Here is a 54945-nt window from a genome sequence, read left to right as displayed (position 1 = left end):
TCGGGCTGTGGGCCGACGCGACCGGCGCAACATGGATCGATGCGTGTGAGTACCACAGCAACATGCACGCAGCACGCGCGGCAGCGGACAGAGCAGAACAGTTGGCGTACTGGGACATTACGAACGGCGTCGAACGGCTGGCTTCACTCGGTGAGTACTCCATCGGCCTCGGGATGCTGTGAAACCTGCTCACAACGATTCCAATTTTGAAGGTGATTACTGTGGACACACTGGAATTCATCCTGCGACTGCTGGAACTTCTGTTCGGAGAATTCGACTTCGGCGGAGGTTTTGGTGGTGGCACCGATCCAGGGACCGGCTCACTGGGCTGATTCCTGAGTGACGAGACGGCTCTCGGCTTAACGGCTGGGGGCCGTTTCTCATGCCTGAGATCGACGGACGTTCTCGCCTGCCGCGAGGTAGAGTGGCCGGAATGCCCGACGCTTCCACACCAGGGCAGACAGGAAATATCGACGGAAAGAATGGCTTTGAGGGTTATTCAGAATGGCTCGGAGCGACATTTATCAGTGCCAAATCCGTTTCTGTACCAACCCCGATAATGCAACTTTCAACCAGAATTATGCTCGGTAGTACAACTCAGGATGACCTAATCTGGTGCCGATTTTGAGATCCTGGTGGCGGGTCACCGAAAAACACCCTCTGACCAGGCAAAATTTAGAGAGGGAAACGGCTGGAGGCTGGGTCCATCGTGCATCGTGCACAACCCGTCTCGCCCCTGCCCCCCGGGGTCCTGCCACCCAGCCTTTGTACCATGTTGTACTACGCTTTGTAGTAGTCATACTGATTAATGCAAACAGCGAATATCAGGGCCATTGCTCGGTGCCATTTATCCATTACCAACAATGGCTTCATGGCTTCATTAGCATGAGTAATTGGATATTCAGAATGGCAATGGCGTACGTACGAACAGCATCCACCAGCACCACGACGGGACGGGGGACGACGGACGGCAACCAGCGTATTTGTGAATGGTGTTCAAACAGCATTGAATTGAAACTTTGTTAAGTCAAACACATTGCAACACAACAGCATTCGACGCATCACATCACATCAGTGCATGACATGAGGTCATGAGGTGAGGTTAGTCAGTGGTCACACACTCACAGCAGGGCAGCAGGGCAGGCTCACGTCCACGCACGGGCAGCGGCAGGCGAGGTGGGTACTCACCAGGCAGGCAAGGTGGGATCGTTGCTTAGGATGGACCTGAGGGCTTGTGTGTATGTGTGTGTTGTGGTTGCTGTGGTTGATGAGATGTGTTGTGTCAGTTGGTGACAGGGTGTCGAGCATCCCAAGCCAGCACAGCATCCAGTCTCTCTTGGCACTTGGCACAGCTAGCTCGACCACGACACGACGGGTCGTCCCAACACCGCGAGGTACGGATAGGCTCAGGGTCGAATGCTGGTGTGGTCTTGTTTGAAACCCCGTTGTTCGCAAAGTAACTCGGCCCGTGGATCAAAGACGGATCTACGCCTGCCTTCTTCTGGCTGTTACAACTTCGGTGAGCTGCCCCGACGTTATTTTCATCGAACGGTGCCCCACCATTTCTCACACTGCGCAAGTGGTCGAACACCAATCCCCATCGAGTGTTACCAGAAACGTACGGGTCCACAGGTTCTTGGCAGATAACGCACGGAGGATGACAACCTGCTTCCTGATACAGCTTTCGCAGCCTTGCGACGAGATCGCGCCAACGCTTGTCGTGGTAAACATCTTTGACGGTCATGGTTCTAACTCCTAACAGTAGTGTGCGAGCCGCGCTGTGTGGGAAGGAAACCGGAGACTCTCACGAATCCGGAAAGTAAACCACTACAACACGACTCGCACTAAAGGGCGATACGGCAGGGACGCCGATCACATACCGTCGCCCGGTTCTTTCAAATCAACTGCCGCGCTTACGCTTTAAACGGCGGCTGATCTCGTCTTTCACTTCTTCGCGCTGCCTTCGCGCCTGATCCAACCGCTGCTCGAAAGACTGGTATCCATCTTTACGGCGGCGGAACTCGTTAGAGCCCTGATCAATTCCCATACGTGACATTGTCACTCACTCTTCACCCGGCGAATCTTGAAGTGCTCGCCACGTATCGACCGGAATGCCTTCTCGCTCTTCGCGCATAGCATCGTCATACATCGAGTTGACCATGCCCTCGAAATTCGACTTCGATGCTTTGACGAGCACTTCAAAACCGTTGCGACTCATGACTTAGCCTCGAACGCCCGTATCGACAACAAAGGCTGCGGGCTGTAGAAGCTGAACATCGGCACGCATTGTGGCCAAAAAGGCGACTTGATTGTTGTCGGCGTAACGCTCTTGCAGGAACCGAATCTCGAACCCTGTGCGGATACCGATAGCCAGCATATTCCACTGTCCCGTATACACTTCCGACGTATCCGTCGAGGTGCCCACAGTGTTGTTCACCGGCACCTGACGAGTCGGCAGGATCGGCAACAGACCAGCGGGAGCCGTCAAGTAGTTGCCCTGACTGTCCTTCGCCTTCGCCAGACTGACGAGAGATCGCGGAGCGACGACGTGCGCAGACGGCATGTAGCCATTGGCCAAAACCGTTCCGGCAGCGTCCAACAGGAAATCGTAGGTCACCGCTGCACCGTTCGCACCGTGAGTCGTGGTCGTGATGCCCGACGTGTTGAGAACACCGCGAGGCTCAGGCGGCGTGCCGCTTCCACGGAGAGCCACTCGATCAAGCTCCACAGCAATCTGATTGGCGAAACTCTTCGAGATGATGCCGCTTGCAGCAGGATCGGAGTCCTCGAAAAGCTCGCGGGACATGATCACCATGCGCGCAAGAGACCGGGCCGTGAACGTCACCGCATCGAACGTCAAGTCCTGTGCGGAGATCGCGGCGTTTTCGTTGCGCCACGCGGGAGTTCCCTCACCAGTGAGTCGCGGAACCTTGAGCGTCTGACTCGTCATCGGGATCGTCTGCGCGCCAGCCTGAACCACGACGGCCTGGTTGCGAACAAGATCAATTACGTTGCTTGCGAGAGGCGTCGGGACGAGATAGCCACCAGCGGACAAGGTGCCCTCCGCGAGTGCCCTCTCTTGCTCTGCGCCCTGCCAGTCGCGAGTCACGATGCCACGAATGAACTTGTCGAACGACGCGCCTTCGGATTCTGCTGTGGCATAGCCGTTGTCGCGCCCCCAGGTTTCCACAGACTGGTCACGAGTCAGAAGCTGCAAGCCACTGAGCGACTTCTTCGGCGTCGAGTTACGCACTGTGCGTTCGTTGACGTCACTGCCCGGCACTACGTTTCGCGGATTCGTTGCGAGATTGCGAACCTCGGCCATGCGGCGTTCACCCTTGCGGAGTTCTTCGCGTACCTGGTCGAGTTCGTGTGTCAGTTCATCGAAGCGCTCGGCATCGTTGCCTTCGAGATCCGAATCGCCTGCGCGTTCAATGAGTTCTCGCGCTTCACTTTCGAGAGCGTCGCATTCCTGCCTAAGCTCCCGGATTGACTTCTTCATTTCGGTTCTACCTACCTAACAGCTTGAGGCGACGTTCTGCCATCGCCTTTGAGATACGGGGGGATTCAGCGGAGGATCGAACACCGACCGACGTGCCTCGATACGCAGGTGATGCCACAGGCCCAGCCTCATGCAAGGCAATCTCTGTGATAGTCCTGTGGATCGGCCCACGGCTTCCCGGCGAGGACACCAGACGTTGCATCTCGTATTCCGACAACCGCCTACCAACCTTGTCAGTCCAGTAGTCAGCCAGAACCCGGAATTTGAATGACATTCCAGTGATAGCGTGCGCTTCGATTGCCTGACGGATTGGTTCCACTACAGGGTTATCCAGTAGGCGACCCTCGACAAACAGACCGTGTTCGTCCTCGCGCAGCTCGCTGTAGACGCCGATGGGAACGGTGCCGACTCGCACATCTCGACCGTGGTCGTATTGCATGATCGGATTGTGTATTCCCAGTGTCCTTTTGAACGCACCGAACTTGATCCGCTCGATGAATTTGCCTTCGTAGGACTTGATTTCGGCGTCTTGATCGAATACAGCGGCATATCCGGACAGGGTACGTCCGTCGCCGGTGTCACGGGATTCATCGACCTGGAACGCGAAGTCACGCACGGTATACGGATTCGTCTTCATCAGAACATCTTTCGTCGCACGGAGAGCTAGACAGGCTGCACGTAGTCCTGCTCGATCCAGCGACAAAAGGTTACTTGCGCTAAGTTCCCCACGGAACTCCCAAGCGGCTTTCGTGCTTAAAACCAGTGTAGCGCAACAGGACTACGTTAGCCGAAGACGTATGACGTCGCCACAGGACGGGCACCACATCAGCCGCTCCCCATCGAGAACGGCCAATGTGACCCAATGACATTCAGTCATTCTTCACCCAATCCTCGGGGACCGTGTCGCTGAACGTAACGTCCGTCACGACGAACTTCAATATGCGCCGTTCGCTAATGTCGTCGTCCATCAACGCATTCCGGCCGATCCAGAAGAAGTCCAGCGGTTCGTGGTTCTCGTCGTAGCCCCACGTGATCCGTAGCATCTCGCCTGGATCTGTCAGTGCCGCACAGGGGATCGGGCATTGCTTGTGCCGTCGTTGCGCATCCTGTGGATCTAGTTTGTTCATCGCATACACACTCGCTGCGTACAACTTTCGCAACCACAGCGGCTGAACATAGCTCGTCTTCATCAGTATCGACCTCCACGGTTGTTGCTGTCTTCGGCGGGTTCCCCTGAACCATTAAGTATTTCGTCGTTCAACCGACGTTCATGGTTCACGGCCCGATTGAATCTGCGGATCGTTCGCTGTAACTCGCAATACTCGTGCGCCGTCAGGTTCATCGTTCGTGCTGGCACTCTGCCTCTAGGGTTACTCACTTTTCCTGACTCTCTTTGAGAACGTTTCGCACACAAGTGATCCTGTGGCGACCATCAATGCGACTGTGGAAGTGACAGTTTGGTATGAAGCATCGGGGATATGTTGCTGGACTGCCGACAGAAGATCGCTGGTATCGGTTACGCCGTTGTCGATTTCGTGTCCGACGATGCGCGCCAGTTCTGCGGTTTCCAGTCCCTCGCGGTAGAAGTCGTTCATCACACTTCTCCGCCCGGAGGTCTGGTGACTTCTAGGTGAGGTGGCAGCACAAATGTTTCTTCTACAGGCTCCAATGTGCTGCCGACAGAAACTCTGTGTCCGTACTCGGATAGATGCCGCTCAATGTCACGCAGTCTCGTCGGTCTACCGTCACTAATTACCAGTGTGTCGAAATCCGTTGTGTTGGTATCTGAGTCTATCGTTGCCACATACCCGACGATCTGATAGATCACTGTCGCGTCGTAGTGACCGTTTATGAACCGCTGTTCGTACTGACCGTTGAAATGTATTACCTCCTCATGGATTTCAACATCCCTCTCGTAGACCTTGAGCATGATCTCCCCACTGCCGGGGATCACCTGTGTGACCTGTGTCATTGTCGTTCTCTCTCTTCGGGTTCCACGCCGGGGCGTGTGGGGTTGATGGGGCTAACCATGACTACTGCGGCCAGAGGGATGGCCAGAAATGTTGGAATACGGAACGCGGAGCGCGTCTCTCTTAATTCATTCACACATTATGTGTACTAACATTTCTGGCCAATGTCGCCAGACCGTCCTTGGCGTCCTCCTGTGAGATGGTGTATCGCCATGAGCATTTGGTGTGACCGTCCTCACCTAGCTCCGAGTGGTAGTCGTACTTGGTCAGCAATTGCAGGGCATCGAGCGCCTGTAGCTGCCGGTCAACGGATTTGCGCGGCTGGTCAACTCGTCGTGCCACCTCGGACGAAGTGGAATCAGGGTTCGTCAGTAGGTCGTTCAGGATCGCCAATCGGATCGGAGGCATGGAGTCAGCCGCACAGCGGAGCGCAAGGTCGAGCGCCGCTTCCCTCGTCATTCCAATGGCCAGCCCACCGAGCATCACCTGAGCAAGTTCCTTCGCGAAACGTGTTGGCATCTCTGGCATGTGCGCCATCTCGACGTTGCCTTGGTAGTCGAAGTCGACCGCCGTACGCGCCCACGTCACCAGATTCGCTGCGGTCAGCAACATCTCTACGTCGTCCTCGCGAATGTCGTCTACCCGCACGGACTTGTCGACGCCAGCCAGTACTCCCGCCACTGCGTCGGCCAACTCGTCGCGCATCTCGACCTCGGACCCTGTATTCCGAATAGAGTTCCGGCCTGCCGACATACGACTCTCGGTCGAGTCCATTCGGAGCAGTACGAACCGATCACCCATCGACGCGATCACGCTGTGCGCCTTGTCCCACGCCGTCGTCACGGCACCGATGAACGCCAGTCGCCCGGTCCACGTGAGCGTCTGTCCGCCGTCAGATCCGATGTTGCGCTCCCACTTTCCGTCGTAGACCTCGCGGAGTGCGGCCAATACTGCGGCACGGGCGTCCCTGTTCATAGACAGAATCGAGGTCACGTCCTTGACGACGAGGATGCCGGAATCGCCTAGCTGCCTGAGCAATCCGCCCGTCGAGGACTTGTTCTTCTCACGCTTGGGCGTGCCCGACAACAGTGCACCTTCGGATGTGATGGTCGAGGTGACATGAGCACCGGACTTCGAGAGTGCCTGTACTGTCTCGGTCTTCGCATTGCCACTGCCGGACACCAGCATCAGCCACAACGGATCGCCGCCCAACTGTGAGCAGGCAGCAGCAGCGAGCACGGCATGGAGGGCGTCGAGGTCGTACTCGTCACCGAGCCACTTCGTGAACACGGCGTCGGCCTCGTCCAGAGCGATTGGTATGGCATTGTTTTCGAGCACGGCAATTCCGAGATCGTCCTCGTCGGGTACGGCCCTCGGCAGCTTCATACCGGCACGGAGTCCCGAACGGATCGTTGCCTCGGCCTCGGACGGCGGTAGACCGGAAGACAGAGCGGCACTGCGCAGACCGGCGATCACATCATCGACCGGCAGACCGGCACCGGCCACCAACTGCCCGAGCTTGAATGCGGCGTCGTTGAGACGGACGTTCCGGCCACCTTCGGACTGATTTGCCACGGCGTCGATTTCGGACCTGAGTGCGCCTGCCAAGTATGCCTTCTCACGGCCCTCGGGTTCGCCACCAGTCCACAACGGATCTGCGGGACGGGCATCCACCGGGGTACCGAATTGGCAGGCCCAATCAGCCAGTGCCTCAGCGCCGTCAGGGTCGCCGCCGTCAGCCAGTGCTGCGAGGTTGTCGAACACGACTGTGTAACCCTTGCCGCCGTAGCCCTTGTCGTGGCGCAGTGTTCCCGGCAGAAAGACGTTGGCACCGTGCGAGATCACGTCGACACCGGGCCAACCATTCGCGGCTGTCAGGTGTTTGGTTGCCAAGTCCGGGTGTCCTGCGACGTAGAAATGCTTGCCACCACCGGGCGTGTTCACTTCCGCGAAGATCCGAACGTTCAACTCTGACAACAGAGTGCGTACTGCCTCGATGTTTCCACCGTTGCGTGGGTCCACGTCCACCACGGCCAGCCAGTCACCGCACAATGCCATGAGAGCATCGTTATCGGCTTTGCACGCGAGGCGGTCCAGGTTGCCATCAGACGTTAATTGTTCCCAGCCATAAGGTCTGGTGAAACCGTCCTGCCTCGGACTTGCCGTGAATATCGGCACATCGAGCCGAAGGAGGTTCGGGAGAAAATTGTTCTCTGACATGATGAGTCACATATAGCTTCCTATTAATCGCGGGTTCGGGTAGGACGATGAAGCTCTATTGCTTCTGCGCTTCGATCAATTGCTTGACGAGTTGGAACGCCATTGTTTCGTCGCTCGCTTCGACGGCCTTACGAAGTGCCTTGCCCAACTTGGCATCTGCTCGCACGCCTCGCTGGTAGTTTCGGTAGTAGTCGGGATTCTCTTTGTAGAGTGCCATTGGTCTCAATCCTTCTGCGGGTCTTACCTTCCCTTTAAGTCTAGGACGGGATTCTGTGCTGCCCAACAGCTTCCGAACGGGTGACCCACACCACTCGAACGGGATACGCACGGGGGCAGCACCAGGTGACGGCGTTATACTGTGGGTACTTCCTCTATGCGGGTAGGGACGGGTACACAGTGCCCCTTGGCTTTCGGGTCCGGGGGCATTCGTGTGTCTGCGTCCTACAATGAGTTCAGATGTTCGCCCACAGGCTCCCAATCGGGGCAAATCAGCCAGCCCTATTCATCCGGGCCTTATGGGCGAACGTCACCCGCACGCTCACCGGACTTTGCGGTTCAATGGTGAGTGCCTGTGCCCCTGGCGTCTCCACCTCGGCGTCCGGGGCACTTCGGTGTCTGCCGCATCACACTGTGACCCACAGAACAGGGCCTCAGATCCACGCTCCCGCACGAACTAGGGCAGGCCGGTGTGATCGGCATCGGAAGTACTGCGATCAGCGCTGTGACCCACAACACAACAAAGCGCCCACCCGACCAGTGACGGCAGGCAGGCGCTTAAACGGACGCTCAGCGCTTCTGATTTCGCATGTAGTCCGTCCTGAACTCAAGGCGCGGAATGATCGTCACGGACTCTGGCACCGGCACTCGCGCGTCCTTCTTCGGTCCTAGATCCATCTTCTCGATACGGATCTCCAAAGCGTCACGAATTACGCTGCGGCGCTGTTCAATCGTGAAGCTCTCCCACTGGTCCAGCTTGCCCAGCAATGGATTGGTCATGACTGCACCGGCTTTCGCTTCGAGTGCCTTGATCTGTGGCCGGTACTTTGCGGCGAGTAGTGCCGTCATGTCTGCGAAGTCCTCAGGTTCCAGATCGTCGCGCTTCGCGAGTGCCTGCTTCTCGGCGTCGAATCGTTGCCGTAGTGCTCTGGCTTCGGCTGCGGCCCTGGTCGCCTCGGCGTCGAGTGCGTCCTCCAATGCACGGCGTCTGGCGATCTCTGGCGCGTAGTGGTCGAGAAGTGACTGCACCACAAGGTCGTCCACCATCTCGGCCTTGCGCGCCACGCAACCACGGCGAGGGCATCGGTATTGCGGACTCTGACTGCGTGCATTGCCCTGTGTGATGTGCTGCACCGGAGTCCCACAGACGCCACAGACGGCGATACCACTGCACAAGTGACGCGGCTTCGGGCCTGTGGTGGACTTGCGGCGCGGATCGATCAAGAGTGCTTCGAGTCTGCGCTGTTCGTCCTTCGTGATTATGGCTGGCCAGTTCCCGGCGTAGTCGTGGCCTCGGTGCCGTCTGATACCCGCGTAGCTCGGCGTCAACAGCATCTTGCGAACCGAACGCGCTGGCCTACCGTCGCCCCAACGTCGAGCGACTTCGTACAACGTCAAGCCTTCGAGCACGCCTGCCACCATTGCACGGACTATCTCTGCATCGGATTCGACTATGGCCAAAGTGTTTACGACTTTGCCGTCTTCGTTCTTCGTCGTTGCGCGCTCGTATCCGAATGGCGGGACTCCGTGCGGTATACCGGCTTTGGCATTGGCCAGAAGTGCCCGTCGTGTGCGCTTGCTGGTGAGGATCGAATGTTGCTCGTCGTAGATGCCGCGCTGTTTCCACTGTGGATCGTCTTCTTCGAGCACGTCGTAGTCTCCGACGACGAAAATGCCTGTGCCGTAAGTCGATGCCTTGCCTACGAAGTCGACAAGTTCCTCGATCTTGCGGGTGAGTCGCGACTGTTCGTAGACCACGATCACGTCTACGTCGAGTGAATTGATCACGGAGGTACAAAGTTTCGTGAATCCCGGTCGCTGTTTGCGCATGTACTTGCTCGCGCTGAACTCGTTGTCGGAAATGACCTCGACAACCGTCCACCCTTTGTCGTGACAAATCTCGCGGACGACGTTCTCCTGCTCTTCCACGGATCGACCGATGCCCGTTGCGTCCTTACTCGCACGGCAGTAGATCGCTGCGTTTAAACCTGTTGCGCTGGTGCCTGTTTGATTTTTCATGGCTCGATCCCTTGACATAGTGCCTGCTCAGGGTCCATTCTACCCCTGCACTACCTGGATCGGACTTGCACGGTCGTGTCGATGCCCGGCGTGGTGACGGAGATGTGGTCGGCGGTGTCCGGGTCGCCGAGTGCGAACGCGGCCATCGTCCGTTCACCCGACTGCAGGTCGAGCAGCATCAGTCTGCCGTCCGGATGATCGCGCACGAGCTTCTCGAGGTCGTCGAGGTCCCGCAACTTCTGCTCGGCGTACCACAGCCGGGCGTCGTCGTCGGTGAACGATCCGCCGAAGATGTTGCGGTCCAACCTGTCCCGGAGCCGGACCCGTTCCGCCTCCCACCGCGACCGCTCGTCGTCGAACCGGCTCACGTTCGCCTCGTGCCGCACCGCGGACGGGATGCCGTCGCGACTGCCCACCCACTCGGGATGCTGCTCGATCACCTCGCGGCGCTGGGCTGCCGGCAGGGCGTCCCAGTACTCGCGGTTGTCGAGCGGGGAACCGTCCGGCGGCGGCGCCGGGGCGGACAGTCCGGTGCCCGGGCGATCCGTCTCACCGGGTTCGGCCGCGCCGTCCGCGGCCCGCGTCAGGACAGCGGCCGCGTCGGCGACGAGGTCCTCCGCCTGCAGGATCAACGCCCGGGCGGCGGCACGAAGTTCGTCCCGCCGTGTTGCCGCAGCGTCGACCGGTGGTCCGGGCGCATCGATGATGTCCCCGTTGTCCGACAGGACCATCCCGTGGGCGGCAGCCGCTTCCCGGAGGCCGCCGACCTCGGCTTTCAGGTGCGTGACCGCGTCGACCAGGTCGCGGGCCAGCCTCTCGACGACGGCGATCGCCGTCGCCTCACCGCTCAGATCATCCGCGACGATCCGGAACCGCCGACGTGCGGCGTCCGCGGCGTCGTCCTGCCACGCCGGCAACCGGCCGATGTCCGCGAGACCGTCCTGCACGAAACGGATCGTCGCCGCCCGCACCGACAGCGACCGTTGCACGGCCTGCAGCGCGCGGGTGTCCCACTGGACTATGTCCCTCAGATTCACGATCCCCCCCAGGATGCATACTGCCCGTACCCTAACGGATCGATCGCGTCCGCGGGAGTCCGATCTCGTCTCGACCGACACGAAGGATCGAAAATGAGCGGTTCCATCCACGTCGACACGGCGGCCCTACGCGCGGCGGCCGGTCAGCTCGACGTCCTGTTCGACGACGCGTCCTCTCAACTGAACACCATCGACGCGGCCCTCGCCGACTCGGGTGCGGCGTGGCCGGAGGCGGCCGAAGCCGCGTTCGGCCGGTTCACGTCCTACCTGGACGATCGCCGGGAGTTGTTGCAGCGGACTGTGGCCGAGATGTCGACGAATCTCGTCGAGTGCGCGCGCCGATACGACGCTCAGGACGGGGCCACCGCCGGGCACCTCGACGCGGTCGCGCCGGCCACGAGCCTCGACCTGTAGGCGCTTCGCACCCGTGCGCCTATGTGGTTGCCGGAACAACCAGAAAGGCGCACGGGCGGCGGAGCCGCCTATGCCAGCGCCTGCTCCAGGTCCGTCAGCAGGTCGGCGGTGTCTTCGAGTCCCACGGACAGCCGGACGACGCCGTCGGTGATGCCCACGGCTGCACGACCTTCCGGGCCCATCGCCCGGTGGGTGGTGGTGGCCGGGTGGGTGATGAGCGACTTGGAGTCGCCGAGGTTGTTGGAGATGTTGACCAGCCGCAGGGCGTCGAGGAGTTCGAATGCCCGCTTCTTCGCTTCGCCCTCGGATGCGTTCAGCGCGAAGGTGACGACGGTGCCGCCGCCGCTCATCTGCCGCCTGGCGAGTTCGTGCTGGGGGTGCGATTCGAGGAACGGGTACTTGACCCAGTCGACCGCGGAGTGGTCCTCGAGGAACTGTGCGATCTCCAGTGCGGAGCCCACGGAGTGGCGCACCCGGATCGGCATCGTCTCGAGCCCCTTGAGGAGCGTCCACGCGTTGAACGGGCTGAGCGCCGGCCCGGTGTGGCGCATGAGGTTCTGGACGGGACCCTCGATGTAGTCCTTCGGCCCGAGGATCGCCCCGCCGAGCACGCGGCCCTGGCCGTCGATGTGCTTGGTGCCGGAGTAGACGACGACGTCGGCACCCAACTCCAGGCTGTGCTGCAGCAGCGGCGTCGCGAACACGTTGTCCAGCACGACCTTTGCGCCGGCGGCGTGCGCGAGCTCCGCCACCCGGGGCACGTCGACGAGCGTCTGCATCGGGTTCGACGGCGTCTCGAAGAACACCGCGGTGGTCGGCTCGGACAGAGCCTTCTCCCACTGGTCGAGGTCTTCACCGTCGACGAACACCGTCTCCACACCCCAGCGGGGCAGGATCTCGTTGCACACCACGAAGCAGGAACCGAACAGGCTACGTGCCGCGACCAGCCGGTCGCCGGCCTTCAGCAGCGCGCCCAGTGCGGTGAACACCGCGGACATGCCGCTGGCCGTGCCGAAGCACGCCTCTGCGCCCTCGATCAGGCGCAGTCGCTCCTCGAACATCTTCACGGTCGGGTTGCCGTACCGGGAGTAGACGAAGTGGTCGATCTCGCCGGTGAACGACGCCTCGGCCGCTCCCGCGCTCTCGAACACGAAACCGGAGTTCAGGAAGATCGCTTCGGACGTCTCTTCGAACCCGGAACGGAGTGTTCCTCCGCGCACGCTGATCGTGCCCTGGCCGATGTCGTCCGGCAGCGCCTTGTCAAACGCGCCGCCTCGAGGAATTGCACTCACCACTGCCTCCACGGCAGGCCCAGAGCCCGCCAGCCGACCGCCCCACGGTGACCTTCGGCGTCCAAGCCGCCTTCGAAACCGTCGAGCACGTTGTACGACGGGCCGATGCCCGCCGCTGTCGCGGCTTCCGCCGCACCGATGGACCGCTGGCCGGAGCGACACAGGAAGATCACCGGGGCGTTCTCCCCACCCGCGATCCCGGCCTCCTTCAGCTGGTCCACGAAGTTGTCGTTACGAGTGCCCGTCGGGTAGCTGACCCATTCGATCAGCACGGTCTTCCGCCCGAGCGAGGTGGTGTCGGGGACTCCGACGTACTTCCACTCGGCGTCCGTCCGCACATCCACGAGCACAGCGTCGGGATTCTCGCGGAGCAGCTCCCAGGCATGCTCCGGCGTTATGTCGCCTGCGTAACTCACCATGTCAGCTTTTCACAACCCTGTTCGGTATGCCCTTCCGGGCAACGGTCAGTTGCAGACGACCCATGTCTCGCCGTCCCGCGTCAATTGCCAGGTATCCGTCGTCTCGCCCTTGCCGTCGTCGGCGCTGACCCGGACCTCCGCCCGGGCACGATCCCCGTTGACCTCGGACGACTCGACGCCCTGCAGCGTGACCTCGCCTTCCCGGTCCCGGAGCACCGACCGGTCGTCGGACCACGACGAGCAGACCAGCGTCTTCTGCAGATCGGCGTCGTCGTGGTTGTGGGCCTGGATGAAGTCGGCGACCGAACGGTTGATGCGGTCCGCTTCCGTGACGTTCTCGTCGGCGGGCGAGAGCCTGCTGGACACGACGATGGCCACGAGGATGACGACAATCACGGTGACGGCGGCGATGAACGGCACCGCCGTGGTGCGCCGGGGATCCACCGGATCTTCGGTGCCTCCCGCGTCGCGCTGGGGCGATTCGCTCGAACCGGACATGACTTCCCTTCGATCTCGGCGTGGCCACGAGTGTATAGAGCAGCCCCTACAAATCGTGTTTGTGACCCCCCAACGCGAAGGCGACTACCCTCTACAGGCGTGCGTGCCGAGAATGGGCTCTGCCCTGTCGCCGCACCTCGGCCACCCGATTAGGCTGGGCTTAATTTAAGCTGAGGTTTCGTTGTCCGCCCATCAGAAGGTAGTTCGCTCCAGATGACTGATCAGACACGTCCGTTGCGCGTTGCGATCGTGGGTGCCGGCCCCGCCGGTATCTACGCAGCCGACGCTCTCATGAAATCCGATGCCGCGTCTGACGGCGGGATCAGCATCGATCTCTTCGAGCGGATGCCTGCCCCCTTCGGTCTGATCCGGTACGGCGTCGCACCCGACCACCCGCGCATCAAGGGCATCATCACCGCCCTGCACAAGGTGCTCGACAAGCCGTCGGTGCGCCTGCTGGGCAACATCGACTACGGCAGCGACATCACCCTCGAAGACCTGCACAACTTCTACGACGCGGTGATCTTCTCCACCGGCGCCAACGCCGACCGCGCCCTCAACATCCCGGGCATCGAACTCGACGGCAGCTACGGCGCCGCCGACTTCGTCTCCTGGTACGACGGCCACCCCGACGTCCCGCGCACCTGGCCCCTCGAGGCCGAGAAGGTCGCCGTCCTCGGTGTCGGCAACGTCGCCCTCGACATCGCCCGCGTCCTCGCCAAGACCGGCGACGAACTGCTGCCGACGGAGATCCCCGCCAACGTCTACGAGGGACTCAAGGCCAACAAGGCCGTCGAGGTCCACGTGTTCGGTCGCCGCGGGCCCGCGCAGGCCAAGTTCACCCCCCTCGAGCTGCGTGAACTCGACCACTCGCCGACGATCGAGGTCATCGTCGATCCCGAGGACATCGACTACGACGAGGGCTCCGAGCAGGCGCGCCGCAATTCCAAGCAGGTCGACATGGTCGCCAACACCCTGCAGGACTGGGCCATCCGCGACGTGGGCAACCGTCCGCACAAGCTGTTCCTGCACTTCTTCGAATCGCCCACCGAGGTGCTCGGCGAGGACGGCAAGGTCGTCGGTCTGCGCACCGAGCGCACTCAGCTCGACGGCACCGGCAACGTCAAGGGCACCGGCAAGTTCAACGACTGGGACGTGCAGGCCGTGTACCGCGCGGTGGGCTACCTGTCCCAGAACATCGCGAAGCTCCCGTTCGACGAGCAGGCAGGCACCGTCCCGAACGAGGCCGGACGCGTCATCGCCGACGACTCCGCCGAGGGCAACGACCGGTTCATGCCCGCCACCTACGTCACCGGCTGGATCAAGCGCGGCCCCGTCGGGCTGATCGGCCACACCAAGGGCGACGCGAACGAGACCGTCGCGAACCTCCTCGAGGACCGGGCCGGTTTCGCCGAGCCCGCCAACCCGGGCGAGGACGCGATCATCGAGTTCCTCGAGGGCAAGCAGGTCCCGTACACCACCTGGCAGGGCTGGTACCGCCTCGATGCGCATGAGCGCAGCCTGGGCGAGCCCGAGGGCCGTGAGCGGATCAAGGTCGTCGAGCGCGAGGACATGCTCAAGGCCAGCGAGCCCGACAAGGCCTGATCTTCCGAATCGGTGTGAAGGGAACCTCCTGCGGGAGGTTCCCTTCCGTCGTCTCAGGCCAGGTGTGACGACAGCGCCCGCAACGCCGTGAGCAGTTCCTCGGCGGACATCGCGTGGTCGGGATCCACCAGCCACTGCTCCGCGACGCCGAGCAGCAGCGCCTGGTAGAGAGCGCCCAGTGTGTGTGCCCGGCCCGGCTCGATGCCCGCGTCACCGAACAGTTCGACCAGCCCTTCGCGGGCATCGGCGGTCGACGCCACCAGGTTCTTTCTCAATTCCGGCAGGGAGTCCAGGTGCCCGAGCAGTTCGAACTGCAGCATCCACAACCGACGATGGGCGGTGAACGACTCGATGACACCGGCCCAGATGGCTTCGAACCGTTCCGTAGGACTCATGCCGGGTTCGATCTTCTTCCCGGCGGCCGTCGCGAGGTCGTCCCCCCAGCGCTCCATCTCCCGGTACAGCGCGGCGTGGAGCAGCGCCTCCTTGGTGCCGAAGTGATAGCCGATCGCTGCGAGGCTCACCCCGGAGGCCGACGCGATGTCCCGGGCGGTCGTCCGCGAGTATCCCTTTTCGTACAGGCTGCGCGTGGCGCCGTCGATCAGGTCTTCGCGATTTCCCATGACCTCACCCTAATGAGCCTGAGACGTATGTGTAGGACACTTGTACCAGCGCTCGCGGACGGCTCCGCCACGAAGCGTGTCCCCGCACAAGGCAGGATATAAGTCGTGTTTGACGCCCACGTTCACATCATCGACCCCCGGTTCCCGGTGGTCGAGAACCACGGCTACCTCCCGGAGCCGTTCACCATCGCCGACTACCGGGCGCGCACGGCAGGCTTCGGTGTGGACGGCGGCGCCGTCGTCACGGCCTCGTACCAGGGGACCGATCAGAACTACCTGAAGGCGGCGCTCGAGGAACTCGGCCCCAGCTGGGTGGGCGTCACCCAGATGGAGCCCGACGCCACCGACGAGAGCATCCTCGAACTCGACCGCGCCGGGGTCCGGGCCGTCCGATTCAACCTCCGGCGCAGCGCGACCGACGTGAAACTCCTCACCAAGCAGGCCCTCCGCGCGTACGAGCTGGCCGGCTGGCACGCCGAGTTCTACGTGGACGCCACGCTGCTGCTGTCGCTCGAGCCGGTGTTCGCCAAGCTCCCCGCCGTGTGCATCGACCACCTGGGGATGTCGACACGGGGCCTGCCGTACCTACTCGATCTCGTCGACCGCGGAGTCCGGGTGAAGGCCACCGGGTTCGGGCGAACCACCATCGAGAACGTCGGCGACGTGCTGCGCAAGATCCACGCCGTCAACCCCGAGGCACTGATGTTCGGCACCGACCTACCGGGCAGCCGTTCCCGAAGAGTGTTCCAGGACAGCGACATCGACATCGTCGCGGACGCGGTGGGTGACGACTTCGACGCCGTCATGGGCGGCAACGCACGCGCCTGGTACCGCTGCGACACACCCGAAGGACCCTGTTAGCACGCAGGACCCTTCACGCAGGACCCTTGTCAACAGCCTTCCATCTGCGCGCTGTTCATCGACACCATCTCGGCCACCGGCGGCGTCTGCGGCTGCGCCACCAGCCACATGTTGTAGTTGTTCATCTCCTCGCAGTCCAGCTGTTCCCGGCGTTCCTGTCGCCGCTCACGCTGCCGATCGTCCATGTCGTCGTCGTTCCGGTCGACGGCGATGGCACCGGTGCTCGATCCGTTGGCCTGCCGTTCGAGCCCCCGGACGCCGTCGGCGGTCATGATCCAGCCGAGTGTGTAATCGGCGCCGTCGTGGTTGGTGGTTGCGCGGAACATGCCCTCGTCGGCAGCGGCCGGGTGGGCCACGAACGCCTTGTCTGGCATGCCCGGCGCGCTGACCTGCCCCGTCACGGTGCCGTCACTCATCGACGCGGTGAGTGTCGCTCCGTCCGGCGAAGACAGCGACGCCTTGTCGCCGTCCATGGTGCCGGTCATCCATTTCCACATCTGGTCTCCGTCGCACAGGAAGGCGATCATCTCGTCGCCGGACCTGGCCAGCGCGACGTACGCGTCGGATCCGTCGACCGAACCGACGTAGGTCGGCTCCATCTGTGGGGTCATCACGAACGGTGACGGAACCTTCTCCATCATGTTCGACGCGGGCGCCGCTTCGCCGCTGCTCGAAGCGGCTGCGCTGGTCGTGCTCGGCGCCGCCGAGTCGGACGAGTCGTCGCCGCAGCCGCTCAGGGAGAGGGCCACGGCAGCGAGGGGCGCCAGGATCCAGGTCGTCTTCTTGTTCACGGCGTATTCCTCCGCTAGCCGGGAAGATCAACATCCGCATTTCATCATCGCAGGTGGAGGACGCTTCTGGATACCCCTCGGCGACGATTTCGAACGACCTACGTCGCGACGACCGCAGCCAGCCACACACCCGAGGCGATCAGGGCGCCGAGCAGTTCGATCAGCATCGACAGTCCGACGGCCTTGCAGGCGTGCCACGTCGACGCCCACGCCCGGTTGTGCGAACGCAACCGGTAGAGCTCGGCCACATACGTTCCCGCGATGAAGCCGAGGAACAACCCCACTACGGGAACGACGAAGAACCCCACGATCCCGGCCAGTCCGCCGACGATCAGCGACATATTGGGAACCCCGGCCGTGCGCATCCGTTTACCGGGCCAGGTGTATTTGACGACGCCGCTGATCACGAGGAACACCGTTGCGACCGCGAACACCGTCCACGCCGTCGCGCCGCCGGTCATGATGGCCCACACCAGGATTGCGGCGAAGATGAGGATCGTGCCGGGCAGGATCGGGATGACGATTCCGACGAGCCCGATGATGACGGCCAGGCCGACGAGGAGTTCCGCGCCCGGATTCACGCGACGGGCTCGACGCGGGACGCCGCCTCCCGCGCACGGCTGCGCGCGGTCTCGACGTCCGGTCCCGTGGACACGGCGACGCCCATTCGCCTGCGCACGAAACTCTCGGGCTTCCCGAACAGTCGCAGGTCCGTCTCGGGGACCGCCATCGCGTCGGCGACGCCCTCGAAGCCGATACCGGCGGCGTCGATGCCGCCGTAGATCACCGCGGACGCACCGGGTGTCGTGAGGGTGGTGTCGACGGGCAGGCCGAGGATTGCGCGGGCATGCAGTTCGAACTCCGAGAGTCGTTGTGTCCGAAGGGTGACCAACCCCGTGTCGTGCGGTCGCGGACTGACCTCCGAGAAGTAGACGTCGTCACCCTTCACGAACAGTTCCACACCGAAGATCCCGCGGCCGCCCAGCGCCGTGGTCACCTTCTCGGCCACCTCCCGCGACCGGGCGAGTGCCGCGTCGCTCATCGGTTGCGGCTGCCACGACTCCACGTAATCGCCCGAGTCCTGCAGGTGCCCGATGGGCTCGCAGAAGAAGGTGCCCACCTCGCCGTCGGCATCGATCGCCCGGACGGTGAGCTGGGTGATCTCGTAGTCGAAGTCGACGAACCCTTCCACGATGACGCGGCCGTGATTGATGCGGCCGCCCGCGAGCGCGTACTCCCAGGCCGTCTCGACGTCGCCGGCGTCGCGCACCGTGGACTGCCCCTTGCCGGACGACGACATCACCGGCTTGATCACGCAGGGAAAGCCGATGCGTTCGGTGGCCGCCCGGACCTCCTCGAGCGATTCGGCGAACTCGTAGGGCGACGTCGGCAGCCCCAGCTCCTCCGCCGCGAGGCGCCGGATCCCCTCGCGGTTCATGGTCAGCTGCGTCGCCCGTGCGGTGGGGATGACCACCGCGGTGCCGCGCTCCTCGACCGTGGCCAGGGCGTCGGTGGCGATCGCCTCGATCTCGGGGACCACGAAGTGGGGTCGTTCCTCCTCGACGAGACGCAACAGCGCCTCCGGGTCGCTCATGTCGATCGTGTGCGCGCGGTGCGCCACCTGGTGGCCCGGCGCGTTGTCGTAGCGGTCGACGGCGATCACCTCGACCCCCAGCCGCTGCAGGGCGATGATCACTTCCTTGCCCAGCTCACCCGACCCGAGCAGCATCACGCGCGTCGCGCCTGCCGTCAGAGGTGTACCGAACCGTACGGGTGCCTGTTCACGCATGGTCACAACTATATGCGGGCACGGTTTCGCGCCGACGCCTACTTCAGCAGCCGCGACATCCGGCGGTCGGCGAGCACCTTGCCTCCGGTCTGACACGTCGCGCAGTACTGAAAAGACTTCTCCGCGAACGACACTTCCCGGACGGTGTCGCCGCAGACGGGACAGGGGAGGCCGGTCCGGGCGTGCACTCGCATCCCGGATCGCTTCTCCCCCTTCAGCCGCGCCGCGTCCTGGCCGAGCGACCTCTGGACGGCGTCGCTGAGCACCGACCGCATCGCGTCGTACAGCACGTGCACCTGGTCCTCCGGCAGGGTGCGGGACGTGGCGAACGGGGAAATTTTTGCGGTGTGCAGGATTTCGTCGGAGTACGCGTTGCCGACCCCGGCGAGCAGCGACTGGTCGACGAGCGCATTCTTGATGCGCGCCGACGTGGTGGACAGCAGCGCCGCGAACTCCGGTTCGGTGACGGCGAGGGCGTCGGGTCCGAGCCGGGCAACCCCCTCCACCTCCTGAGGGTCGTGCACCACCCACACCGCGAGCCGCTTCTTGGTGCCCGCCTCGGTCAGGTCGAACGCCGGCGTCGCGCCCTCCGGGGTGAAGAAATGCACCCGCAGCGCCAGCGGGCCCTTCCCCGGTTTCGGCGGCGCCGCCGACGGGTTGTCGGTCCAGCGCAGCCAGCCCCCACGCGAGAGGTGGGTGACGAGCCACAACCCGGAGCAGTCGAGTGCGAGGTGCTTGCCGAACCGGGCCGCGCCCGTCACGTCGCGGCCCTGCAGGTCGGTGATCGGGGGGTCGAACGTCTTCAGCACGCTCAGGGCCGCCACGTCCACTCGGCCGACGACCGCTCCCACGGCGTGTTCACGCAGGAACTCGGCTAACGCCTCCACCTCGGGCAGCTCGGGCATGGTCCCAGGCTAACGGTAGGTGAGCGCCGAAGTGTGCTCCTCCGCGCTTTCTCACTCACCTGCGGAGGAGATAGGTGTCCATGATCCAGCCCTTGCGTTCGCGCAATTCGGCGCGCACCCGCTGGATCTCGTCCTCGACGTCGCGCAGGCGACCGGAGATCAGCACCTCGTCGGGTGTGCCGAGGTAGGCACCCCACCAGATCTGGACGTCGTCGCCGGGGACCTGGGTGAACGTGCAGTGGGCGTCGAGCATGACCACGGCGTTGTCGACACCGTCGGGCAGACCCTCGGCCAGCCGCCTGCCGGTCGTGATGTGCACGGGTTCGCCGATCCGGTTGAGCACGATCCGGTGCTGCGCGGCCAGCGACTGCACACTGGTGACGCCGGGGATCACCGAGTAGTCGAACGACACGTTGCCGCGGTCGAGCACCCGCTCGACGATCCGCAGCGTGCTGTCGTAGAGAGAAGGGTCACCCCACACGAGGATCGCGCCGACCCCCGGCTCGGACGCGAACTCGGCCTCGAACAGTGCCGCCCGGCGCTCGTGCCAGTCGTCGACCACGCCCTCGTAGTCGGACGGCGTGCGATCGCGGGGCGGATCGACGATGTCCACGACACGGTACGGGCCGGTGACGTGCTCCTCGAGGATCGCGGTTCGGAGATCGACGAGGTCCTGCTTCTCGTCGCCCTTGCCGATGACGAAGAACACATCGGCCTTGTTCATCGCCTTGATCGCCTGGACCGTCACCTGGTCGGGGTCGCCGGCGCCGATGCCGATCACGAAGAGTTCACGCATGGGCGCAGGCTATCGCTCGTGCGCCTTTCCGGTTGTTCCAGCTACCGAAAAGGCGCACGGGCGCGAAGCGCCTAAACTGGACGCCGTGACTGTGCCGACCCCGTACGAAGACCTGCTCCGACTCGTCATGGACACGGGCACCCCGAAGGCAGACCGCACCGGGACCGGCACGAAGAGCGTCTTCGGTCATCAGATGCGCTGGAACCTCGCGGACGGGTTTCCGCTGATCACCACGAAGAAGGTGCACCTCAAGTCGATCGTCTACGAACTGTTGTGGTTCCTGCGCGGCGATTCCAACGTGAAGTGGCTCCAGGACAACGGCGTCACGATCTGGGACGAGTGGGCGGACGCGGACGGTGAACTGGGCCCGGTGTACGGCGTGCAGTGGCGCAGCTGGCCGACCCCGTCGGGCGAGCACATCGACCAGATCACCCAGACCATCGAGACGCTGAAGTCGAACCCCGACTCGCGTCGCATCATCGTGTCGGCGTGGAACGTCGGCGACATCCCGCAGATGGCGCTGGCGCCGTGCCACGCGTTCTTCCAGTTCTACGTCGCGGACGGCAAGCTGTCGTGCCAGCTGTACCAGCGCAGCGCCGACCTGTTCCTGGGCGTGCCGTTCAACATCGCGAGTTACGCGCTCCTCACCCACATGGTGGCGCAGCAGGCCGGGCTCGAAGCGGGCGACTTCATCTGGACGGGCGGCGACTGCCACATCTACGACAATCACGTCGACCAGGTCACCGAGCAGTTGAGCCGGGAGCCGTTGCCGTATCCCACGCTGAAACTGCACAAGCGGGATTCGATCTTCGACTACACCTTCGAGGACGTGGAGATCGTCGACTACCGGCACCACCCCGCCATCAAGGCGCCGGTGGCCGTCTAGTGGCGGCGCGGCAGGTCAAGCTGGTCTGGGCACAGGGCGTCGGCGGCGTCATCGGTCGCGACAACACGATCCCGTGGCACGTCCCCGAGGACATGGCGTACTTCAAGAAGGTGACGCAGGGGCACCCGGTGATCATGGGCCGCAGGACGTGGGACTCGCTGCCCCCGAGGTTCCGGCCCCTGCCCGGGCGGCGCAACATCGTGATCAGCCGTCAGCCCGACTGGACCGCGGAGGGTGCCGAGTCCGCCGACGGGCTCGACTCCGCACTCGCGCTCACCGACGAGGACGTCTGCGTCATCGGCGGCGCGCAGATCTACACGGCGGCAATGCCGTTCGCCACGCAGCTACTGGTCTCCGAGATCGACGTCACGATCGGCGGCGACGCCTGGGCACCCCCGATCGACGACTCCTGGCACGCGCAGGACACCGGTGAGTGGCTCACGTCGGCGAAGAACGGCACCCGGTACCGGTGGATCACCTACACCCGGGCATTACCTGCGAGGTAATTGAGAGCATTCGGCTTCGGCGCCAACGGCGTCGCCTACCTCGCCGCCGCCACCGTGCTCGACGACGTCCTCGGCCCGACAGCCGGCTTCCTTCGTGCCATCGGCGTCTTTCTGCTCGTCTTCACCGCCGGGGTGTGGGCGGTGAGCGTGCCGGACCGTCCCGCGCCGGCCGCGGTGGACGCCGTCGTCCTCGCGAACGTCGTCTGGGTGGGCGCGAGCGTGGCCCTGGTGCTCACGCAGTCGCAGCACCTCACTACCGTCGGCGTCGTCTGGGTGCTGCTGCAGGCCGTGGTGGTCGGCGCGTTCGCCGCGGCCCAGGGCTGGGCCCTCACCCGGCGCTGACCGACGCCCCCTTTGCCGCCGCACCGTTACCCCATTCGACGGGTGACGGTGCGCGCAGTGGTTCATACTCACCTCATGGACAAGAAGTCACTGACCGCCCTTGCCCGTCAGCAACTGAAGTTGGCAGGCGGGACGTCCAGCGGCCGCAGTTCGCAGACCGTGTACGGCGGACATCGGCGCAGCCTCCGACAGACCGTCATCGCCTTGGCCGCGGGTCAGAAGATGGCCGAGCACGAGAGCCCGGGCGAGGCCACCCTGTTCATTCTCAGCGGCAAACTGAACCTCGTGTCCGGCGAGGACTCGTGGAAGGGTTCCACCGGCGATCTGCTGGTCCTTCCGACCGATCGGCACAGCGTCGAGGCGATCGAGGACGTCGCGTTCCTGCTCACCGTCGCCATGTGACGGCCGGTTCGCGGACACCGCGGGCCACCACCGCTCGCCGGTATCGTCGGTACCGGCACGCACAGCAGTGGAGACGCAGGAGAACGCATGACCGAATCCCAGCCGGTGATCGAGGTGGCCGTCGCCGCGGCGCCCTCGGTGGTGTGGCAGGCCCTGCGCGACCCGGAGTTGATCCGACGCTGGCACGGCTGGGACTACGCCGGCCTGGCCGACGAGATCAGGGAAATCTATTTCGACGACGTGACCGAGGACGCCGCCGCCTTCACCCTCGCCCTGAACGGCGCCGACAAGTTCAGCCTCCACGAGCACGAGGGCACCACACTGGTGCGGATCACCCGCCCGCCCCGCAGCGGCGACCCCGCCGCGGACGACTGGTACGACGACGTCACCGAGGGCTGGACCACGTTCCTGCAGTTCCTCAAATTCGGCATCGAGCGGCACGGACTCGACGAGCGTCGCACGCTGTTCCTCGAAGGCCCGGTCGCGGAGGGTGATTCGGCGCGGCACCTGCTCGGCCTCGACAAGCTCGAGGGCATGACGGTCGGCGATCATTTCACCGTGGTCGCCGAGACGGGCGATCTGCTGCACGGGGTGGTGTGTTTCGTGGGCGAACACCAGACCGCGGTGAGTGTCGACGACCTCGGCCCGGGACTGTTGCAGTTCGGCGAGCAGCCCGTCAACGCGGCACGTCCCCACGGCGGTGCGCAGATCCTGCTGGCGGCCTACGACCTGGACGACGAGGAGTGGGCCGAACTCGACGAGCGCTGGAGAGAGTGGTGGCAGGCCCGGCCGGGGGCCGAACCTGCCACCTGAGTTCTCGAACGGTCAGGCGAGCACAGTGCCCAGCGTGGGCCACCAGATCGTGCTCTTGACGACGTTCGGTCCCACCTGGTGGTTCAGCGAGCCGTACACGGCCGCCACGACCAGACCGCTGCCGAGCCCGGCCACCGGCGGCGAGGAGACGACTGTGGGAACCGCGACGTTGTTCTGGTCCAGCTTCACGATGCCGCTGGCACCGGTGGCGAAGCTGTAGTAGACGACGTCGAGTTCGGCGCCGGTCTGGTCGTTCGCGATGACGCCCGGTCCGCCGAAGAATCCGAAGCGGAACTGGTTGCTCATGTTGGTCGCCACGCCCGCTCCGTACAGCTGTCCGAGGACCGGACCGCCCTGCCCGGTGTCGGAGTACGCGGGGATCTGGAAGATCTGGCCCGGAAGGGCGATGTTCGTCGCCGCGGTGTCGGTCGGCGACGCGGCGAGTCGCTCGATGGCGGCCTCGGCCTCGGGGTTACCGGCGGCGACGGTGCGCAGCTTCGCGATCGCGGTGGCCGGGTCGACGACGGGAGCGGAATCTGCGGGCTGCGCCGACACGACGCCGGTGAACATCATCGTCGCTGCCACTGCAGCGGTCAGACCTGCCGCGACCCGTCGTCCGAAGTGCCGTCGATTCATTCTTCTTCTCCCTCGTCACGTCAATGGGCAAGCATTAGTTCGAATGAGTAAACACTCGCGCCCTTATCGACGCCGCGGTTCGCGGCGTTACGCCGCCTCCGGACCTATGCTGCAGACATGGGACCGGACGGTGGGCACGAGGCGAGGATCAGTGAGTTCCGGGAGGGGCTCGCCGCCGTGGTCCCCACCCGCCGAAGTCTGCAGCGCCTGTTCGAGGCGGTCCTCGTGGTCGGTTCGGGCCTCGAGCTGGATTCCACCCTGCAGCGCATCGTCACGTCGGCCACCTCCCTGCTCGACGCCCGGTACGGCGCGCTCGGTGTCCACGCCCCCGACGGGGGCCTGTCGGAGTTCGTCTACGAGGGCATCACGCCGGAAGAGCGTGCGCACATGGGTCACCTGCCCGAAGGCCGTGGGCTGCTGGGACTGCTGATCCACGACCCCCGCCCGGTGCGACTCGCCAACCTGGCCGATCACCCTGGGTCGATCGGCTTCCCGCCCAATCATCCACCGATGAAGAGCTTTCTGGGTATGCCGATCATGATGCGGGGCAAGGTTTTCGGAAGCATCTATCTCACCGAGAAACTGAGCGGTCCCGAGTTCACCGACGAGGACGAGGTGATCCTGCGCGCGCTCGCGACCTCGGCAGGAGTGGCGGTCGAGAATTCGCGGCTGTTCGAGGAATCGCGGACGCGGGAGCGGTGGTTGACGGCCGTCGCGGCGATCACGTCCCGGCTGATGGTCGGCGGATCACTCGACGAAACACTCCACACACTCGCCGCCGAGGTACGCGAACTGTCCAGCGGCGACGAGGTCTACATCGTCGTCACGCTCGGCGAGGGCGCAGTGGTCGGGGCGGACAGCACGGTGCGGCCGCTGCGCGACAGCTTCCGCATCGCCACCCAGGCCGAGCCGTTCGCCGAAGTGCTGCGTTCCCGCACTCCCGCACTGCTGACGGGGCTCGACGGTCTGGCACCGTTCTCCGCCGAGGCGGGCCGGGCCGCGGTGCTGCCGTTGTCGACGGCGTCGGGGGTCGGCGGGGTCCTGGTGGTCACGGCGCGCGGCAACACTGCGTGGGATCCGGACGAGGTCGCCCGGCTCGAATCGGTGGCCGACCTGGCTGCCGTCGCAGTGGAATTCTCCGATCAGCAGAGCAAACAACGGCTGCTGTCGGTGCTCGCCGACCGTGACCGGATCGCGCGTGACCTGCACGACAACGTCATTCAGCGATTGTTCGCCACCGGCATGAGCCTGCAGAGCACGCACGCGGTCGGAGACGTCCCGGACGGCGTGCGCTCCATCGTGGCCACCGCGGTCGAACAACTCGATCGCACGGTGCGCGAGATCCGCACCACCATCTTCGATCTGCAGGCCACCGGCATCGCATCCGCGACGAGTCTGCGCCGTCGCCTCCTCGACGTGATCGGCGACCTCACCTCCCAGTCACCGATCGCGCCGAACGTACAGTTCTCCGGCGCCATCGACACTCTCGTGCCCAGCCGCATCCACCAGCACGCGGAGGCGGTGCTGCGGGAAGCCCTGAGTAATGCGCTGCGGCACGCGCGGGCCACCACCATCGACATCTCGGTGGCCGCCGGGGACGACCTCACCGTTACGGTCGCAGACGACGGCATCGGGATCGCCGACGGCGCCCGGCGCAGCGGACTGGACAACCTCGATCGGCGCGCCGAGCACTGCGGCGGCGCCTGCACCGTCGACGCCGAGGGCGGCGGAACCGTCGTCACCTGGCGTGTTCCGTTGACGTGATGAAGAATTCAGCGCTGGTTGCGTAGTTCGGTGGCCAGCACGGCCGCCTGCGTGCGTCGTTGCATCCCGAGTTTGGACAACAGCCGCGACACGTAGTTCTTGATCGTCTTCTCGGCGAGGAAGAGCCGCTCGGCGATCTCCCGGTTGGTGAGCCCCTCGCCGATCAACTCGAACACGGCGCGTTCCTGCTCGGACAGTTCCGCCAGGGGGTCTTCCCGCCGCGCGGACCTGATCCGGTTCATCAGCGCCGACGTCGCCCTGCTGTCGAGCAGCGAACCGCCCTCCCCCACCGTTCGCACGGCGGCGACCAGGTCGGTGCCGAGGATCTGTTTGAGGACGAATCCTGACGCTCCGGCCATGATGGCGTCGAACAGCGCCTCGTCGTCCGAGTACGACGTGAGCATCAGGCACCGCAGTTCGGGCAGGGCCGCGCGAAGGTCCCGGCACAGTTCGACACCGTTGCCGTCGGGCAACCGGACGTCGAGCACGGCGACGTCGGCGCCGCAACCCGGGATGCGCGCCATCGCCTCGCCGACGGACGCGGCCTCCCCGACCACCTCGAGGTCGGGCACGCTGCCGAGTAGGTCGACCAGGCCTCGTCGCACGATCTCGTGGTCGTCGACCAGGAACACCCGCGTGGTCATGTCTGCACCTCCACCGTCTTCTCCTCGAACCGTACCGCGCCGGCGACCGGAGCCCACCCCTCCGGGACCTCTCCCCCACGCATTGGGGACCTTCGACCCAAGCGCAGGCGCCGTGGTGCGCGGAAAGCTGAGGTTGCGGGGGAACACCCGGACACCACAAGTGGAGGTCGCGATGAACAGCTGGTCGCTCAGTGACATCGAGGTGGTCTCCCGCGCCATCGTCTCGGCCCCGTCGATCCACGACACCCAGCCGTGGGATCTGCGGCTCGACGGCAGCTGCGCGGAGATCAGCGAGCGTCGCGGCTTCACGGACACGCCGCGCGCCGACCGCGTGATCTCGTGCGGCGCGGGCGTCGCGAACGTGGAGCTCGCGTTGCGGGCGCTCGGCAGGAAGATCGAGACCGACCTGCTGCCCGATCCGCGCAGGCCCGACCTCGTCGCGTCCGTTCGGGCCGTGGGCACGGCCTCGCCGTCGAGTACCGAGCTGAGGCTGTTCTCCGCCATGGCTCGCCGCCGGAGTCATCGAGAAGCGTTCGCCGACATACCGGTTCCCGCAGCAACCATTGACGACATCATCCGCGCGGCGGCGACGGAGGGCGTCCGCGCCCGGCTGCTCGCCGCGGACGAGGCGCTCGCGCTCGCCGACGTGCTCCTCTATTCCGCTGACCGGGTTCGGCAGGATCCCGGTCACCAGCGCGACCTCTTCCCGTGGACGTCGCACTGGCTGCCGCAGGGCGGTCACGAGTCGGTCGACACGATCCGCACCGTCGTCACCCGCGGCGTCCCCGATTCGGCACGCCTCGCCGCGGCGATCGAGGGCGAGACCGTCCTCGTGTTCGTCTCGGACACGCAGGAGTCGATCGACCTGGTCCGCACCGGAATCGCGGTCGAACGAGCGTGGCTGACCGCAGTCGACGCCCGGCTGGGCGCCTCCATCCTCTCCCACCCGCTGCGCGTCGACGATTCGGCGCGTCGCCTCGCACATCGACTCGACGTGCCGGGCCATCCACAGCTGATCCTGCGAATCGGATACTGACAGACCAGAAACGGAGTGCCCTTGTGAGCCGCGTACTCACGGACCGCGAACTGCTGCACGAACTCGAGGACGTCGCCGAGGACAACGTCAACCGCCACCTGGCCATGGCGAAGGACTGGCATCCCCACGACTACGTTCCGTGGGACGACGGCCGCAACTTCGCGGCGCTGGGCGGGGAGGACTGGGATCCGGAGCAGTCCCAGCTCAGCGACACCGCGCGGGCGGCGATGATCACCAATCTGCTGACCGAGGACAACCTGCCGTCCTACCACCGCGAGATCGCCCAGCACTTCTCACTCGACGGCGCCTGGGGCACGTGGGTGGGCCGGTGGACCGCGGAGGAGAACAAGCACTCCATCGTGATGCGGGACTATCTGGTCGTGACGCGAGGGGTCGACCCGGTAGCGCTTGAGCAGGCTCGAATGGACCACATGACACAGGGCTTCGATCCCGGTGGCGGGTCCATGCTGGATTCGGTGTCGTACGTGACGTTCCAGGAACTGGCCACCCGGGTGTCGCACCGGAACACGGGTAAGGCGTGCGGTGATCCGATCGCGGACCGGATGCTCGCCCGGGTGGCGGCCGACGAGAACTTGCACATGATGTTCTACCGCAACATCGTCGGTGCCGCCCTGGACGTCGCACCCGACCAGGCCATTGCCGCGATCCACAAGGTGGTGACCAACTTCCAGATGCCCGGTGCGGGCATGCACAATTTCCGCCGCAACGCGGTCCTGATCGCGAAGGGCGGCATCTACGACCTGCGCCAGCATCTCGACGACGTCGTCCTACCGGTGCTCCGGAAGTGGAACATGTTCGAGCGTAACGATTTCGGACCGGACGGTGAACGCTGCCGCGAGGAACTGGCGGTGTTCCTGCAGAGCCTGGAAGCCAAGGCCGCCCGGTTCGAGGAGTCGCGGGATCGCGCGCTCGCCCGCGAAGCCCGGCGCGGCGGGCGCGTCGCGGCCCGCTAACGCACCTCGAAGACCAGTGGGAACCGCGACGCGGCGTCGTCGAGTTCGGGTGCCGGAGCCCCCTTCAGGAAGGGTCGAACATCCCTGCCACGAGGTCGTTGGTGGTGTCGACCACCTCCTGGCGGGGAGCCGTGCCGAGGCTGAAACCGGCTGGCAGGCGGATTCGAGTAGTCGTCGCCCCCAGAACCTGTCCCGGCCTTCGGGCTCTCCGCGTGACGCGAGTTGAGCACGCTGAGCAGTGGAGTGCCGGGATCCTGGGAGACGATCGGGCTCGCCGTGTTCGCGTACAGGAGCGCTCCGTCGAAATCGACCCCGGCGTCCACCCGCGGTTCGTCGAGGAGGACCTGCGTGGTGGTGGCTCCGCCGTTCGAATGACCGAACATCCCGATCCGGTCGGGATCGACGGCCTCGGGGAGACCGTCCGGCAACAGCCCGCCGATCCCGTCGGGGTCGTCACCGCGGGAGAGGGATTCGACGGTGTCGACGACGAAACTCGCATCCTCCACCCGGGTGTCGAGCGCCTTCTTCTGGGTGTCGGCGGCGTACGGGTCGGTGATCTGTGACGTGACGACGCGGCCGTTCGGGAACACCGTCGCGAGGGCCTCACCCGTGTGGTCCATGCTGATCACCACGTAGCCGCGGCTCGCGAGATCCTCGGCGGCGATCGTGTACAGCGTCCGCGGCGCATGGAAGCCCGGCGAGAAGAGGACGACGGGAAGCGAGCGGGGAAACCACTGAGCCGGCAACCAGTCCCCGGAGTATGAGGGTTGCCTTCACTCGAGCCTCCTCTGCGAAGTCGAGCGAAGGCTACCGCACCATCGTCGCGATCGGGGGTGCTAGCTTTCCGGCCTGACGATCATCACCGGGCAATCCGCGGTGTGGAGCAACGCATTGCTGGTGGAGCCCAGCAGCATTCCCGTGAAGCCACCCCGGCCGCGGCTGCCCACGACGATCAGCTGCGCCTTCTCGGCGAACTCGCTGAGCACCCGCACCGGGCGGTCCCGCGCGACGACGCGTTCGACCGTCACATCGGGGTACCGCTCCTGGTACCCGGCCAGGCGCTCCGACAGCACCACTTCTTCGCCCGTCTGGATGCTGCTCCACAGCGCGTCCTCCGGGCTGGCGCCGAGTGACGGCTGCACACTGACATCGCTCCACACGTTGACCGCGACCAGGCTCGCTCCGCGGGCGGCGGCCTGCTCGAATGCCACTTCCACCGCCGCCTTGCTGCTTTCCGAGCCGTCGATGCCGACCACGATCGGCCCCTCGGTCGGTGGCTGCCCGTCCATGGTCCGCCCCCGCACGACCACCAGCGGGCAATGACCGTGCGCCGCGACCGCGGAGGTGGTGGAACCGACCAGCAGACCGGTGAACTCACCGTGCCCGCGCGAACCGAGCACCACCATGTGCGCGTTCGCGGAGAGCTCGATGAGTGTCTGGCTCACCTTGCCCTCGTGCTGTTCGGTGGTGATGTCGAGCGGCTCGTCCACCGTCTGCTTGGCGTGCACCCGCGCGCTGCCGAGCCGGGCCTTCGCCGTGTCCTCGAGTTCTTCCTTGAAGCTCTCGGCCAGGTACGGCTCGGTGTAGTAGAAGGCAGGAATGTGCACCACTGTCACGATGTGCAGCGGGAGCGACAGTGCGGCGGCGGCGCGAGCAGCCCACGCCACGGCGGCCGAGGCCGCCTCGGATCCGTCCACACCCACGACGATCGGCTTGATTCCGGTCATGGTCACCTTTCCTGATTCTTCCGGCTGGGCACTGCTGGGGTTCGCGGGGCTACCCGCAGATCTTGCGGAGCTTCTCGACCAACGCGACGCGTCCCGCACGATCCGCGGCGAGCGGGGTGACGGTGAGCGTGGTGACCCCGGACTCGGCGAAGGCGGCCACCCGCTCCGCGACGTAGCTCTCCGGACCGATCAGCGACACGGCCCGCACCAGATCGTCCGGCACCGCGGCGGCGGCCTCGTCCTTCTTGCCCGACAGGTAGAGGTCCTGGATGGTCTCGGCTTCCTTCTCGTAGCCGTACCGGACCGCGAGGTCGTTGTAGAAATTCTTGCCCTTCGCGCCCATGCCGCCGATGTACAGCGCGAGCCCGGGGCGGACCCAGTCGAGCATGTGCTCGACGTCGTCGCCGATGGCGAGGGCGGGCGACGCGAAGACCTGCAGCTCACCGAGGCTGGGGTCGCGCTTCGCCTTGCCCTTGGCCAGGGGCTCGCCCCACACGCTCGCCGCCTTCTCCGGGTGGTAGAAGATGGGTTCCCAGCCCTCGGCGATCTCGGCGGTCAGCTCCACGTTCTTCGGCCCGAGTGAGGCGATGACGATCGGGATGCGATCACGCACAGGGTGGTTGATGATCTTCAGCGGCTTGCCCAGCCCGGTGCCCTTCTCGGCGGGCAGCGGAATCTGGTAGTACTTACCCTGGAACTCGACCTTCTCGCGGCGCCACACCTTGCGGCAGATCTCGACGACCTCGCGGGTGCGCCCGAGCGGGGCGTCGTACTTGACGCCGTGAAAGCCCTCGATCACCTGCGGTCCGGAGGCGCCGAGGCCCATCACGAAGCGTCCGTCCGACACGAAGTCGAGGCCGGCGGCCGTCATGGCGGTCAGGCTGGGCGTGCGGGTGTAGATCTGGAAGATCCCGGACGCGAGTTCGAGTGTCGTGGTCTTGGCGGCGAGGTAGCCGATCTGGCTCACCGCGTCGAACGAGTAGGCCTCGGGCACGAACGCGATGTCGAGTCCGGCTTTCTCCAGGTCGGCCACCTCCTCGACCGTCTCGGCGAAACCGCCGCTGTAGTTCAAGCCCATACCAATGCGCACGTCGTTCCCCAATCCTGGCGTTATCTGCAACCTGTTCCTGCTTCAACTCAGACACTACTGCGAGCAATGGCGTCAGGGGCGTGCAGGCCTCACGACGACCACCGGGCAATGTGCCCCACCGACCAGGCTGTTGCTGGTCGATCCGAGCAGCATCCCCTTGAAACCGCCGCGCCCCCGGCTGCCGACCACCAGCAGTTGCGCCTTCTTCGACCACTCGAGCAATCGCGCCCGCGGATTGTCGATGTACACCTCCCGGGTGACCCGCACATCGGGGTACTTCTCCTGCCAGCCGGCGAGGCTCTCGGCGAGAACGGCGTGTTCGTCCTCCTCGAGCCCCTGCGGCACCAGCGCCGCGGCCCGCGGGTCCTCGAACGCTGCCGGTCCGAGGTCGCTCCAGACGTGGACGGCCACCAACGGCGCGTTCCGCAGCGACGCCTCCTGGAAGGCCACCGAGATCGCCCGCTCACTGGTGGGGCTGCCGTCGACGCCGACCACGACGGGTCCGTCGGCGTGGGCGTCGCCGCGGACCACGACGACCGGGCAGTGGGCGTGACTGGTGACGTTGATCGCCGTGTTCCCGAGCAGTGCGGTGGCTGCCGCTCCGGACCCGGACGCGCCGACCACCACGATCCGGGCGTTCTCGGACAGGTCGACGAGCCACTGGGCACTGCTGCCGATCGACAGTTCGGTGTGGACGTCGATGATGGGATTGACCGCGAACGCCTGCTCCTGCGCCTCGGCGAGAATCGCCTTGCCACTCGCTTCGACCCACTCGTACACGCCGCCCGAATCCATGTAGGGACCGCCGAACCCGTACGGAGCGAAGTCGAGTGCGTGGATGATCTTCAGGTTCAGTCCACGTTCGGTGGCCAGTTCGGCGGCCACCCGAACAGCGGACTTCGAGGTGTCCGATCCGTCGACACCGACGACGACGCTGTTGCGGTCCCGTGTGCTCATGACTTCACACTATCCCCGGCCTCCGCTTCGCGTCTGCCGCCCTTCGCCTTTCGACGAGGGACTTAAGTCCCCACCATCTCGGGCTCTCCGCCCGTAGCCGTGACGGCCGACTTCGGCGATGATGAAAAGATGGAGTGGTCTGTCCAGCGCGAAACCGACTGGGCCACTGCATTTTCCGCTCAGATTCTGTCGGGAGCGACGTCGGTCACAAATTTGGTATCCGAGATGAGAATTAAAGTACCTTCGGGTCATGAAACTCACACAGTTCACCGACCTCGGACTGCGGGTGGTCATGCGACTGGCCGTCGCCGGGGACGGCGAACGACCGGGGAGCCGGGCGATCGCCGAGGAACTGTCGGTCTCGTACACCCACGCCGCCAAAGTGATTACCCGGCTGGGTGAGCTCGGCATCGTCGACGCACGCCGGGGACGCGCGGGCGGTCTGGCCATCACCGAACTCGGGCGCACCGCCTCCGTCGGCTGGCTCGCCCGCCGACTCGAAGGCGATTCGGAGGTCGTCGACTGCGACGGCGCCCAACCGTGCCCGCTGCGATCGGGGTGCCTGCTGCGGTCGGCGCTGCGACGCGCACAGAATGCGTTCTTCGAGTCGCTGGACGCCCTCACGATCGAAGACCTCACCCGGTCCCCCACCGGAACCGTGCTGCTCGCCCTCCCGCGAGTATCTGCCGCCACAACTTCCCAGATTTCTCGAACGATCGGAGAATGACATGCTCTCGCCCACCTCGACGGACGTCATCCGCGCCACCCTGCCCGTGGTCGGCGCCGCGATCTCGGACATCACGACGCTGTTCTACCGCAAGCTGTTCGACGCGCACCCCGAACTCGAACGAGACCTGTTCAACCGCGGAAATCAGAAGCAGGGCGAACAGCAGAAAGCGCTGGCCGGGGCCATCGCCGCGTTCGCGGCCCTCCAACTCGAGCCCGATCAGGCGCGCGTCGACCTCATCCTGTCGAGGATCGCGAACAAGCACGCCTCACTGGGGATCGAGCCCGCGCAGTACGCGATCGTGCACACACACCTGTTCGCGGCCATCGTCGAGGTCCTCGGCGACGCCGTCACTCCCGAGGTCGCTGCGGCCTGGGACGAGGTGTATTGGCTGATGGCGGAGACCCTGATCGCGATGGAGGCCGGGCTCTACGCCTCGGCGGGAGTGACGGTCGGGGACGTGTGGCGGGACGTGCGGGTCCGCGAGCGCCGCCACGAGTCCGCCGACACGGTCTCGTTCGTGCTCACCTCCCTCGACGGCTCGCCGCTTCCGTCGTTCGCTCCGGGGCAGTACCTGTCCGTGGCGGTACACCTGCCGGACGGCGCGCGACAGATCCGCCAGTACAGCCTGTCGTCGGCCCCGTCGCGCGGCGACTGGAGGATCTCGGTGAAACGAGCGGGCGAGGTGTCGAACTTCCTCTACCAGAACGTCTTCGAAGACGACGTCCTCGCGGTGTCGACGCCGTTCGGCGATCTCGTCCTGCAGGACGACGACGCTCCGCTGCTGCTCGTGTCCGCGGGCATCGGGTGCACGCCGATGATCGGGATGCTCAGCCACCTCGCGGACACCGAGGACAGCCGACCGATCTCGGTACTCCACGCCGACCGGTCCGCCAGCAGTCACGCGCACCGCGCGGAGCTGACCGAACTGGTGGAACGCCTGCCGTTCGCGGTGATGCACCGCTGGTACGAAGACCTGGGCGCCCGCCGGCCCGAGGGCAGCCTGCGCGAGGGACGGGCCGACCTCGGTGAGGTCACGATCGCGCCCGGTACTCGCGCCTACCTGTGCGGTCCGTTGCCGTTCATGCTCGGAATGCGGGAGGCGCTCCTCGCGAAGGACGTGCCCGCCGAGAACATCCACTACGAGGTGTTCGGTCCGGACAGCTGGTCGGCCACCGTGTGAGAGCCACGGCGGCGCCGTTCACACCGGCCAGGTGTGGACGGGGCTGCCCTCACGCATGTTCTCCACGTACTGACGCAGCATGGCGGCCAGGGCTTCCGGCCGGCTCAGACCGGCGTTCTCGTGCCGGACCACCTGTGCACGCTGCCACGACGCCCCCGTCTGCCGGGTGACGCACCGGCCCTCGATGACGCTCAGGTAGCGGTCGCGGGCCTTGGCGGACAGCCCGAACGCGGCGAGCCCCTCGTCGGCGATCGGCAGCAGTCGCCGCAGGACGAGCTCGTCGGCGCCCGCGAACCCGACACCGGGCCAGTACAACTCGGCGTCCATGCCGTACTTCGCGCCGGCGTGCAGGTTCTCCTCGGCCGCATTGAACGACATGTGCGACCAGACGGGCCGATCCGATTCGACGAGCCCGCGCAGCGCGCCGTAGTAGAACGCGGCGTTCGCCATCGTGTCGAGCACAGTCGGGCCCGCGGGCAGCACCCGGTTCTCGATCCGCAGGTGCGGCTTGCCGTCGTCGCTGTCGTATACCGGGCGGTTCCACCGGTAGATGGTGCCGTTGTGCATCTGCAGTTCGCTCAGGTCCGGTACCCGGCCCGCGTCGAGTTCGGCCGACGGGTCGACGTCGGAGACCTCCGGCAGCAGTGCCGGGAAGTATCGGGAGTTCTCCTCGAACAGGTCGAAGACCGACGTGATCCACCGCTCCCCGAACCACACGCGGGGCCGCACGCCCTGGTTCTTGAGCTCCAGTGGACGCGTGTCGGTGGCCTGCTCGAAGATCGGGATGCGGGATTCGTGCCACAGCGCCTTGCCCGCCATGAACGGCGCGTTCGCGGCGAGGGCCACCTGGGCACCGGCCAGGCACTGCGCGGCGTTCCAGTGTGCGGCGAATTCGTCGGGCGCGACGCGCAGGTGCAGCTGCAGCGACGTGCATGCGGCTTCCGGGAGCACCGAATTGGCGTCCACCTTCAGCTGTTCGGCGAGCCGACCCTCGAGCGGCACACCCTCGAGGTCGAGTTCGATGTCCTCCCCCCGCGCGGCGAAGATCTGATCGTTGAGCTGCTCGTAGCGGGGATTCGCGGTGATCCACTCCCTGCCGAGGTGCTCGAGCTGCAGCGTCGGCAGCATGCCCACCATCACCAGCTGGGCGTCGTGCCCGTGGATCCGCGCGTCGGCGACGTGCAGCGACGCGCGCAGGGTGCGTTCGAGCTCGAACGTCCCCTCACCGATCAGGGGACCCGGCCGGACGTTCATCTCGACGTTGAACTGACCGAGTTCGGTCTGGAACACGGCGTCGTCGTCGATCGACTCGAGGACGGCGAGATTGGACATCGCGGGCGTCATGTCGGCGTGGACGAGATTGAACTCGATCTCCATACCCAGCATGGGCCTGGGCGGGTCGACCTCGTCGACGAACGCTCCCTCCCGCAGCATTCTCTCGAGCGCGTCGACGCACATGAGCACCTTCTGCCGGAACAGGCGCCGGTCTTCTCGGGTGAATGTCCGAGACGTCACTTCGCGACCCATACCACTCCCCAACTGCGCGTCGAACTGCGCTCACGGGGGAGCATATCCGTTCATCCCGCGCGAATGCGGGATGGCGGGCTAACCTCGAACCAGACGCTGGTGAGCGGAAGGACTTGAGATGACGCCTGATACCGACTCCAAGAAGAAACCAGAGTTCTCCGTGGGCACGCGCGTGAAAACGCGGCATTCGGCCGATCACGAACTGGCCGAGAAGAAGTGGCCCCTGGAGGCCGGCGTCATCGTCGACGATTTCGCCGGCGTCCAGGACATCAGCAACGATTCGTACGGCCGGGACTGGGCCGTCTCACGACGCTGGGCGATCGCCCTCGACAGCGGACCACTCGTGTTCCGCAACGACGACGACCTCGAGCCGGAATAGGCCCTTACGCGTTGGCGCCTGCGTCGCCCCAGGTGACGGACACGCCGCGATCCTGCAGCCAGCGCCCCGGATCGACCTTGTTTCCGTTCGCGTCGTGTACCTCGAAGTGCAGGTGCGGTCCGGTGGACTGGCCGCGGTTGCCGACGTGGGCGATTTCCTGCCCGGCGGTGACGCGCTGCCCCACGCTCACGGTGTAGTCGTTGACGTGTCCGTAGACGGTGACGGTTCCGTCGTCGTGCAGCAGACGCACCCACAGTCCGAAACCGGACGCCGCGCCGGCATCGATGACCTGGCCGTCGGCCGCCGCGAGCACCGAGGTGCCGATGGGTGCCGCGATGTCGATGCCGCCGTGGTGCGCTCCCCAGCGGGAACCGAAGTTGGAGGTCAGCTTGCCCGACACCGGCTGAACCGCGTGCGGCTTGACCGGGTTGACGTTGGACAGCCACTGCTGCGCCTGAGCGCCGAGGTCCGGGCCGCCGAGGTTCTGGGCGGCGGCACCGAGGTCTGCGGGCAGTTCGAAGCCGGCGGGAAGGACACCGGCCGGGATCTCGAACGGCACACCCGGCAGCGTCTGCGCGCCGCTCGTCTCGTGGGAGTCGACGGGGGCGGCAGCAGCGTTTCCGGCGCCCAGCTGGGCTGCGCCGACCACGATGGCTCCGGTGGCGGCCGCAACAGTCGCGGCCTTGATGCCCACACCCGCTCCGGTCTGCTGGTTGCGATGGCGTCCGCGCGCCGCGTCCGGATCGATCTCGAAGCGAACGGAAGACCCGTTTGCCCGGTGGTGGGAACCCACAGTAAATACCTCGTCAGTCGTCGGATTGCAGCTCTCCCCGTCCGGGGTGGGCTCCTCTGTCTGGCGACGAATGTAACAAAACGATATAGGTCCGCGCCACCGTTACCGAACGTTTATGTTCGGCGGTCCTCGAGTTCGGCCTTGAATGCGGCGTAGCGAGCGCGGTGCGGGGCACGCCGGCGAATCACCGCCCACGCGATCCCGAGCACGACGAACCATACCGGGGTGACGAGGAGAGCCTCGAGGGTGTCCGCCTCCTGGGTCAGCGCCCAGATGAGGAACACGAAGAACGCCAGGACGACCCAGCACATCACCACACCGCCGGGCATCTTGAACTTCGACGCCTCGTGCAGTTCGGGGCGACGCTTCCGGTACACGATGTAGCTGGCCAGGATCATCGTCCAGACGAACATGAACAGCACCGATGAGATTGTCGTCACAGTCGTGAACGCCTCGATGACGGAGTCGCCGGAGAACAGCAGCGCGATCGCCGACAGCAGGAAGGCGCACGAGAACATCAGCGCATTGGCCGGGACCTTGCGGGAGGAGAGCCTGCCGAGCCGGCCCGGCGCGTCACCCTCCTGCGCGAGGCCGTAGACCATCCGGGACGTCGAATAGATTCCCGAGTTCGCCGAGGACGCCGCGGACGTCAGCACCACGAACTGGATGACTCCGGCTGCGATCCCCAGACCGGCGAGGGTGAACATCGCCGTGAACGGGCTCTCGCCGGGGACGACCTCACGCCACGGCGTGACCGAGATGATCACGATCAGCGAGACCACGTAGAACAGCAGGATGCGGATGGGGATGGAGTTGATGGCCTTCGGCAGGTTCTTCTCCGGGTCCTTCGCCTCGGCCGCGGTGGTGCCGACGAGCTCGATACCGACGAACGCGAAGACCGCGATCTGGAATCCGGCCACGAAGCCCATCGCCCCGGTCGGGAACATGCCGCCGTCGTTCCACAGGTTGTCGAAGCCGGCCTCGGACCCGTTGGGCGACGTGAAGTGCGTGAACACCATCACGAGTCCGACAACGATGAGGCTGACGATGGCGATGATCTTGATCAGCGCGAACCAGAACTCGGTCTCACCGAACGCCCGCACGGTCGGCAGGTTCAGCAGCAGCAGCGCCGCGATGGCGATCAGCGCCGGGATCCACAGCTGGAGGTCGGGCCACCAGTACTGCACGTAACCGGAGATCGCGATGATGTCGGCGATGCCGGTGACGATCCAGCAGAACCAGTACGTCCACCCGGTGAAGAACCCGGCCCAGGGGCCGAGCAGGTCGGCGGTGAAGTCGGAGAACGACTTGTAATGCAGGTTGGAGAGCAGCAGCTCGCCCATCGCCCGCATCACGAAGAACAGCATGAAGCCGATGATCATGTAGACGAAGATCACCGACGGTCCGGCCAGCGAGATCGTCTTCCCGGATCCCATGAAGAGACCCGTGCCGATTGCTCCGCCGATCGCGATCAGCTGGATGTGCCGGTTGGCGAGCTGCCTGGAGAGATGCGGCTCACCGGCCGGTCCCGTCCCTGAGCCATCACCCGGTTCCGATCCGATCGAGCCCGTCGAGGAAGTGCGGTCAGCCATGGAACACCTGCAACCCTTCTCAGTCCTTGCTGTCACCGTCCGAAAGCGTGGGTCACGTTACGCCGGGACCACTCGCGGACCACGGCCGAGGACGGCGTTCCGCATCGAGGGACTTGACAGAAACCGAGTAGCTAAGGCTAACCTCAGTTCGTTACTTCGAGGCGAGGAGCCTGCACATGATCGAGGACCTGATCGAGATCGCGTACGCCCAGGGCGCAGTCACCTGCGTGGCTCAGGCCGCCGACGGCGTCGACGAGTACGAACTCGCACGGGTCGATTCGGTCGCGTCCAGCGTCACGGTCACGGTGCGGGCCGACGGCAAATTCGCGAAGGCCACCAGCGTCGAGGGCTACCTCAGTCTCGGGCAGGTCGTCCGGGCATGCGGACTCGACTACCGGCAGGCCACGTCGAGCGCCCGCCAGTACATCCACTGATCAACCCAGGTGCTCCCCGAAGAAGCCGTCGATCCTCTTCCACGCGTCGGCGGCGGCTTCCGGGTCGGGCACCATCCCCGTGACCTTCGCCAGGGGACGCAGCACCTTAGGTCCGGCCAGTTCGTCGTTCAAGAACGTATGACCGGCAGTGGGGTACTCCTTCACATCGTGAGCCACGCCGGCCTTCGTCAGCGCCGCCTCCAACTTGGCCGCCGCATTCCGCAGAGCGAAGTCCTTGCCGCCGTAACTGGCGACCACCGGGCACGCACCCGCCACGGCCGCGTCGAGGTCGCGCGGCAGGACCCCGTAGTTCGGGGCCGCCGCATCGAACCCCGTGCGCAGGGTCATCAGGGCGAACCCGCCGCCCATGCAGAATCCGATGACACCGATCTTCCCCGTGCAGTCCGACGAGCCGGACAACCACTGACGGGCAGCCTCGATGTCGCCGTACGCCCGGCCCTTCCCCGAGAGCATCGCCCGCATCGTCGACACCAGACAGCGTCGCGCACCACCCGCACTGAACAGATCCGGCGCAACCGTCAGAAACCCCGCCGCCGCCAGCCGGTCCGCCTGCCGGCGCATCACGTCGTCCAAGCCGAACGCCTCGTGCACCATCACCACACCCGGCCACGGACCCTCACCGGACGGCCTCGCCAGATAACCGTGCAAGTTCAGCGAACCGTCGTGCCGCGCAGCGAGGTCGGTCAAGTCGATCTCGGACATGTGCGTCTCCCGTTCCGTCGTCACTTCCAGAACATCTGCGACAACCATGCCCTCCCCATCGCGAGCGCACCACCATTCCCGCTACACTCACCTCGGTGTGCGCCCCGCGCGTGCACCGCGCCTTCGTAGCTCAGGGGATAGAGCAACCCTCTCCTAAAGGGTAGGTCGCAGGTTCGAATCCTGCCGAGGGCACTCTCCTGCCTGCGGCAGTCCTCACTGCGCCCCGCTCCCGCATCTTGGACGAGGTAACGCAGGTCACGCCGCAGGCGATACGCCAGGCAGGTCGGGACGACCCGAGGAGAGTCTCATGAACTGGGTGGACATCGATATCTTCCCGCCGCTGATTGCCAACCTGCTGCACCTGTTGGCCGCCCTGACGAACAACGGGACGGGATCATGATCGGCATACTGCCCGACCTGCCGTACATGGGTTTGGACTGGGAGTTCTTCTTCCCGACCAATCTCTATATCGCGTTCATCAACTGGTGGAATCCTTTCTAGCGCACGGTAGCTCGGTCAGCGGGGTCCGCGCCCGCGCCGACATTCCGGGGATACGGATATTGCGGACCGTGGCTGACCTCGATCGTTCGTATCGTCGCCCCATGACCACTACCGAGAACCGCCCGGCCGCCCTGCACTCCTACTTCGCCTACCGTGACGCCCCGGCCGCTCTGCGCTGGCTCGAGCGCGCGTTCGGGTTCGAGACCACCCTCGAGTTCCCGGACGACAACGGCGGGATCATGCATTCCGAATTGCGGAGAGGCGACGCCGCCATCATGGTCTTCAGCGACGACGGCAACTACGACCGGCCGGCGCTCCGGGGCGAGACCGTCGGGCACGGCACATATCTCAGCGTCGGCACCGACAGCGAAGTCGACGAGGTCTACGCCACCGCCGTCGAGGCCGGTGCCACCTCGGTCTGGGAACCCGCGAACACCCAATGGGGCAACTATCGCTGCCGGGTCCTCGACCTCGAGGGCTTCGAGTGGACGTTCGGCACCCTACGCCCGGGCGAGAGCAGTGGTGACTGGCCGGACGGCGAATGACGGTGACACGGAACCGGATCGACGCGGCACCACACCGGGTCGTCAGTCGATCGCGAAGAGCCGCGCCGCATTGTCGTGGCACACCGCTCGCAGCCACGGCTCGCCGAGGTCGAATCGGGTGAGTCCCTCGAGTGCGTCGAGGTAGGGATATGGGATGTTGGGGAAGTCGCTGCCGAACACGATGCGTTCCTGCAGATCCGCCAGCCGGTGCACCTGGTCGCGTGGAAACGGTGTGGCCGCTTCGGTGTAGTCGGTGAACGTCATCGTGGTGTCGAGATACACGTTGCCGTATTGGTCGGCCAAGTCCAGGAATTCCCGGTACTCCGGCAGACCCATGTGGGCGATGATCAGGTGCAGCCTCGGGTATCGCGACAGCAACTCGGCGATCGGGCCGGGGCCCGTGTAGGTGCCGGGCGCCGGCCCCGACCCGCAATGAATGACCACCGGGACACCCGACTCCTGCAGTACACCCCACACGGGGTCGAGGAGCGGATCGTTCGGCGAGTAGTCGCCCACCTGGATGTGGGACTTGAAGACGCGCGTGCCCGACTCGACCGCCTCGGCGACATAGGTGGCCGCGGACTCCTCCGGGTAGAACGTGGACGTCCGCAGACAGTCGGGGGTCTGTTCGGCGAACTCGACCGACCACTGGTTCAGCCACGCAGCCATCGCCGGCTTGTGCGGGTAGATCATCGACGTGAACCGCCTGACACCGAACCCACGGAGGTGTTCGACGCGGACATCCTCTTCGTGCCGGTAGTGGATGGGCCACTCGCGTCCGGTGAGGGGACCGACTGCGTCGAAGTAGCCCCACACCTTCTCCATCACATTCGCGGGCATGAAGTGGGTGTGGACGTCGATGATGCCGGGCAGCCCCAGCGCACGCCAGAACTCCTGCACCCGCAGATCCTCGGACAACGGTCTTCTTCTCCTCGACGCAGTGCCGGACGCAGAACCCCGGCAGATCAGAACGGGGGCCGAATCAGAACAGCGTGAACGCGTCCTCGGCCTCGGGGGTGGATTGCGCGACTGCTGCCGGTGTAGGCGCGGGGGCAGAGACGGGCGCCGGTGCGAGTGCACCGGAGGCGACGGCACGAGCCGCCTCGCCGGCGAGGACGTCGGCCATCTCGTTGTAGTGGTTGCCGACGTGGCCGCGAACCCAGCGGAAACGCACGGGCCCGGGGCGTTCGCTGATGGCGCGGTCGATGGACTGCACCAGCGCGAGGTTCTTGACGGGAGCGCCACCCGCCGTCTTCCAGCCCTTGCGCTTCCACCCGGGCAGCCACTCCGACGCGCACTTGATGGCGTACTGGGAATCGGACTCGATCAGCAGCGGATCTTCCCCGGGATGCGCGGTGATCGCTTCGAGCAGAGCCCGCAGCTCGGCGATCTGATTTGTCCCGGAGGGTTCGCCACCCGATTGGCTGGGACCCTCGTGATTGACCCATGCCCAGCCGATCGCCCCACCGGGGTTGCGGAGGCAGGATCCGTCGGTACTCACGATGATCATGGCTGGGACTTTACGTGCGCGCTCCGACATCCGCCGGTGGCGGTCGCGTTCGGAGTGGATACGCTGCATTCGATGACGGTTTCGCTGGAGGTGGTCGAGACCACCGTGACCGCGCGGCGCCCCCTGGACGTCGCCATGTCGTTGCAGCCTCTACAACGCGGCAAGGGCGACCCCTGCCACCGCCGGACGGCCGACGGCTCGATCTGGCGGACGTCGGTGCAGAAGTCGGGCCCGGTCACCTATCGCATCACCCAGATCGACCGCCACTCGGTGCGCTGTCAGGCGTGGGGTGCGGGCGCCCACGAGTTGTCCGCCGGACTGGGCCGCCTCATCGGCGACCACGACGACTGCGCGGACTTCGCCCCCGACCATCCGATCCTCGTCGAGGCCCACCGCCGATTCCCGCACCTGCGCCTCGGCCGCACCGACCGGGTGATGGAGGCCCTCGTGCCCGCGATCCTCGAGCAGCGTGTGCACGGCATCGCCGCGTTCGCGTCGTGGCGGCGCCTCGTGTGGAAGTTCGGTGGGCCCGCTCCCGGGCCCGCTCCGGACGGGATGAGGCTGCCCCCGACCGCGGACGTGTGGCGGCGGGTTCCGTCCTGGGAATTCCACCGGGCCAACGTCGACCCCAGCCGGTCCCGGACGATCGTCCGCTGCGCGCAGGTCGCCGACCGGCTCGAGAAGATCGTCGACCTCCCTCGCGAGGAAGCGAATCGCCGGCTGATGTCCATTCCCGGCGTCGGGATCTGGACGGCGGCCGAGGTGTCGCAGCGTGCGCTGGGCGACCCCGACGCCCTGTCGGTCGGCGATTATCACCTGGCCGCGGTGGTGGGGTGGTCGCTGCTCGGCAAGCCCCTCGACGACGCCGAGATGGTGGAGTACCTGGCCCCGCTTCAGCCGCACCGCCATCGCGCCGTGCGACTGTTGGAGGTGAGCGGACAGGCCGTCAAACCCAAGTTCGGGCCCCGCACGGCGCTCGTCGACCACACCTGGCACTGACCCGGCATTCGCGGAGACCCCACACGCGTTTCCCGTACCCATGAACACCTGTTCAAGTGTTCATACGAGAAACTAGACTTCGAAGGATCAGCTGCCGGCCGGAGGAGTCGCCGTGGAACCTGTGGCAATGCACATGAGCGACGGCCTGATCAATGCGCCGACCTCACTGCTGTTCGTCGTCGTCGCGGTGGCGGGACTGTCGATCGCCGCGTGGCGCGCGCGCTCGGAACTCGACGAACGCACCGCACCGATGGCCGGTCTCGTGGCGGCCTTCATCTTCGCGGTCCAGATGGTCAACTTCCCGATCCTTCCCGGTGTGAGCGGACACCTCCTCGGCGGCGCGCTCGCCGCCATCCTCGTCGGCCCCTACACCGGGATGCTGTGCGTCTCGATCGTGCTGATCGTGCAGGCCCTGCTGTTCGCCGACGGTGGGCTGACAGCGCTGGGAGCGAACATCACCAACATGGCGATCATCGGGGTGGTCGTCGGCTACGGCGTCGCGGTGGCCCTGCGTCCGCTCGTCGTGCGACAGCAGCGACTGCGCCTCCGCGTCCTCGGCGGGCTCGCGTTCGCCGCGGCACTGTGCGGAACGGTGGCGGCGTCGATGGGCTTCGTCCTCGAGTACGCGATCGGCGGTCATGCGACGTCCGGAGATTCGACTTCACTGGGCGCGGTGGCGGCGTACATGCTCGGGGCGCACGTGCTGATCGGCATCGGTGAAGGCCTCATCACCGCCGTCACGGTGATGGCCGTCGCGAAGGCGCGCCCCGACCTCGTGTACCTGCTGCGGACGGCACCCCGACGAGTCGAGGTGCGGGCATGAGCACGTCGTCGCCGGTCTCGCTGCGCCGATTCCTCCTCGGTTTCGCGCTGGTGGCGCTGCTCGTCGCCGGCGCGGTCTCCTATCTCGCCAGCTCGAGTCCGGACGGTCTGGCCGCCGCGACCACTCGCGGGTGCGAAACCGTGGAAACCGATGCCGGGGAGACGCTCGTGGGTGACTGCATCGCCCGGAACGCGTCCGCTCATCCGTTGTCGGACTCGCCGCTCGCCGACTACACGGTGGGCGGCCGGTCGCATCTCACGGGTGTCGCGGGCGTGATCGGCGCCACCGCGACGTTCGTCGTCGCCGGTGGCCTGTTCTGGCTGCTCGCCCGCGCGCGGCGGAACCGAACGAGCCCCTGACCGTGGGAGCCGGTCACGCCCATCCGCTCTACCTCGACGGCACGTCACCCCTGCACCGGCTGCCGGCCGAGGTCGAGATCGTCTGCGCAGTCGTCTTCGTCTTCGCGGTGGTCGCGACACCACGCGAGGCGTTCTGGGCGTTCGCCGGGTATCTGGCGATCCTGCTCGTGATCTGGCGGATCGCCGGCATTCCGATCAGATGGATCGGACCGCGGATGCTGATCGAATTGCCGTTTGTGACGCTCGCACTTCTCCTGCCGTTCGCCGAGGGCGGCGCACGCGTCACCGTCCTCGGACTGTCGCTGTCGGTCGCGGGCCTCTACGCGGCCTGGGGCATTCTCGTGAAGGGCACTCTCGGCGTCCTGGTCTCGCTGACACTCGCCGCGACGACGCCGGCCCGGGACCTGCCGTTGGGGTTGGCGCGGCTGCGCGTGCCCGCGATGCTCACCACGATCGTCGTGCTGATGCTGCGCTACCTCGATCTGCTCACCGCCGAGGTCGAGCGGATGCGCACCGCCCGGCTCTCCCGCGGCGACGACCCGCGGACGTTCCGGCAGATCGGTGCCACCGCCCGTGGCGTCGGCGGATTGTTCGTGCGTTCCTACGAGCGCGGCGAGCGCGTCCACCTGGCCATGCTGTCGCGGGGTTTCACCGGTTCGGTTCCCACTGTCGGGGCGCCGCCTGCGACCGCTGCACTGTGGCGGGCGGGGCTCGTGCCCGCCGTGTGCGCGGTGGGGATCTGTGTCACGGCGTGGGTGCTCCGATGACCGCGGCCGTGCATCTCGAGGGCGTCTCGTTCGCGTATCCGGACGGCAGGGCCGCGCTGCACCGGATCGATCTCACGGTGCAACCCGGTGAGAGGGTGGCCGTTCTCGGCCCGAACGGGGCCGGGAAGACCACACTGATGTTGCACCTCAACGGCATTCTGACGGCCACCGAGGGCAGGGTCACCGTGGGCGGGCTGGAGCTGTCGCGGGGGGCGTCCCGGGACACGGTACGGGAGGTCCGGCGCCGTGTCGGCATCGTGTTCCAGGACCCCGACGACCAGTTGTTCATGCCCACCGTCGCACAGGACGTCGCGTTCGGTCCGGTCAATTTCGGGATCACCGGGACCGCACTCGACGAGCGGGTGCACGACGCGCTGGCGGCCGTCGACATGACGGCACATTCCGATCGCAATCCCGCGCACCTGTCGGTGGGGCAGCGCCGCCGCGTCGCGCTGGCGACCGTTCTCGCATGCGCCCCGGACGTCCTCGTGCTGGACGAGCCGTCGAGCAATCTCGACCCCGTCGCCCGACGCGAACTGGCCGACGTCCTCCTGGGTATCGACACCACGCACCTGCTCGTCACGCACGACCTGCCGTACGCCGCCCAGTTGTGCACGCGCGCCGTGATCCTCGACGAGGGACACCTGGTGGCCGACGGTCCGATCCTGGAACTGCTCGGCGACCCCGCGCTGCTCGCCGAGCATCGCCTCGAGTTGCCCTGGGGTTTCCGGCTTCCCGCGACCGACCCTCATTCGCCCGGCGAACGATCCGTGACACCGCCGATCGGGTAGCTCACGATGGGGAGACGAAGCTTCGCCCCGCACTCCTACCGGAGGTCCGCGATGTCCATACCCGAAGCCGACGCCGGGGCCGTGTCCCAGCGCATTTTCGACGCATCGCTCGGGGCGATCGACCTCCTCGCCGTCCATCTGGGTGACCGGCTCGGCTGGTACCGCAGTCTCGCGTCGGAAGGTCCGGCAACCGCGGACCAACTGGCGGAACGCACCTCCACCCACCCGCGGTACGCGCGGGAGTGGCTCGAACAGCAGGCCGTGTCGGGACTTCTCACGGTCGACGACTCGGAGCCGCGGACGTTCACGCTTCCGGCCGGCGCCGCCGAAGTGCTCACCGACGAGCAGAGTCTCAACTATCTTGCACCGCTGGCGCGGATCTTCGTCGCCGCGACCACGCAGATGCCCGCGTTGCTGGAGGCGTACCGCACGGGCGGCGGTGTGGGATGGGCGCAGTACGGCACGGATGCCCGTGAGTCGCAGGCCGACATGAATCGGCCGTGGTACGAGCAGGTTCTTCCCGGTGCGCTGGCATCGGTTCCCGAGGTCGACGCATTGCTGCGGACGCCCGGCGCCGCCATCGCCGACATCGGATGCGGCGGCGCGTGGTCCACGATCGCACTCGCGCGCGCCTACCCGGACGCCAGACTCCACGGCTACGACATCGACACCGCGACCGTCGAACTCGCGAGGTCCAACGTGCGCGAGCGGCCGGATGTCGCCGATCGGATCACGATCACCGAATCGGATGCGGCGGGAATTCCCGAAAGCACCTATACCGCGGCGTTCGCGTTCGAATGCATCCACGACATGCCGGCGCCCGTCGATGTACTGTCCGCGGTTCGGAAGGCCCTGGTTCCCGGTGGCGCGATGATCGTGATGGACGAGGCGGTGGACGACGAGTTCTCCGCGCCGGGAAGCGACGTCGAGCGGCTGATGTACGGATTCAGCCTCACCGTGTGTCTTCCCGACGGCATGAACCACACACCCAGCGCGGGCACCGGAACGGTCATGCGCCCGAGCACATTGCGCAGCTACGCCGAGGCGGCCGGTTTCGGCACCATGGACATCCTTCCCATCGAGGATTTCGGGTTCTTCCGGTTCTACCGGCTCACGGTGTAATCCCTGCACCGCCACCCCGATACGCACGTATTTTGCGGAAAGGCCGAAAACTGAGGCATCCGAAGGGGGAAGATGTCTGCAGTAGGCAGGTTACGGACGCTTTCGCCGGTCGGGGCAAGTGAAGCGCCAGGTCGAACCAGATTTGTCGTTTGTCATCCGCTACTACGCATGGGAAACACCATGAAACTGCATAGAGTGACAGCACCGGCAGCGCTGCTGATCGCCACCCTGTGTGTCGGAATGGGTACCGCGTATGCCGCCCCCACTCCCGCCGACCAGGCCGTCATCTCGCACACCAGCCTGAGCGCCGACGGCCGATCGGTCGGTACGGCACTCGACGCCGGGCACTTCACCCTGTCGCGGACGGCCGCCGCCGTCGACATCGTCAACGATTCGGGCACCCCGGCGGGCACGATCCCCCTGCGCTATTCGATCGCCGGTGTGCAGTTCGCGATCGATCCGCTCATCACCGACGCCGGCCGGTTCCTGAACCTGACACCCACGACGACCCCTGTCGCGGGAACCCTCGCCCTCACCCCGGTCGACAGGGATTCGGCGTACAACAACATGGTCGAGCAGCTGCAGATCGGTTGGAACAACGGCGGCGGGACCGCGACCGCGATCGGCGCAGGCATCGGATTCGTCGTCGGGTGCATCTTCCTCATCCTCGGCGGGTGCCTCCCCGGTGCCGCGGTAGGCGCAGCGATCGGCGCCGTCACGGGTATCAGCAACGCGAACCCCGCTGCGCCACCAGCGGTTTACGAATTCCTCGGAACCCCGTAGCGGGGCTTTCCGTCCGACTCCGAAGACGATTTCGGGAGGGCTATGGGTTAGTTCGCACACGGGGAGCATCACCGCGCACCCACATATGCATGTAGCCGTTCCGGTTTTCCAGCGAATATGGTCCACGCACAACGATGTTCGGTGCACTCAGGTGGGGGCCGTGTTCGTCCTACGACATGGTGGGAATTTCCATGAAACTCTTGAAAACTCTGGCATTGTCCATATTCGTCGTCTCCGCGATGGCCGTCGGGGCGGGCACTGCGTATGCCGATCCCGCACCTCAGGGAATCGACTGGTCACAGCCGCTGATGACTCCTGCGGCCGACGGCGGCAGCAGCCAGGTGGCCGAACAGTTCTTCCCGGAGAACGAAGTGAAACAGGACGCCTTCGACAAGATGACCAACGAGATCAATACCGGTTGGAACAACGCGGGCCTGCAGGGCATGGCGATCGGTTCCAACGTGGGCATGGCCATCGGGTGCGTGTCGATCTTCCCCAACTTCATCGCCGGCTGCATCGTCGGCGCAGTGGTCGGCACCATCGCCGGCGCCGTCATCGGCATCGGTGTGGGTAATCCCAACGCACAGCCGGCCGTAGAGCAGTTCTTCGCCACACCCTGAGCGAAGAGCGAGCTGCAGCCCCGGCCTCACTCGGGCCGGGGCTGCGGCGCGTCGTCAGCCGACGACGCCCTGGTCACGCATCGTCGCGATATCTTCCGCCGACCAGCCCAGTTCACCGAGGATCCGATCGGTGTGCGCGCCGAGCGCGGGCACGTCACCCATCCGCATCTCCACGTCGGAAAACGTCATCGGGGGCAGCATCGCCCTGATCGGCCCGGCCTCGGTTCCGATGTCACGCCAGCGGTCGCGCTGATCCAGCTGCGGATGGTCGATCAACCCGCCCATGTCGTTGAGCTCCGCCGCCGGGATCCCGGAGTCCGCGAGCGCCTGGTCGAGAGCCGCGCTCGTGAACCGTTGAGTCTCCTCGGCGACGAGGGCGTCCACCTCGGCGCGGTGCTGCACACGCAGCATATTGGTCGCGAACCGGGGATGGTCGGCGAGTTCTGGTCGCTTGAACACGTCGGTCACCAGTTGCCGCCACCCGCGGTCGTTCTGGACACCGATGAGGATCTGTCCGTCGAGGGTCGGGTACGAGTCGTACGGGACGATCGCCGCATGACCGAGCCCGACACGCGGGATCTGCTTGTCGGCGTACATCTTCATGTACATCGGGTGGCCCAGCCACTCCGCGGTCGCGTCGAACATCGACACGTCGATCCGCGCCCCCACTCCGGTGCGCGACCGCCGGAACAGGGCGCCGAGGACGGACGTCATCGCATACATTCCCGCCGCGATGTCGGACACCGGGACACCCGTCTTGGTCGCGGTGTCGGGGGTGCCGGTCACCGAGATCATCCCCGTTTCGGCCTGGACCAGCATGTCGTACGCCTTGCGTTCGCGCCGCGGCCCCGCCGACCCGTAGCCGGACATGTTCACGACGATCAGTTCCTCGTGCTCGGCGCGCAACTCGTCGGCGCCGAACCCCAGCCGGTCGGCGGCATCGGGGGCGAGATTCTGGATGAAGACGTCGGCCTTCGCGATCAGCTTCGCGACGGTGTCCCGGCCCACCTCGGACTTCAGGTCGACGCCGAGCGATTCCTTCGACCGATTCAGCCACACGAAATGCGACGCCTGCCCGAACACCGCGTCGTCGTAGTTGCGGGCGAAGTCGCCCTCGCCGACGCGCTCGATCTTGATGACCCGCGCGCCCATGTCCGCGAGATGGCGGGTGGCGAGCGGGGCGGCCACGGCCTGCTCGAGTGCCACGACGGTGATGCCGTCGAGCGGCAGCAGTCCGGGGTCGTTCTCCATGTCGGGATTCACCTTTTCTCTTCGGCCCCCGTGTGATTGTGGTAGTGCGTGGCCCCGATCGTGTGCAGCAGTTCGTGCACGGTGTCGTCGGTGAGCCGGTACCGCATCGAGCGACCGTCCCGCGTCGCCGACACCCACCCCTGGTTGCGGAGCAGTCGCAGAGCGTGCGAAACGGCGGTGCCGGTCATGTCGAGTGCCGCGGCCAGGTCGCCGACGCAGATGTCGGGGGCGTGGTGCAGACACAGCAGCAGTCGGAGGCGGTTGCCGTCCGACAGCAGTTCGAACCGGTTGGCCCAGCCGTCGATGTCGGGGGTGTGCAGTGCCGCCGCAGCACGCTGAACATCCTCGGGGTTCAGGGCGGGGGTGGCGGCCATCACGCCAGTCTACAAACGCCGCGAGGCCACTCGGTCGGGCATCCATAGGCGATTCCTCACTGTCCGTTCGGCTCTGTGACTTTGTTTCCGCACTCACGCGGGTGGTCGACTGGCAGCACGCGTCACCCGGTTCCCGGCGGCGTCGACGAGTCATCGAGGAGCGTGATGTGAGCGGTCTGCATCTACCCCAGCGTGTGCGGCACCATGCCGCAGAGCGGCCCGGAGCACCGGCAGTGACGTGCGGTGACACCACGCTGACGTACGCGGAGCTCGACTGGCGGACCAATCGGATCGCAACCGCGCTGTCGGCGTTGACCTCCGACGGCGGCCGGGTCGGGGCACTGCTCCGGATGCGCACCGAGGGTGTCGAGGCGTTCGTGGCCGCCGCCAAGTCGGGGCTGGTGTTCGTCCCGCTCAACTGGCGACTCCCGGCGGCCGAGGCAGCCGCGATCGCGGTCGATGCCGAGCTCCAGGTGCTGATCGTCGAATCCGAATTCGCTGCCGCCGCGGACGCCGTTCGCGGCGCGCTCCCGAGTGTGGTCGTGGTGGTCGTCGACGCGGCCGACGGCGACGTTCTTCCGCGCGGCACCTGGACGTGGGACCGGCTGGTCACTTCGGGCACCGCCACCGATCCGGGTCTCGGGGACGACCCCGACGCCGAGGTGCTGCAGCTCTACACATCGGGCACGACGGGTTTCCCGAAGGGCGTGGTGGCGACGCATCGCAACCTGCACAACGAGCCGGAGGGCCTGCTGATCTACCGCTGGAAGCCCGGCTCGGTGGCGCTCGACGCCATGCCGCTGTTCCACATCGCGGGTGCCGGCTGGTTGAGCACGTGTCTGTCGGCGGGCGTCCACGTGGTGCTGCTCGGCGCGTTCGACGCCCGGCGGGTCGCCGAACTCATCGAACGGCATCGGATCACCCACGCCTTCCTGGTTCCGTCGACCATTCAGATGCTCCTCGACGTGCCCGACCTCGACCGCTACGACGTGTCGAGCCTCGAACTGGTCGCCTACGGTTCGGCGCCGATCACCACCACTCTGCTCCGGCGGGCGATCGATCGCCTCGGCTGTGGATTCGTGCAGCGCTACGGCATGACCGAGACGACAGGCTCGGTCACCGCCCTCGCTGTAGAGGACCATGACCCGTCCGGACTCCGTGCGCACCTGCTGCGTTCCGCCGGCAAGCCCATGCCCGGTGTCGAGGTCGAGATCCGGGACGTGGTGACCGGCGCCCGGCTTCCGGTGGGCGTGTCCGGGGAGATCGTGTGCCGCTCACGCAACAACGTCGCGGGCTACTGGCGGCGGCCGGACGAGACCGCGCAACTGCTCACCCCCGACGGTTTCCTGCGCACCGGCGACGCCGGGCACATCGACGGGGAGGGCTACCTGTTCGTCACCGACCGGGTGAAGGACATGATCATCACGGGAGGCGAGAACGTGTACCCGATCGAGGTCGAATCGGTGCTCGCCGAGCATCCGGCGGTGGCCGAGGTGGCGGTGGTCGGCGTGCCGCACCGGACGTGGGGTGAGTCCGTGACGGCGGTCGTCCGGCTCGTCGATCCGTCGAACCAACCGGACGAGCAGGACCTGATCGCGTTCACCGCCGCCCGGCTCGCGTCGTACAAGAAGCCGCGGGAGATCGTCTACGTCGCCGAACTTCCGCGAGGAGCGAGCGGCAAGATCCTCAAACGCACCCTGCGCGAGGGGCTCCGCGCCACGGAGGTGCCGTCGTGATCGTCACCGAAGACGTCGGTACCGTCCAGCGCGAGGCGTGGGCCCTCGGCGTCCTGCCGCCGGTCGAGCAGGTACGCCCCGGATTGTGGTCGATCCCGGTGCCGATGCCGCGAAACCCGTTGCGCTACGTCCTGATCTACGCGCTCGCGCTGCCCGACGGCCTCGCCCTGATCGACGCGGGCTGGGATTCCGAGGAGTCGTGGCGAGCCCTCGTCGACGGCATCGCCCAGACGGGGCACCACGTCACCGACGTCCGGTACGCCGCCGTCACCCACCTGCATCCCGACCACTTCGGTCTTGCGCCCCGGCTGCGGGAGGTCAGCGGGGCCGCGCTCGCGATGCACAGCGCGGATGCCGCACTGCTCGGCCACCATTCGCCGGAGGACACCACCGCCGACGAACAACTGTGGAACACCCAGCTCGCCCAACTCGGGGCGCCCACCGACATCCTCGCGGCCGCCCGCGTCGATCTCGTTCGGCTGGGGGCAGGCGAATCCATGGACATCGTGCTCGGTGACGGGACTCCCCTGGACCTGCCCGGCTGGGATCTGCGGGCGGTCTGGACCCCGGGGCACACTCCCGGTCATCTGACCTTCGTCGACGACACCCACGGATTGATGTTCAGCGGCGACCACATGTTGCCCCGCATCAGTCCCAACATCTCGACGGTCCCCGGCGAGCTGGAGAACCCACTGCACCGTTACCTGCTGTCGCTGCACGCCACCACCTCCATGCCCGACGGCGAAGTGCTGCCGGCCCACGAGTACCGCTTCCGGGGGATCGCCGACCGTGCCCGGCAACTGATGGGTCATCACGAGGAACGCTTCGCCGAGATCGTCCACACTCTGGGCGTGCACCCCGAATCGACGGCGTGGGAGATCTCGCAACACATCTCGTGGTCGCGGCCGTTCGAATCCATGTCCGACCGCCTGCTCCGCCTCGCGGTCCGCGAAACCCATGCCCACCTGCTCGTTCTGGCCGACCGCGGGAGCATCCGCTCACTCGGCGGGCACCCCGAACGCTGGACCCCGACACCGTAAGGAACACACCCCATGAGCGTGGTTCTCACCGAATTCTCCGATGGCGTCGCCGTCATCACCCTGAACCGGCCGGAGGCGAAGAACGCCGTCGACTTCGAGGTCGCCAAGGCGCTTGCCGCCGCGATCGACGAGTTCGAGGCGCGGCCCGACCTGACGATCGCGATCCTGACCGGCGCCGGGGGAACGTTCTGCGCGGGCATGGATCTGAAGGCGTTCACCCGCGGGGAGCGGCCGTCGCTGCCCGGCCGTGGCTTCGGCGGCATCACGGAGGCCCCGCCGACCAAGCCGCTGATCGCCGCGGTGGAGGGCTGGGCGCTGGCCGGCGGCTGCGAATTGGCGCTGTCGGCCGATCTGATCGTGGCCGCCCGCGACGCCAAGTTCGGCATCCCCGAGGTCAAGCGCGGGCTCGCCGCCGCCGCAGGCGGTCTGCTGCGACTGCCGAAGGTGCTGCCGTACCCGATCGCGATGGAGATGGCGATCACCGGCGATCCCCTCACCGCCGACGTGGCGCACGCGCACGGACTGGTCAACCGGCTCACCGAGCCCGGGCAGGCCCTCGGCACCGCCCGCGAACTGGCGTCACGGGTCGCCGCCAACGGTCCCCTCGCGGTGCGCGCCACCAAGCAGGTCATCGCGATGTCCGCCAACTACACCGATCCCGACTCGTTCATAGGGCAACGCCGCTTTCTCGATCCGGTGTTCGCTTCCGAGGACGCCCAGGAGGGTGCGCGCGCCTTCGCGGAGAAGCGCCCGCCGGTGTGGCGTGGCCGCTAGCCGCATGATCGGCGCAGCCCGCATCACGGCTTCCGTACGATGACCGCGTGGACCTGCATCTCGTCACCTACTTCGTCGCGGTAGTCGATCACGGCGGGATCACCAGGGCCGCACAGTCCCTCTACATCTCGCAACCGTCGCTTTCGCAGGCGATCCGCACTCTCGAACGCCGCCTCGGTGTCACCCTGTTCGACCGCACCGGGCGGCGTCTCGAGCTGACCGAGGACGGCCGCACCCTCGACGTCGCCGCCCGGCGCATCCTCGCCGACGTCGAGCGGGCCAAGGCCAAGGTCGCCGCCGTGCGCGAACTCGTGTCCGGCCGCGTCGACGTCGTCACCTACGCGGCGTTCTCGATCGATCCGATCGTCGACCTGGTGCGCCGGTTCCGTGAGCAGTACCCCCGCGTGACGGTCCGCATCATCGACGCCGACGGCCCCACCGGCGTCCTCGGCGCCTTGCGCCGCGGCGAGGCCGAGCTCGGGGTGATCGACCTGTCCGTCGACCACAGTGCGCTGCGCTCGGTCCCCATCGGCGACCAGGAGCTGGTACTCGCCCTGCCCGGCGCCCTCGCCGAGACCCTTCCCGATCCGGTGCCCCGCTCGGCCGTCCGCGACATTCCGCTCGTTCAGGATCTCGGGGACAAGAGCGACGCGGCGCTGATCTCCGATCTCGTCGGCGAGCCCGCGAACGTCGTCATCGACTGCACACACCCGGGCGCCACGTGGGAGCTGGTGATGCGCGGCGCGGGAGCCACCGTCCTCCCCCGCCTGGTCGCCGAGGAACAGTTGCGCGGGGTCTCGATCCGGTCGATGACGCCGAAGCTGACCCGCCCCGTCGGCCTCGTGCAGCGGTCCGGGC

General features: G+C 65.9%; 62 protein-coding genes, 1 tRNA gene and 1 pseudogene (2 of these 64 only partly in view). 30 read left to right on the top strand and 34 right to left on the bottom strand.

What is annotated here, in order from left to right:
• On the top strand, positions 1-182 hold the end of the coding sequence (locus QM806_RS14285; RefSeq protein ID WP_283291839.1) for a hypothetical protein. 301 nt of this gene lie to the left of the window's left edge; the window shows 182 of its 483 coding nt (coding positions 302-483); the start codon falls outside the window, past its left edge; the stop codon is at positions 180-182.
• Between the two features lie 1718 nt (positions 183-1900).
• Here the strand turns inward: QM806_RS14285 and QM806_RS14280 are convergent.
• The 11 genes and pseudogenes from QM806_RS14280 to QM806_RS14230 all read right to left on the bottom strand — a co-directional run.
• Positions 1901-2047, bottom strand: coding sequence for a hypothetical protein (locus tag QM806_RS14280; RefSeq protein WP_283291838.1), 147 nt, complete (start codon positions 2045-2047; stop codon positions 1901-1903).
• Between the two features lie 15 nt (positions 2048-2062).
• Entirely contained in the window at positions 2063-2218 is a 156-nt protein-coding gene (locus QM806_RS14275) for a hypothetical protein (RefSeq protein ID WP_283291837.1), read from the bottom strand.
• Positions 2219-2221: 3 nt separating this feature from the next.
• Entirely contained in the window at positions 2222-3502 is a 1281-nt protein-coding gene (locus tag QM806_RS14270; RefSeq protein WP_283291836.1) for a phage major capsid protein, read from the bottom strand.
• Positions 3503-3509: 7 nt separating this feature from the next.
• Complete coding sequence (locus QM806_RS14265) at positions 3510-4139, bottom strand: HK97 family phage prohead protease (protein WP_283291835.1); 630 nt, start codon at positions 4137-4139, stop codon at positions 3510-3512.
• Between the two features lie 232 nt (positions 4140-4371).
• Positions 4372-4692, bottom strand: a complete 321-nt coding sequence (locus QM806_RS14260) for a hypothetical protein (protein ID WP_283291834.1) — start codon at positions 4690-4692, stop codon at positions 4372-4374.
• Between the two features lie 180 nt (positions 4693-4872).
• Positions 4873-5097 carry a hypothetical protein gene (locus QM806_RS14255; RefSeq protein WP_283291833.1) on the bottom strand — a complete coding sequence of 75 codons (225 nt, stop codon included), beginning with the start codon at positions 5095-5097 and terminating at the stop codon, positions 4873-4875.
• Positions 5097-5474 carry a hypothetical protein gene (locus QM806_RS14250; RefSeq protein WP_283291831.1) on the bottom strand — a complete coding sequence of 126 codons (378 nt, stop codon included), beginning with the start codon at positions 5472-5474 and terminating at the stop codon, positions 5097-5099. The genes QM806_RS14255 and QM806_RS14250 overlap by 1 nt, the downstream gene beginning before the upstream one ends.
• Before the next feature lie 130 nt (positions 5475-5604).
• On the bottom strand, positions 5605-7692 hold the full coding sequence (locus tag QM806_RS14245) for a bifunctional DNA primase/polymerase (protein WP_283291830.1): 2088 nt from the start codon (positions 7690-7692) through the stop codon (positions 5605-5607).
• 55 nt (positions 7693-7747) lie between these two features.
• Positions 7748-7909 (bottom strand): hypothetical protein, encoded by a 162-nt coding sequence (locus tag QM806_RS14240; protein ID WP_283291829.1) that lies wholly within the window; start codon positions 7907-7909, stop codon positions 7748-7750.
• A 569-nt stretch (positions 7910-8478) separates the two neighbouring features.
• The gene (locus QM806_RS14235; RefSeq protein WP_283291827.1) at positions 8479-9927 is read right to left on the bottom strand and encodes a recombinase family protein; all 1449 of its coding nucleotides are present in this window, start codon (positions 9925-9927) and stop codon (positions 8479-8481) included.
• Between the two features lie 71 nt (positions 9928-9998).
• A pseudogene (locus QM806_RS14230) lies at positions 9999-10964 on the bottom strand (alpha/beta hydrolase); the annotation flags it as partial.
• Between the two features lie 93 nt (positions 10965-11057).
• Here QM806_RS14230 and QM806_RS14225 point away from each other — a divergent pair.
• On the top strand, positions 11058-11378 hold the full coding sequence (locus QM806_RS14225; protein WP_005562412.1) for a type VII secretion target: 321 nt from the start codon (positions 11058-11060) through the stop codon (positions 11376-11378).
• 68 nt (positions 11379-11446) lie between these two features.
• On the opposite strand, the gene QM806_RS14220 is transcribed toward QM806_RS14225, so the two are convergent.
• From QM806_RS14220 to QM806_RS14210, 3 genes are read right to left on the bottom strand one after another with little or no spacing between them, the layout of a single operon-like run.
• Positions 11447-12670 carry an O-succinylhomoserine sulfhydrylase gene (locus tag QM806_RS14220; protein WP_082359681.1) on the bottom strand — a complete coding sequence of 408 codons (1224 nt, stop codon included), beginning with the start codon at positions 12668-12670 and terminating at the stop codon, positions 11447-11449.
• Entirely contained in the window at positions 12667-13086 is a 420-nt protein-coding gene (locus QM806_RS14215; protein WP_005562410.1) for a rhodanese-like domain-containing protein, read from the bottom strand. The genes QM806_RS14220 and QM806_RS14215 overlap by 4 nt, the downstream gene beginning before the upstream one ends.
• Before the next feature lie 48 nt (positions 13087-13134).
• Positions 13135-13587, bottom strand: coding sequence for an Rv0361 family membrane protein (locus QM806_RS14210; RefSeq protein WP_005562408.1), 453 nt, complete (start codon positions 13585-13587; stop codon positions 13135-13137).
• A 213-nt stretch (positions 13588-13800) separates the two neighbouring features.
• Here QM806_RS14210 and QM806_RS14205 point away from each other — a divergent pair, with 213 nt between their 5' ends.
• Positions 13801-15192, top strand: coding sequence for an FAD-dependent oxidoreductase (locus QM806_RS14205; RefSeq protein ID WP_005254198.1), 1392 nt, complete (start codon positions 13801-13803; stop codon positions 15190-15192).
• Between the two features lie 53 nt (positions 15193-15245).
• Here QM806_RS14205 and QM806_RS14200 read toward each other — a convergent pair whose 3' ends face one another.
• A complete protein-coding gene (locus QM806_RS14200) occupies positions 15246-15815 on the bottom strand; it encodes a TetR/AcrR family transcriptional regulator (protein WP_005254199.1) in 570 nt (189 codons plus the stop codon).
• A gap of 105 nt (positions 15816-15920) precedes the next feature.
• On the opposite strand from QM806_RS14200, the gene QM806_RS14195 reads away from it, so the two are divergent.
• Positions 15921-16676, top strand: a complete 756-nt coding sequence (locus QM806_RS14195) for an amidohydrolase family protein (protein WP_005562405.1) — start codon at positions 15921-15923, stop codon at positions 16674-16676.
• 29 nt (positions 16677-16705) lie between these two features.
• Here the strand turns inward: QM806_RS14195 and QM806_RS14190 are convergent, their stop codons facing one another.
• From QM806_RS14190 to cobF, 5 genes are all read right to left on the bottom strand, one after another.
• Positions 16706-17467 (bottom strand): hypothetical protein, encoded by a 762-nt coding sequence (locus QM806_RS14190; RefSeq protein WP_005562404.1) that lies wholly within the window; start codon positions 17465-17467, stop codon positions 16706-16708.
• Between the two features lie 98 nt (positions 17468-17565).
• The gene (locus tag QM806_RS14185) at positions 17566-18048 is read right to left on the bottom strand and encodes a DUF456 domain-containing protein (protein WP_005562402.1); all 483 of its coding nucleotides are present in this window, start codon (positions 18046-18048) and stop codon (positions 17566-17568) included.
• Positions 18045-19256, bottom strand: coding sequence for a formate-dependent phosphoribosylglycinamide formyltransferase (gene purT, locus QM806_RS14180; protein WP_043787706.1), 1212 nt, complete (start codon positions 19254-19256; stop codon positions 18045-18047). Before purT ends, QM806_RS14185 begins: the two co-directional genes overlap by 4 nt.
• 38 nt (positions 19257-19294) lie before the next feature.
• Positions 19295-20161 carry an Fpg/Nei family DNA glycosylase gene (locus QM806_RS14175; RefSeq protein WP_005562398.1) on the bottom strand — a complete coding sequence of 289 codons (867 nt, stop codon included), beginning with the start codon at positions 20159-20161 and terminating at the stop codon, positions 19295-19297.
• 55 nt (positions 20162-20216) lie between these two features.
• Positions 20217-20957 (bottom strand): precorrin-6A synthase (deacetylating), encoded by a 741-nt coding sequence (gene cobF, locus QM806_RS14170; protein ID WP_269591291.1) that lies wholly within the window; start codon positions 20955-20957, stop codon positions 20217-20219.
• Between the two features lie 85 nt (positions 20958-21042).
• On the opposite strand from cobF, the gene QM806_RS14165 reads away from it, so the two are divergent.
• The 5 genes from QM806_RS14165 (at position 21043) to QM806_RS14145 (ending at position 23906) form a co-directional block, all read left to right on the top strand.
• The gene (locus QM806_RS14165; protein ID WP_005562396.1) at positions 21043-21843 is read left to right on the top strand and encodes a thymidylate synthase; all 801 of its coding nucleotides are present in this window, start codon (positions 21043-21045) and stop codon (positions 21841-21843) included.
• Positions 21843-22349 (top strand): dihydrofolate reductase, encoded by a 507-nt coding sequence (locus tag QM806_RS14160; protein ID WP_005562395.1) that lies wholly within the window; start codon positions 21843-21845, stop codon positions 22347-22349. Before QM806_RS14165 ends, QM806_RS14160 begins: the two co-directional genes overlap by 1 nt.
• Positions 22350-22691: a hypothetical protein gene (locus tag QM806_RS14155; RefSeq protein ID WP_065492127.1), complete on the top strand. Its 342-nt coding sequence runs from the start codon at positions 22350-22352 to the stop codon at positions 22689-22691.
• Positions 22692-22766: 75 nt separating this feature from the next.
• Positions 22767-23093 carry a cupin domain-containing protein gene (locus QM806_RS14150; protein WP_005254209.1) on the top strand — a complete coding sequence of 109 codons (327 nt, stop codon included), beginning with the start codon at positions 22767-22769 and terminating at the stop codon, positions 23091-23093.
• Between the two features lie 87 nt (positions 23094-23180).
• Positions 23181-23906, top strand: coding sequence for a hypothetical protein (locus tag QM806_RS14145; protein WP_182624571.1), 726 nt, complete (start codon positions 23181-23183; stop codon positions 23904-23906).
• Positions 23907-23918: 12 nt separating this feature from the next.
• Here QM806_RS14145 and QM806_RS14140 read toward each other — a convergent pair whose 3' ends face one another.
• Positions 23919-24542, bottom strand: coding sequence for a hypothetical protein (locus tag QM806_RS14140; RefSeq protein ID WP_005254211.1), 624 nt, complete (start codon positions 24540-24542; stop codon positions 23919-23921).
• Between the two features lie 117 nt (positions 24543-24659).
• On the opposite strand from QM806_RS14140, the gene QM806_RS14135 reads away from it, so the two are divergent.
• The gene (locus tag QM806_RS14135) at positions 24660-26306 is read left to right on the top strand and encodes a sensor histidine kinase (protein ID WP_007296469.1); all 1647 of its coding nucleotides are present in this window, start codon (positions 24660-24662) and stop codon (positions 26304-26306) included.
• An 8-nt stretch (positions 26307-26314) separates the two neighbouring features.
• On the opposite strand, the gene QM806_RS14130 is transcribed toward QM806_RS14135, so the two are convergent.
• Positions 26315-26950: a response regulator transcription factor gene (locus QM806_RS14130; protein WP_005254213.1), complete on the bottom strand. Its 636-nt coding sequence runs from the start codon at positions 26948-26950 to the stop codon at positions 26315-26317.
• 172 nt (positions 26951-27122) lie between these two features.
• Here QM806_RS14130 and QM806_RS14125 point away from each other — a divergent pair, with 172 nt between their 5' ends.
• Both QM806_RS14125 and QM806_RS14120 read left to right on the top strand, forming a co-directional pair.
• The gene (locus QM806_RS14125) at positions 27123-27986 is read left to right on the top strand and encodes a nitroreductase family protein (RefSeq protein WP_283291818.1); all 864 of its coding nucleotides are present in this window, start codon (positions 27123-27125) and stop codon (positions 27984-27986) included.
• A gap of 23 nt (positions 27987-28009) precedes the next feature.
• A complete protein-coding gene (locus tag QM806_RS14120) occupies positions 28010-28960 on the top strand; it encodes an acyl-ACP desaturase (protein ID WP_065492129.1) in 951 nt (316 codons plus the stop codon).
• Here the strand turns inward: QM806_RS14120 and QM806_RS14115 are convergent.
• From QM806_RS14115 to QM806_RS14100, 4 genes are all read right to left on the bottom strand, one after another.
• The gene (locus tag QM806_RS14115) at positions 28957-29706 is read right to left on the bottom strand and encodes an alpha/beta hydrolase (protein WP_054245480.1); all 750 of its coding nucleotides are present in this window, start codon (positions 29704-29706) and stop codon (positions 28957-28959) included. The two genes, QM806_RS14120 and QM806_RS14115, sit on opposite strands and share 4 nt — an antisense overlap.
• A gap of 90 nt (positions 29707-29796) precedes the next feature.
• Positions 29797-30687: a universal stress protein gene (locus tag QM806_RS14110; RefSeq protein WP_054245520.1), complete on the bottom strand. Its 891-nt coding sequence runs from the start codon at positions 30685-30687 to the stop codon at positions 29797-29799.
• 49 nt (positions 30688-30736) lie between these two features.
• Complete coding sequence (locus QM806_RS14105) at positions 30737-31777, bottom strand: LLM class F420-dependent oxidoreductase (RefSeq protein ID WP_005573597.1); 1041 nt, start codon at positions 31775-31777, stop codon at positions 30737-30739.
• Positions 31778-31849: 72 nt separating this feature from the next.
• Positions 31850-32734, bottom strand: a complete 885-nt coding sequence (locus QM806_RS14100; protein WP_005254220.1) for a universal stress protein — start codon at positions 32732-32734, stop codon at positions 31850-31852.
• A 250-nt stretch (positions 32735-32984) separates the two neighbouring features.
• On the opposite strand from QM806_RS14100, the gene QM806_RS14095 reads away from it, so the two are divergent.
• Complete coding sequence (locus QM806_RS14095; protein WP_283291815.1) at positions 32985-33461, top strand: RrF2 family transcriptional regulator; 477 nt, start codon at positions 32985-32987, stop codon at positions 33459-33461.
• A gap of 1 nt (position 33462) precedes the next feature.
• Positions 33463-34644 carry a globin domain-containing protein gene (locus QM806_RS14090; RefSeq protein WP_005254222.1) on the top strand — a complete coding sequence of 394 codons (1182 nt, stop codon included), beginning with the start codon at positions 33463-33465 and terminating at the stop codon, positions 34642-34644.
• Positions 34645-34662: 18 nt separating this feature from the next.
• Here the strand turns inward: QM806_RS14090 and QM806_RS14085 are convergent, their stop codons facing one another.
• On the bottom strand, positions 34663-36171 hold the full coding sequence (locus QM806_RS14085; protein WP_005573594.1) for a glutamate-cysteine ligase family protein: 1509 nt from the start codon (positions 36169-36171) through the stop codon (positions 34663-34665).
• A 118-nt stretch (positions 36172-36289) separates the two neighbouring features.
• Between QM806_RS14085 and QM806_RS14080 the strand changes: the two genes are divergently transcribed.
• A complete protein-coding gene (locus QM806_RS14080; RefSeq protein ID WP_005251602.1) occupies positions 36290-36550 on the top strand; it encodes a hypothetical protein in 261 nt (86 codons plus the stop codon).
• Between the two features lie 4 nt (positions 36551-36554).
• On the opposite strand, the gene QM806_RS14075 is transcribed toward QM806_RS14080, so the two are convergent.
• On the bottom strand, positions 36555-37343 hold the full coding sequence (locus QM806_RS14075) for a M23 family metallopeptidase (protein WP_182624568.1): 789 nt from the start codon (positions 37341-37343) through the stop codon (positions 36555-36557).
• A 113-nt stretch (positions 37344-37456) separates the two neighbouring features.
• On the bottom strand, positions 37457-38935 hold the full coding sequence (cycA, locus tag QM806_RS14070) for a D-serine/D-alanine/glycine transporter (protein ID WP_065492133.1): 1479 nt from the start codon (positions 38933-38935) through the stop codon (positions 37457-37459).
• Between the two features lie 176 nt (positions 38936-39111).
• Here cycA and QM806_RS14065 point away from each other — a divergent pair, with 176 nt between their 5' ends.
• On the top strand, positions 39112-39369 hold the full coding sequence (locus QM806_RS14065) for a hypothetical protein (RefSeq protein WP_005573592.1): 258 nt from the start codon (positions 39112-39114) through the stop codon (positions 39367-39369).
• Here the strand turns inward: QM806_RS14065 and QM806_RS14060 are convergent, their stop codons facing one another.
• Positions 39370-40140, bottom strand: a complete 771-nt coding sequence (locus tag QM806_RS14060; protein ID WP_005573591.1) for a dienelactone hydrolase family protein — start codon at positions 40138-40140, stop codon at positions 39370-39372.
• Positions 40141-40211: 71 nt separating this feature from the next.
• On the opposite strand from QM806_RS14060, the gene QM806_RS14055 reads away from it, so the two are divergent.
• Together QM806_RS14055 and QM806_RS14050 are read left to right on the top strand one after the other, a co-directional pair.
• A tRNA-Arg gene (locus QM806_RS14055) sits at positions 40212-40284 on the top strand.
• 410 nt (positions 40285-40694) lie between these two features.
• Positions 40695-41138, top strand: a complete 444-nt coding sequence (locus tag QM806_RS14050) for a VOC family protein (protein ID WP_005573590.1) — start codon at positions 40695-40697, stop codon at positions 41136-41138.
• A 42-nt stretch (positions 41139-41180) separates the two neighbouring features.
• On the opposite strand, the gene QM806_RS14045 is transcribed toward QM806_RS14050, so the two are convergent.
• Positions 41181-42056, bottom strand: coding sequence for an amidohydrolase family protein (locus tag QM806_RS14045; RefSeq protein ID WP_005251588.1), 876 nt, complete (start codon positions 42054-42056; stop codon positions 41181-41183).
• Between the two features lie 64 nt (positions 42057-42120).
• The gene (locus QM806_RS14040; protein ID WP_005573589.1) at positions 42121-42648 is read right to left on the bottom strand and encodes a ribonuclease H family protein; all 528 of its coding nucleotides are present in this window, start codon (positions 42646-42648) and stop codon (positions 42121-42123) included.
• A gap of 72 nt (positions 42649-42720) precedes the next feature.
• Between QM806_RS14040 and QM806_RS14035 the strand changes: the two genes are divergently transcribed.
• The 8 genes from QM806_RS14035 to QM806_RS14000 all read left to right on the top strand — a co-directional run bounded on the left by QM806_RS14035 (position 42721) and on the right by QM806_RS14000 (position 48912).
• Positions 42721-43647 carry a DNA-3-methyladenine glycosylase family protein gene (locus QM806_RS14035; RefSeq protein ID WP_269591286.1) on the top strand — a complete coding sequence of 309 codons (927 nt, stop codon included), beginning with the start codon at positions 42721-42723 and terminating at the stop codon, positions 43645-43647.
• A gap of 127 nt (positions 43648-43774) precedes the next feature.
• The gene (locus QM806_RS14030) at positions 43775-44470 is read left to right on the top strand and encodes an energy-coupling factor ABC transporter permease (protein WP_283291946.1); all 696 of its coding nucleotides are present in this window, start codon (positions 43775-43777) and stop codon (positions 44468-44470) included.
• Positions 44467-44829, top strand: a complete 363-nt coding sequence (locus QM806_RS14025) for a PDGLE domain-containing protein (RefSeq protein WP_005573586.1) — start codon at positions 44467-44469, stop codon at positions 44827-44829. Before QM806_RS14030 ends, QM806_RS14025 begins: the two co-directional genes overlap by 4 nt.
• A gap of 2 nt (positions 44830-44831) precedes the next feature.
• Complete coding sequence (gene cbiQ, locus QM806_RS14020; RefSeq protein ID WP_182624564.1) at positions 44832-45596, top strand: cobalt ECF transporter T component CbiQ; 765 nt, start codon at positions 44832-44834, stop codon at positions 45594-45596.
• Positions 45593-46387, top strand: coding sequence for an energy-coupling factor ABC transporter ATP-binding protein (locus tag QM806_RS14015; protein WP_054245482.1), 795 nt, complete (start codon positions 45593-45595; stop codon positions 46385-46387). The genes cbiQ and QM806_RS14015 overlap by 4 nt, the downstream gene beginning before the upstream one ends.
• 51 nt (positions 46388-46438) lie before the next feature.
• A complete protein-coding gene (locus QM806_RS14010; protein WP_005573583.1) occupies positions 46439-47509 on the top strand; it encodes a methyltransferase domain-containing protein in 1071 nt (356 codons plus the stop codon).
• A gap of 180 nt (positions 47510-47689) precedes the next feature.
• Positions 47690-48292 carry a DUF8020 domain-containing protein gene (locus QM806_RS14005; RefSeq protein WP_283291809.1) on the top strand — a complete coding sequence of 201 codons (603 nt, stop codon included), beginning with the start codon at positions 47690-47692 and terminating at the stop codon, positions 48290-48292.
• 191 nt (positions 48293-48483) lie between these two features.
• The gene (locus QM806_RS14000) at positions 48484-48912 is read left to right on the top strand and encodes a hypothetical protein (RefSeq protein WP_005251571.1); all 429 of its coding nucleotides are present in this window, start codon (positions 48484-48486) and stop codon (positions 48910-48912) included.
• 54 nt (positions 48913-48966) lie between these two features.
• On the opposite strand, the gene QM806_RS13995 is transcribed toward QM806_RS14000, so the two are convergent.
• Positions 48967-50175, bottom strand: coding sequence for a CaiB/BaiF CoA transferase family protein (locus QM806_RS13995; RefSeq protein WP_005573581.1), 1209 nt, complete (start codon positions 50173-50175; stop codon positions 48967-48969).
• Positions 50172-50537, bottom strand: a complete 366-nt coding sequence (locus tag QM806_RS13990; RefSeq protein ID WP_005254240.1) for an ArsR/SmtB family transcription factor — start codon at positions 50535-50537, stop codon at positions 50172-50174. The genes QM806_RS13995 and QM806_RS13990 overlap by 4 nt, the downstream gene beginning before the upstream one ends.
• Before the next feature lie 167 nt (positions 50538-50704).
• Here QM806_RS13990 and QM806_RS13985 point away from each other — a divergent pair, with 167 nt between their 5' ends.
• The 4 genes in view from QM806_RS13985 to QM806_RS13970 are tightly spaced (at most 47 nt apart) and all read left to right on the top strand, a layout consistent with a single transcriptional unit that may run on beyond the window.
• A complete protein-coding gene (locus QM806_RS13985; RefSeq protein WP_283291807.1) occupies positions 50705-52273 on the top strand; it encodes a long-chain-fatty-acid--CoA ligase in 1569 nt (522 codons plus the stop codon).
• A complete protein-coding gene (locus QM806_RS13980; RefSeq protein ID WP_210460552.1) occupies positions 52270-53313 on the top strand; it encodes an MBL fold metallo-hydrolase in 1044 nt (347 codons plus the stop codon). The genes QM806_RS13985 and QM806_RS13980 overlap by 4 nt, the downstream gene beginning before the upstream one ends.
• A 12-nt stretch (positions 53314-53325) precedes the next feature.
• Positions 53326-54087, top strand: coding sequence for a crotonase/enoyl-CoA hydratase family protein (locus QM806_RS13975; protein WP_283291804.1), 762 nt, complete (start codon positions 53326-53328; stop codon positions 54085-54087).
• Between the two features lie 47 nt (positions 54088-54134).
• Positions 54135-54945, top strand: partial view of a LysR family transcriptional regulator gene (locus QM806_RS13970; protein ID WP_144288048.1) — the 5' portion only. It continues 68 nt past the right edge of the window; 811 of the gene's 879 nt are visible here — the first part of the coding sequence; it begins with the start codon at positions 54135-54137; its stop codon lies beyond the right edge, outside the window.

Origin of the sequence: Rhodococcus sp. IEGM 1351, from assembly GCF_030056875.1 — a bacterium.
In the GTDB taxonomy this organism is placed as follows: domain Bacteria; phylum Actinomycetota; class Actinomycetes; order Mycobacteriales; family Mycobacteriaceae; genus Rhodococcus_F; species Rhodococcus_F opacus.
This window is presented reverse-complemented; position numbering and strand designations above follow the sequence as displayed.

What these genes read in the sequence shown, in the direction of transcription:
- QM806_RS14235 (WP_283291827.1), bottom strand. Translation starts at nt 9,927, where the DNA reads ATGAAAAATCAAACAGGCACCAGCGCAACAGGTTTAAACGCAGCGATC.
- QM806_RS14200 (WP_005254199.1), bottom strand. Translation starts at nt 15,815, where the DNA reads ATGGGAAATCGCGAAGACCTGATCGACGGCGCCACGCGCAGCCTGTAC.
- QM806_RS14240 (WP_283291829.1), bottom strand. Translation starts at nt 7,909, where the DNA reads ATGGCACTCTACAAAGAGAATCCCGACTACTACCGAAACTACCAGCGA.
- QM806_RS14270 (WP_283291836.1), bottom strand. Translation starts at nt 3,502, where the DNA reads ATGAAGAAGTCAATCCGGGAGCTTAGGCAGGAATGCGACGCTCTCGAA.
- QM806_RS14260 (WP_283291834.1), bottom strand. Translation starts at nt 4,692, where the DNA reads ATGAAGACGAGCTATGTTCAGCCGCTGTGGTTGCGAAAGTTGTACGCA.
- QM806_RS14145 (WP_182624571.1), top strand. Translation starts at nt 23,181, where the DNA reads ATGACCGAATCCCAGCCGGTGATCGAGGTGGCCGTCGCCGCGGCGCCC.
- QM806_RS14125 (WP_283291818.1), top strand. Translation starts at nt 27,123, where the DNA reads ATGAACAGCTGGTCGCTCAGTGACATCGAGGTGGTCTCCCGCGCCATC.
- cycA (WP_065492133.1), bottom strand. Translation starts at nt 38,935, where the DNA reads ATGGCTGACCGCACTTCCTCGACGGGCTCGATCGGATCGGAACCGGGT.
- QM806_RS13975 (WP_283291804.1), top strand. Translation starts at nt 53,326, where the DNA reads ATGAGCGTGGTTCTCACCGAATTCTCCGATGGCGTCGCCGTCATCACC.
- QM806_RS14005 (WP_283291809.1), top strand. Translation starts at nt 47,690, where the DNA reads ATGAAACTGCATAGAGTGACAGCACCGGCAGCGCTGCTGATCGCCACC.
- QM806_RS14095 (WP_283291815.1), top strand. Translation starts at nt 32,985, where the DNA reads ATGAAACTCACACAGTTCACCGACCTCGGACTGCGGGTGGTCATGCGA.
- QM806_RS14255 (WP_283291833.1), bottom strand. Translation starts at nt 5,097, where the DNA reads ATGAACGACTTCTACCGCGAGGGACTGGAAACCGCAGAACTGGCGCGC.
- purT (WP_043787706.1), bottom strand. Translation starts at nt 19,256, where the DNA reads ATGCGTGAACAGGCACCCGTACGGTTCGGTACACCTCTGACGGCAGGC.
- QM806_RS14030 (WP_283291946.1), top strand. Translation starts at nt 43,775, where the DNA reads ATGCACATGAGCGACGGCCTGATCAATGCGCCGACCTCACTGCTGTTC.
- QM806_RS14110 (WP_054245520.1), bottom strand. Translation starts at nt 30,687, where the DNA reads ATGACCGGAATCAAGCCGATCGTCGTGGGTGTGGACGGATCCGAGGCG.
- QM806_RS14100 (WP_005254220.1), bottom strand. Translation starts at nt 32,734, where the DNA reads ATGAGCACACGGGACCGCAACAGCGTCGTCGTCGGTGTCGACGGATCG.
- QM806_RS14040 (WP_005573589.1), bottom strand. Translation starts at nt 42,648, where the DNA reads ATGATCATCGTGAGTACCGACGGATCCTGCCTCCGCAACCCCGGTGGG.
- QM806_RS13990 (WP_005254240.1), bottom strand. Translation starts at nt 50,537, where the DNA reads ATGGCCGCCACCCCCGCCCTGAACCCCGAGGATGTTCAGCGTGCTGCG.
- QM806_RS14130 (WP_005254213.1), bottom strand. Translation starts at nt 26,950, where the DNA reads ATGACCACGCGGGTGTTCCTGGTCGACGACCACGAGATCGTGCGACGA.
- QM806_RS14280 (WP_283291838.1), bottom strand. Translation starts at nt 2,047, where the DNA reads ATGGGAATTGATCAGGGCTCTAACGAGTTCCGCCGCCGTAAAGATGGA.
- QM806_RS14275 (WP_283291837.1), bottom strand. Translation starts at nt 2,218, where the DNA reads ATGAGTCGCAACGGTTTTGAAGTGCTCGTCAAAGCATCGAAGTCGAAT.
- QM806_RS14250 (WP_283291831.1), bottom strand. Translation starts at nt 5,474, where the DNA reads ATGACACAGGTCACACAGGTGATCCCCGGCAGTGGGGAGATCATGCTC.
- QM806_RS14140 (WP_005254211.1), bottom strand. Translation starts at nt 24,542, where the DNA reads ATGAATCGACGGCACTTCGGACGACGGGTCGCGGCAGGTCTGACCGCT.
- QM806_RS14035 (WP_269591286.1), top strand. Translation starts at nt 42,721, where the DNA reads ATGACGGTTTCGCTGGAGGTGGTCGAGACCACCGTGACCGCGCGGCGC.
- QM806_RS14085 (WP_005573594.1), bottom strand. Translation starts at nt 36,171, where the DNA reads ATGGGTCGCGAAGTGACGTCTCGGACATTCACCCGAGAAGACCGGCGC.
- QM806_RS14010 (WP_005573583.1), top strand. Translation starts at nt 46,439, where the DNA reads ATGTCCATACCCGAAGCCGACGCCGGGGCCGTGTCCCAGCGCATTTTC.
- QM806_RS14065 (WP_005573592.1), top strand. Translation starts at nt 39,112, where the DNA reads ATGATCGAGGACCTGATCGAGATCGCGTACGCCCAGGGCGCAGTCACC.
- QM806_RS14050 (WP_005573590.1), top strand. Translation starts at nt 40,695, where the DNA reads ATGACCACTACCGAGAACCGCCCGGCCGCCCTGCACTCCTACTTCGCC.
- QM806_RS14245 (WP_283291830.1), bottom strand. Translation starts at nt 7,692, where the DNA reads ATGTCAGAGAACAATTTTCTCCCGAACCTCCTTCGGCTCGATGTGCCG.
- QM806_RS14205 (WP_005254198.1), top strand. Translation starts at nt 13,801, where the DNA reads ATGACTGATCAGACACGTCCGTTGCGCGTTGCGATCGTGGGTGCCGGC.
- QM806_RS14025 (WP_005573586.1), top strand. Translation starts at nt 44,467, where the DNA reads ATGAGCACGTCGTCGCCGGTCTCGCTGCGCCGATTCCTCCTCGGTTTC.
- QM806_RS14060 (WP_005573591.1), bottom strand. Translation starts at nt 40,140, where the DNA reads ATGGTTGTCGCAGATGTTCTGGAAGTGACGACGGAACGGGAGACGCAC.
- QM806_RS14150 (WP_005254209.1), top strand. Translation starts at nt 22,767, where the DNA reads ATGGACAAGAAGTCACTGACCGCCCTTGCCCGTCAGCAACTGAAGTTG.
- QM806_RS14210 (WP_005562408.1), bottom strand. Translation starts at nt 13,587, where the DNA reads ATGTCCGGTTCGAGCGAATCGCCCCAGCGCGACGCGGGAGGCACCGAA.
- cobF (WP_269591291.1), bottom strand. Translation starts at nt 20,957, where the DNA reads ATGCGTGAACTCTTCGTGATCGGCATCGGCGCCGGCGACCCCGACCAG.
- QM806_RS14265 (WP_283291835.1), bottom strand. Translation starts at nt 4,139, where the DNA reads ATGAAGACGAATCCGTATACCGTGCGTGACTTCGCGTTCCAGGTCGAT.
- QM806_RS14175 (WP_005562398.1), bottom strand. Translation starts at nt 20,161, where the DNA reads ATGCCCGAGCTGCCCGAGGTGGAGGCGTTAGCCGAGTTCCTGCGTGAA.
- QM806_RS14015 (WP_054245482.1), top strand. Translation starts at nt 45,593, where the DNA reads ATGACCGCGGCCGTGCATCTCGAGGGCGTCTCGTTCGCGTATCCGGAC.
- QM806_RS14090 (WP_005254222.1), top strand. Translation starts at nt 33,463, where the DNA reads ATGCTCTCGCCCACCTCGACGGACGTCATCCGCGCCACCCTGCCCGTG.
- QM806_RS14000 (WP_005251571.1), top strand. Translation starts at nt 48,484, where the DNA reads ATGAAACTCTTGAAAACTCTGGCATTGTCCATATTCGTCGTCTCCGCG.
- QM806_RS14135 (WP_007296469.1), top strand. Translation starts at nt 24,660, where the DNA reads ATGGGACCGGACGGTGGGCACGAGGCGAGGATCAGTGAGTTCCGGGAG.
- QM806_RS14080 (WP_005251602.1), top strand. Translation starts at nt 36,290, where the DNA reads ATGACGCCTGATACCGACTCCAAGAAGAAACCAGAGTTCTCCGTGGGC.
- QM806_RS14225 (WP_005562412.1), top strand. Translation starts at nt 11,058, where the DNA reads ATGAGCGGTTCCATCCACGTCGACACGGCGGCCCTACGCGCGGCGGCC.